General features: G+C 72.0%; 41 protein-coding genes and 1 pseudogene (1 of these 42 running past the window's edge). 17 read left to right on the forward strand and 25 right to left on the reverse strand.

Annotated features, from left to right (window positions below):
- Window positions 1-829: NAD(P)-dependent oxidoreductase (locus PUR56_RS03190; RefSeq protein ID WP_329947751.1), on the reverse strand; the 829-nt coding region annotated here is incomplete at its 3' end.
- Window positions 830-1,149: 320 nt separating this feature from the next.
- Here PUR56_RS03190 and melC1 point away from each other — a divergent pair.
- Both melC1 and melC2 read left to right on the forward strand, forming a co-directional pair.
- Complete coding sequence (gene melC1, locus PUR56_RS03195) at window positions 1,150-1,557, forward strand: apotyrosinase chaperone MelC1 (RefSeq protein ID WP_329885023.1); 408 nt, start codon at window positions 1,150-1,152, stop codon at window positions 1,555-1,557.
- A gap of 45 nt (window positions 1,558-1,602) precedes the next feature.
- A complete protein-coding gene (gene melC2 / locus PUR56_RS03200) occupies window positions 1,603-2,430 on the forward strand; it encodes a tyrosinase MelC2 (RefSeq protein ID WP_329885024.1) in 828 nt (275 codons plus the stop codon).
- 110 nt (window positions 2,431-2,540) lie between these two features.
- On the opposite strand, the gene PUR56_RS03205 is transcribed toward melC2, so the two are convergent.
- The 7 genes from PUR56_RS03205 to asnB all read right to left on the reverse strand — a co-directional run bounded on the left by PUR56_RS03205 (window position 2,541) and on the right by asnB (window position 12,910).
- Window positions 2,541-3,566: a 6-phosphofructokinase gene (locus PUR56_RS03205; RefSeq protein WP_329885025.1), complete on the reverse strand. Its 1,026-nt coding sequence runs from the start codon at window positions 3,564-3,566 to the stop codon at window positions 2,541-2,543.
- Window positions 3,567-3,925: 359 nt separating this feature from the next.
- On the reverse strand, window positions 3,926-4,654 hold the full coding sequence (locus tag PUR56_RS03210; protein WP_329885026.1) for a type 1 glutamine amidotransferase: 729 nt from the start codon (window positions 4,652-4,654) through the stop codon (window positions 3,926-3,928).
- Between the two features lie 52 nt (window positions 4,655-4,706).
- Entirely contained in the window at window positions 4,707-5,969 is a 1,263-nt protein-coding gene (locus tag PUR56_RS03215; protein WP_329885027.1) for a MurT ligase domain-containing protein, read from the reverse strand.
- 471 nt (window positions 5,970-6,440) lie between these two features.
- Entirely contained in the window at window positions 6,441-7,892 is a 1,452-nt protein-coding gene (locus PUR56_RS03220; RefSeq protein WP_329947752.1) for a GNAT family N-acetyltransferase, read from the reverse strand.
- A gap of 56 nt (window positions 7,893-7,948) precedes the next feature.
- A complete protein-coding gene (locus tag PUR56_RS03225; RefSeq protein WP_329947753.1) occupies window positions 7,949-9,448 on the reverse strand; it encodes a pyridoxal phosphate-dependent decarboxylase family protein in 1,500 nt (499 codons plus the stop codon).
- 177 nt (window positions 9,449-9,625) lie between these two features.
- Window positions 9,626-10,756: a hypothetical protein gene (locus tag PUR56_RS03230; RefSeq protein WP_329947754.1), complete on the reverse strand. Its 1,131-nt coding sequence runs from the start codon at window positions 10,754-10,756 to the stop codon at window positions 9,626-9,628.
- Between the two features lie 303 nt (window positions 10,757-11,059).
- Window positions 11,060-12,910 carry an asparagine synthase (glutamine-hydrolyzing) gene (gene asnB / locus PUR56_RS03235; RefSeq protein ID WP_329885031.1) on the reverse strand — a complete coding sequence of 617 codons (1,851 nt, stop codon included), beginning with the start codon at window positions 12,908-12,910 and terminating at the stop codon, window positions 11,060-11,062.
- Window positions 12,911-13,226: 316 nt separating this feature from the next.
- On the opposite strand from asnB, the gene PUR56_RS03240 reads away from it, so the two are divergent.
- From PUR56_RS03240 to PUR56_RS03250, 3 genes are all read left to right on the forward strand, one after another.
- Window positions 13,227-13,511 (forward strand): hypothetical protein, encoded by a 285-nt coding sequence (locus PUR56_RS03240; RefSeq protein WP_327683601.1) that lies wholly within the window; start codon window positions 13,227-13,229, stop codon window positions 13,509-13,511.
- 123 nt (window positions 13,512-13,634) lie between these two features.
- Window positions 13,635-15,461 (forward strand): glutamine--fructose-6-phosphate transaminase (isomerizing), encoded by a 1,827-nt coding sequence (gene glmS, locus PUR56_RS03245; protein ID WP_329885032.1) that lies wholly within the window; start codon window positions 13,635-13,637, stop codon window positions 15,459-15,461.
- Window positions 15,462-15,784: 323 nt separating this feature from the next.
- The gene (locus PUR56_RS03250; protein WP_042388274.1) at window positions 15,785-15,988 is read left to right on the forward strand and encodes a cold-shock protein; all 204 of its coding nucleotides are present in this window, start codon (window positions 15,785-15,787) and stop codon (window positions 15,986-15,988) included.
- Window positions 15,989-16,117: 129 nt separating this feature from the next.
- On the opposite strand, the gene PUR56_RS03255 is transcribed toward PUR56_RS03250, so the two are convergent.
- The 3 genes from PUR56_RS03255 to PUR56_RS03265 form a co-directional block, all read right to left on the reverse strand.
- Window positions 16,118-16,276, reverse strand: a complete 159-nt coding sequence (locus PUR56_RS03255) for a hypothetical protein (RefSeq protein ID WP_329947755.1) — start codon at window positions 16,274-16,276, stop codon at window positions 16,118-16,120.
- A gap of 127 nt (window positions 16,277-16,403) precedes the next feature.
- Window positions 16,404-17,582 (reverse strand): serine hydrolase domain-containing protein, encoded by a 1,179-nt coding sequence (locus PUR56_RS03260; RefSeq protein WP_329947756.1) that lies wholly within the window; start codon window positions 17,580-17,582, stop codon window positions 16,404-16,406.
- Between the two features lie 186 nt (window positions 17,583-17,768).
- Entirely contained in the window at window positions 17,769-19,559 is a 1,791-nt protein-coding gene (locus PUR56_RS03265) for a glycoside hydrolase family 35 protein (protein ID WP_329947757.1), read from the reverse strand.
- A 300-nt stretch (window positions 19,560-19,859) separates the two neighbouring features.
- Here PUR56_RS03265 and PUR56_RS03270 point away from each other — a divergent pair, with 300 nt between their 5' ends.
- The gene (locus tag PUR56_RS03270; RefSeq protein ID WP_329947758.1) at window positions 19,860-21,311 is read left to right on the forward strand and encodes an amidase; all 1,452 of its coding nucleotides are present in this window, start codon (window positions 19,860-19,862) and stop codon (window positions 21,309-21,311) included.
- 51 nt (window positions 21,312-21,362) lie between these two features.
- Here the strand turns inward: PUR56_RS03270 and PUR56_RS03275 are convergent, their stop codons facing one another.
- From PUR56_RS03275 to PUR56_RS03295, 5 genes are all read right to left on the reverse strand, one after another.
- Window positions 21,363-23,489: an FUSC family protein gene (locus PUR56_RS03275; RefSeq protein ID WP_329947759.1), complete on the reverse strand. Its 2,127-nt coding sequence runs from the start codon at window positions 23,487-23,489 to the stop codon at window positions 21,363-21,365.
- A gap of 162 nt (window positions 23,490-23,651) precedes the next feature.
- Window positions 23,652-25,004: an MFS transporter gene (locus tag PUR56_RS03280; RefSeq protein ID WP_329947760.1), complete on the reverse strand. Its 1,353-nt coding sequence runs from the start codon at window positions 25,002-25,004 to the stop codon at window positions 23,652-23,654.
- Window positions 25,001-25,765: an ArsR/SmtB family transcription factor gene (locus PUR56_RS03285; RefSeq protein WP_329947761.1), complete on the reverse strand. Its 765-nt coding sequence runs from the start codon at window positions 25,763-25,765 to the stop codon at window positions 25,001-25,003. The genes PUR56_RS03280 and PUR56_RS03285 overlap by 4 nt, the downstream gene beginning before the upstream one ends.
- 135 nt (window positions 25,766-25,900) lie before the next feature.
- Entirely contained in the window at window positions 25,901-26,320 is a 420-nt protein-coding gene (locus tag PUR56_RS03290; protein WP_329947762.1) for a MerR family transcriptional regulator, read from the reverse strand.
- 29 nt (window positions 26,321-26,349) lie between these two features.
- Window positions 26,350-27,390, reverse strand: a complete 1,041-nt coding sequence (locus tag PUR56_RS03295; RefSeq protein ID WP_329947763.1) for an MDR family NADP-dependent oxidoreductase — start codon at window positions 27,388-27,390, stop codon at window positions 26,350-26,352.
- A gap of 339 nt (window positions 27,391-27,729) precedes the next feature.
- On the opposite strand from PUR56_RS03295, the gene PUR56_RS03300 reads away from it, so the two are divergent.
- Window positions 27,730-28,473, forward strand: coding sequence for a PIG-L deacetylase family protein (locus PUR56_RS03300; RefSeq protein ID WP_329947764.1), 744 nt, complete (start codon window positions 27,730-27,732; stop codon window positions 28,471-28,473).
- A gap of 270 nt (window positions 28,474-28,743) precedes the next feature.
- On the opposite strand, the gene PUR56_RS03305 is transcribed toward PUR56_RS03300, so the two are convergent.
- The 3 genes from PUR56_RS03305 to PUR56_RS03315 all read right to left on the reverse strand — a co-directional run bounded on the left by PUR56_RS03305 (window position 28,744) and on the right by PUR56_RS03315 (window position 30,650).
- Window positions 28,744-29,511: a DedA family protein gene (locus tag PUR56_RS03305; protein ID WP_329947765.1), complete on the reverse strand. Its 768-nt coding sequence runs from the start codon at window positions 29,509-29,511 to the stop codon at window positions 28,744-28,746.
- 47 nt (window positions 29,512-29,558) lie between these two features.
- Complete coding sequence (locus tag PUR56_RS03310; RefSeq protein ID WP_329885046.1) at window positions 29,559-29,753, reverse strand: DUF1918 domain-containing protein; 195 nt, start codon at window positions 29,751-29,753, stop codon at window positions 29,559-29,561.
- A gap of 219 nt (window positions 29,754-29,972) precedes the next feature.
- Window positions 29,973-30,650, reverse strand: a complete 678-nt coding sequence (locus PUR56_RS03315; RefSeq protein WP_329885047.1) for a TetR/AcrR family transcriptional regulator — start codon at window positions 30,648-30,650, stop codon at window positions 29,973-29,975.
- 259 nt (window positions 30,651-30,909) lie between these two features.
- On the opposite strand from PUR56_RS03315, the gene PUR56_RS03320 reads away from it, so the two are divergent.
- Window positions 30,910-31,305, forward strand: coding sequence for an STAS domain-containing protein (locus PUR56_RS03320; protein ID WP_329947766.1), 396 nt, complete (start codon window positions 30,910-30,912; stop codon window positions 31,303-31,305).
- Between the two features lie 126 nt (window positions 31,306-31,431).
- On the opposite strand, the gene PUR56_RS03325 is transcribed toward PUR56_RS03320, so the two are convergent.
- Together PUR56_RS03325 and bla are read right to left on the reverse strand one after the other, a co-directional pair.
- On the reverse strand, window positions 31,432-32,409 hold the full coding sequence (locus PUR56_RS03325) for a hypothetical protein (protein ID WP_329947767.1): 978 nt from the start codon (window positions 32,407-32,409) through the stop codon (window positions 31,432-31,434).
- 124 nt (window positions 32,410-32,533) lie between these two features.
- Window positions 32,534-33,481 carry a class A beta-lactamase gene (bla, locus tag PUR56_RS03330; protein ID WP_329947768.1) on the reverse strand — a complete coding sequence of 316 codons (948 nt, stop codon included), beginning with the start codon at window positions 33,479-33,481 and terminating at the stop codon, window positions 32,534-32,536.
- Window positions 33,482-33,713: 232 nt separating this feature from the next.
- On the opposite strand from bla, the gene PUR56_RS03335 reads away from it, so the two are divergent.
- Both PUR56_RS03335 and PUR56_RS03340 read left to right on the forward strand, forming a co-directional pair.
- On the forward strand, window positions 33,714-35,060 hold the full coding sequence (locus tag PUR56_RS03335) for a GH1 family beta-glucosidase (protein ID WP_329947769.1): 1,347 nt from the start codon (window positions 33,714-33,716) through the stop codon (window positions 35,058-35,060).
- Window positions 35,061-35,216: 156 nt separating this feature from the next.
- On the forward strand, window positions 35,217-35,705 hold the full coding sequence (locus PUR56_RS03340; protein ID WP_329947770.1) for a hypothetical protein: 489 nt from the start codon (window positions 35,217-35,219) through the stop codon (window positions 35,703-35,705).
- 504 nt (window positions 35,706-36,209) lie between these two features.
- On the opposite strand, the gene PUR56_RS03345 is transcribed toward PUR56_RS03340, so the two are convergent.
- Complete coding sequence (locus PUR56_RS03345; RefSeq protein ID WP_329947771.1) at window positions 36,210-39,899, reverse strand: ricin-type beta-trefoil lectin domain protein; 3,690 nt, start codon at window positions 39,897-39,899, stop codon at window positions 36,210-36,212.
- A 675-nt stretch (window positions 39,900-40,574) separates the two neighbouring features.
- Here PUR56_RS03345 and PUR56_RS03350 point away from each other — a divergent pair.
- Window positions 40,575-47,603, forward strand: a complete 7,029-nt coding sequence (locus PUR56_RS03350) for a polymorphic toxin-type HINT domain-containing protein (RefSeq protein ID WP_329947772.1) — start codon at window positions 40,575-40,577, stop codon at window positions 47,601-47,603.
- A 126-nt stretch (window positions 47,604-47,729) separates the two neighbouring features.
- Here PUR56_RS03350 and PUR56_RS03355 read toward each other — a convergent pair whose 3' ends face one another.
- The gene (locus PUR56_RS03355; protein WP_329947773.1) at window positions 47,730-48,740 is read right to left on the reverse strand and encodes a hypothetical protein; all 1,011 of its coding nucleotides are present in this window, start codon (window positions 48,738-48,740) and stop codon (window positions 47,730-47,732) included.
- A gap of 132 nt (window positions 48,741-48,872) precedes the next feature.
- Between PUR56_RS03355 and PUR56_RS03360 the strand changes: the two genes are divergently transcribed.
- Entirely contained in the window at window positions 48,873-49,562 is a 690-nt protein-coding gene (locus PUR56_RS03360) for a DUF6882 domain-containing protein (RefSeq protein WP_329947774.1), read from the forward strand.
- Window positions 49,563-49,867: 305 nt separating this feature from the next.
- Window positions 49,868-50,248, forward strand: coding sequence for a hypothetical protein (locus tag PUR56_RS03365; RefSeq protein ID WP_329947775.1), 381 nt, complete (start codon window positions 49,868-49,870; stop codon window positions 50,246-50,248).
- 168 nt (window positions 50,249-50,416) lie between these two features.
- Here PUR56_RS03365 and PUR56_RS03370 read toward each other — a convergent pair whose 3' ends face one another.
- Entirely contained in the window at window positions 50,417-52,660 is a 2,244-nt protein-coding gene (locus PUR56_RS03370) for an MMPL family transporter (RefSeq protein WP_329947776.1), read from the reverse strand.
- 141 nt (window positions 52,661-52,801) lie between these two features.
- On the opposite strand from PUR56_RS03370, the gene PUR56_RS03375 reads away from it, so the two are divergent.
- Both PUR56_RS03375 and PUR56_RS43255 read left to right on the forward strand, forming a co-directional pair.
- Window positions 52,802-53,476 carry a TetR/AcrR family transcriptional regulator gene (locus PUR56_RS03375; RefSeq protein ID WP_329947777.1) on the forward strand — a complete coding sequence of 225 codons (675 nt, stop codon included), beginning with the start codon at window positions 52,802-52,804 and terminating at the stop codon, window positions 53,474-53,476.
- A 132-nt stretch (window positions 53,477-53,608) separates the two neighbouring features.
- Window positions 53,609-53,719 (forward strand): annotated as a pseudogene (locus PUR56_RS43255) (family 1 glycosylhydrolase); the annotation flags it as partial.
- A gap of 668 nt (window positions 53,720-54,387) precedes the next feature.
- Here the strand turns inward: PUR56_RS43255 and PUR56_RS03385 are convergent.
- Window positions 54,388-55,272, reverse strand: coding sequence for a DUF4231 domain-containing protein (locus PUR56_RS03385; RefSeq protein WP_329947778.1), 885 nt, complete (start codon window positions 55,270-55,272; stop codon window positions 54,388-54,390).
- A 439-nt stretch (window positions 55,273-55,711) separates the two neighbouring features.
- Here PUR56_RS03385 and PUR56_RS03390 point away from each other — a divergent pair, with 439 nt between their 5' ends.
- Both PUR56_RS03390 and PUR56_RS03395 read left to right on the forward strand, forming a co-directional pair.
- Window positions 55,712-57,235, forward strand: a complete 1,524-nt coding sequence (locus PUR56_RS03390) for a TIGR02677 family protein (RefSeq protein WP_329947779.1) — start codon at window positions 55,712-55,714, stop codon at window positions 57,233-57,235.
- Window positions 57,232-57,671, forward strand: partial view of a TIGR02678 family protein gene (locus tag PUR56_RS03395; RefSeq protein ID WP_329947780.1) — the 5' portion only. 775 nt of this gene lie beyond the right edge of the window; the window shows 440 of its 1,215 coding nt (coding positions 1-440); the start codon lies at window positions 57,232-57,234; its stop codon lies off the right edge, out of view. Before PUR56_RS03390 ends, PUR56_RS03395 begins: the two co-directional genes overlap by 4 nt.

Raw genomic sequence — 57,671 nt, forward strand, 5'->3', positions numbered from 1 at the left:
CGGCGATCCCCTGGATCGAGCGGTCGGTGAAGAAGACGCCGGTCTCCTCCTCGTAGACGTCCAGGCCGACGCCGGAGAGCCGGCCGGCCCGCAGCGTCTCGACCAGGGCCGCGCTGTCGACCAGACCGCCGCGGCTGGAGTTGACCAGGATGGCGTCGTCCTTCATCCGGGCCAGCGCGGCGGCGTCGATCAGGTGGTGGGTGGCGGGCAGCAGCGGGACGTGCAGGCTGATGAGGTCGGCGCGGGAGAGGAGCTCGGGCAGTTCGGTGTAGGTCATGCCGAGATCCAGACAGGCCGGGTTGGGGGCGATGTCCCAGCCGAGCAGCTCGGTGCCGAAGCCGTGCGCGATCCGGGCGAAGCACTCGCCGATCTTGCCGGTGCCGATCACGCCGACCGTCATGCCGTGCACGTCCCGGCCGAGCAGGCCGTCCAGCCGGAAGTCGAACTCGCGCGAGCGGCTCGCGGCGCGGGTGAGGCGGCGGTTGACGGCCAGGGCCAGCGTCCAGGCGTGCTCGGCGACCGCGTAGGGGCTGTAGAAGGAGACGCGGGCGACCGTCAGTCCCAGCTCGGCGGCGGCCTCCAGGTCGATGTTGTTGAAACCGGTGGAGCGCTGGGCGATCAGCTCGGTCCCGCCGGCGGCGAGCAGGGCGAGCGTCTCGGCGTCCAGCTCAGCGTTGACGCTGCTGCTCACCGCAGGGTGGCCGGCGGCCAGCGGGGCGGTGTCGCGGTTGAGGAAGAGGTCCAGGCAGCGCAGTTCGTGCCGGTCCGCGAACGCCTCCTCCAGGAGCGGCCGCTCGTCCGCCTGGACGCCGTACGCGAGGATCTTCATCGCTGTTTCCTTCCCGGGTGGCCTGCGCCGGCGGTGGTCCGGCGCATCGTCACGCTAGCCGGACGTGACGGGCGTCGCACCGTGCGGCCCGCCGGTGTCCGTCCGTTCCGGTTCGAGGTCCGTTCGGTCGCGACCGAAATTTGACTGGATTCGTACGCAACCATCCGCACCCCCGCCGAGTGGCTGTTCCCTAGGTCAAAAAGCCTTGCGAGCATCGAAACAGGGAGTGCGATCACGAAATCGCCTCTGATTAACGATTAAACAATCGTTCGTGAACGGTGCCCTAACAACAATGCAGGGCACCTGAGGGGGGTATCACCATGTCCGAAGAGACCCATGCGTCGGAGCTCACCCGTCGTCGGATGCTGCAGGGGGCCGCAGCCGCGCTGACGGTCGCCGCCGGCACCGTCGTGATCGGGGTGGCCGGCCCGGGCGGCGGGTCGGCCACGGCCGCCGACCCCGGCGCGTCCGACACCTTCGACGAGGTCTTCCAGGGGCGCCGCATCCAGGGCCGCCCCGTCACCGGGGGCGGTCACCAGCACGGGGGCACCGGCACCGGCTACGAGGTGCGGATCGACGGCGACGAGCTGCACATGATGCGCAACGCCGACGGCACCTGGATCAGCGTCGTCAACCACTACCAGACCTTCGCGACGCCGCGTTCGCTCGCCCGGGCCGCCGTCAGCGATCTTCAGGGCGCCACGCTCGTCCCGATCGTGACCGCCTGAGTCCGTCCGCCACCCGTACCGCACACCATCATCGAGGGGGGACTCATGGCAGTCCGAAAGAACCAGGCGACCCTGACGGCCCAGGAGAAGCGGGCCTTCGTCAACGCCGTGCTCGCACTCAAGGCGTCCGGCGGCTACGACCCGTTCGTCACCACCCACAACCAGTTCATCGTCAGCGACGTGGACAACGGCGAGCGGACGGGCCACCGCTCGCCGTCCTTCCTGCCGTGGCACCGCCAGTACCTGCTCCAGTTCGAGCGGGCGCTCCAGGCCATCGACCCGAGCGTGAACCTGCCGTACTGGGACTGGACGGCCGACCGCTCGACCACCTCGTCCCTCTGGGGCGCGGACTTCCTGGGCGGCAACGGGAGGAGCGGCGACAACCAGGTGACCACCGGCGCGTTCGCCTTCTCCGGGGGCAGCTGGCCGCTCAACGTCAACATCGACAGCCGGACCTACCTGCGGCGCCAGCTCGGCGCCGGGGTGGCCCAGCTGCCGACCAGGGCCGACGCCGAGTCGGTGCTCGCCATCACCACCTACGACGCCGCGCCGTGGAACAGCTCCTCGTCCGGCTTCCGCAACAACCTGGAGGGCTGGCGCGGCGTCAACCTGCACAACCGGGTGCACGTCTGGGTGGGCGGCCAGATGGCCACCGGGATGTCGCCCAACGACCCGGTGTTCTGGCTGCACCACTGCTTCGTCGACAAGCTCTGGTCGGAGTGGCAGAAGCGCCACCCCGGGGCGACCTACCTGCCGACGGCCGGCACGCCCGACGTGGTCGACCTGAACGAGACCATGAAGCCGTGGAACACCGTCACGCCGGCCGGACTGCTCGACCACAGCAGCCTGTACACGTACGACACCGGCTTCTGATCCGCTCCCGGTAGGGCGGCTGCCGGGAACGCGAAGGCCCCGGCCCCCGAGCATGCACTCGGGGGCCGGGGCACCGGTCCGCGGGCGGAGCGGCCGGACGGGCGGAGCGGTCAGATGACCGTCTCGGCCTCCAGGTAGCGGTCGGCCGGCACGGTCTTCAGCTCGGCGACCGCCTCGCCCAGCGGCACCAGGTTGATGCTGGTGCCCTGGAGGGCGGTGATGTGCCCGAACGCGCCCTTGTGCACGGCCTCGATCGCGTGCCAGCCGAAGCGGGTGGCGAGCACCCGGTCGTACGCGGTCGGGGTGCCGCCGCGCTGGGTGTGGCCGAGGATCACCGGGCGGGCCTCCTTGCCGAGCCGGTGCTCCAGCTCGCGGGAGAGCTGGGTGGCGATCCCGGTGAACCGCTCGTGGCCGTAGATGTCACGGCTGCCCTCCTCCCAGTGCATGGTGCCGGCCTCGGGCTTGGCGCCCTCGGCGCAGACCACGATGGCGAACTTCTTCTGCCGGTCGAAGCGCTCGCGGACGACCGCGGTCAGCTTGTCGATGTGGAACGGGCGCTCCGGGACGACGATCGCGTGCGCGCCGGCCGCCATGCCCGCGTTGAGCGCGATCCAGCCGGTGTGCCGGCCCATGACCTCGACCACCATGACGCGCTGGTGCGACTCGGCGGTGGTCTTCAGCCGGTCCAGCGCCTCGGTGGCGACCGAGACGGCGGTGTCGAAACCGAAGGTGACGTCGGTGCAGGCGATGTCGTTGTCGATGGTCTTCGGCACGCCCACGATCGGCAGGCCCGCGTCGCTCATCAGCTTGGCGGCCTTCAGGGTGCCCTCGCCGCCGATGGGGATCACCGCGTCCAGGCCGAGGTCCGCGCAGTACTGCTTGGCGCGCTCGACGCCGTCGCGCAGGTGGCTCGGCTGCACCCGGGAGGAACCGAGGATCGTGCCGCCCTGGGCGAGGATGCCGCTCACCGAGTCGAGGGTCAGGGGACGGTGGTGGCCCTCAAGGAAACCGCGCCAGCCGTCCTCGAACCCGATGATCTCGTCGCCGTGGTCGACCACCCCCCGGTGGACCACGGATCGGATCACCGCGTTCAGGCCGGGGCAGTCACCGCCGCTGGTCAGCACTCCAATACGCATTGCTTTGCAACTCCCGAGCAGAACCGAGGAACGGCCGGACTACAGGCTGGTACGACGAACCGCCACCGTAACCGCCGCCTCCCACGCCGGATCGACGGGGAGATGGCCGTGGGGTGAAGGACCGGCCGATCCGGACAGAACATCCGAAACCGGCCGTGCAGTCGAGCATACGACCCCTGCGTCCGGCCGGGCAGGAGCCGACGCGGGAGCGGCGCCGTCGGCGCCCCCGCGCGGAAGTGCAGCCTGCTGCCGAGGAGGGTGTGCAGCCGGCAGCCCCATTGTCGTACGTTCGGGCCCGCCTGTGGACCGGGTGCCCGCATGGCGGGCACCCGGTCCGTCGCGAACGGACCGTGGACGTACTACGCGGGGCGCGAAGTGGCCGCGATGCGCTCGGTGCGCAGCGCGTCGTACCAGGTGGTGTCGGCCGGCGGCAGGGCGTTGACGTCCAGTGCCAGCTTGATCAGCATGTCCGCGACGGCGGGGTTCCGCGCCATCACGGGGCCGTGCAGGTAGGTGCCGAAGACGGTGTCCCGCCAGGCGCCCTCGGTGCCGTCACCGGTGCCGTTGCCCCGGCCCGCGGTGACCCGGGCCAGCGGCTGGACGCCCTGGCCGAGGTGGGTGACGCCCTGGTGGTTCTCGAACCCGGTCAGCTGCGGCAGTCCGAGCCGCGGGTCCACGTCGGCGAGCACGTCGCCGACGCACCGGGCGCCCTCGCCGCGGGCGGTCCAGACGTCGAGCAGGCCGAGGCCCGGCTCGCGCTGCCCCAGGTCGTTGACGAACTCGTGGCCGAGGATCTGGTAGCCGGCGCAGACGGCGAAGATGATCGCGCCGTTCTCCGAGGCCCGGACCAGGCCGCTGTCGTTGCGCAGCCGCTCGGCGGCCAGTCGCTGCGGCCGGTCCTCGCCGCCGCCGATCAGGTAGATGTCCCCGCTGGTGGGGACCGCCTGGTCGGAGCGGACGTCGATCCGGGTCACGTTGAGGTGGCGCTGGCGGGCCCGGCGCTCCACGACCAGGGCGTTGCCCCGGTCGCCGTACGTGCTGAGCAGGTCCGGGTAGACCCAGACCACGCGCAGGCTGCTCTCACTCATCCTCGAAGGCCTTCCGTGCGTGACGTGCGTGCTGTGGGCTGCTGGACCGGCATCAGCCGGCCACGACCTTCCGCAGCTGCTGGAAGGCGGTGTAGTTGGCGATCGCCTCGATCCGGCCGGGCGGGGCCATCCGGACGGCCTGCTCCAGCGAGTCCACCACGTGGAACTGCAGCCCGGCGACCTCCAGGCGGACGGCCAGGTCCAGCTTGCGCTGGCCCATCACGAACACCGGGTGCCCCGCGAGGCGCTCGTAGTCGACGTCCCAGAGCCAGGAGGTGTCGGTGCCGTCCGCGTCGAGCGCGTTGACGGAGAGGATGACCGGCGCGGGCGGGCCGTCGATCAGCGAGAACGTCTCCAGCCAGCCGGCCGGGTTTTTGGCCAGCAGGAGCCTGATGTCGCGGCCCTGGTACTGGACGACGTCGTAGCGGCCGGCCACCGCGGTGACGGACTGCATCCGCTCCAGCGCGACCTGCGGGGAGACGCCGAAGACGGCGGCGACGGCGGCCGAGCTGGTGGCGTTGGCGAGGTTCGCCCGGCCGGGCAGCTGGAGCCGGATCGGCCAGGCGCCGCGCTGCGGGTCGATGACGTGGGTGCCCTGGAGCGCCCAGTGCGGGTTGGGGCGCCGGAAGCCGCACTCCTGGCAGAACCAGTCGTCGCCGGGGCGCTGCATCACGCCGCCGCAGGCGGGGCAGGACCAGGCGTCCTCCTTCCACGCCTGTCCGGCGGCCACCCAGACCACCTTCTTGCAGGAGGACGCGGCCCAGGTCACCAGCGGGTCGTCCGCGTTGGCGATCACCACGGCCTCGGTGTCCTGCAGTCCCTCGCGCCACTTCTCGGCCATCATCCGCGTCTCGGCGGCACGGTCGAGCTGGTCGCGGGAGAGGTTGAGCAGGGCGATGGCCTTGGGACGGGTGTCCCGGGCGACACCGGCCAGGTACTTCTCGTCGACCTCGATGACGCCGAAGCGGGCCTCCGAGCCGCCGGCCAGGGCGGAGGTGATGCCGGCCGGCATGTTGGCGCCCAGAGCGTTGGAGACCACCGGGCCGGCGGCGCGCAGCGCCTCGGCGATCAGCCGGGTGGTGGTGGTCTTGCCGTTGGTGGCGCTGACCAGGACCACGTCCAGGTGGTCGGCGAGGGTGGCGAGCAGATCGGGGTCGAGCCTCAGCGCGATCTTGCCGCCGATCACCGAGCCGCTGCCTCGGCCCGCCTTCTGGGAGAGGGCGGCGGCCACCTTGCCGGCCGTGACCGCGATCTTGGCGCGGGCGGGCAGCGAGGCGTCGCGTGCGCCTGTGGGCTCCGATTCGGTGCCTGCCATGCTCAGTGGTTCCTCCTTGCTGCGGCACCGCCCGGGACCGGACAACGGGTCGTCGGGCGGCGGGGACGGGATCAGCCTACCGACTCCGCCACCCGGGTCGGTGCTCCGGACCCCGCGCCGCCTGCTGCGACGCCCCCGGAGGACCCGGTGGGGACGTCCTGACGCGACGTCAGGGTCGACGGTGTACGGAGGGGCCGTTCGCCGTCGGGGACGCGGTTCCCGGGCCCGGTGGTTCCCGGGCGTCCGGTGGCCGGGCACGACCGCCCCGGGCCGGACGGCGGGGGTGCCGTCCGGCCCGGGGCGGTCGTGGTCCTTGGTGAGGATGTGGTGAAAAAATGACCTTCCGATGACCGCTTGGGTGCCGGATCCGCGCACCGGGACCGGCGCTCCGGCCCGTCCCGGCGCGGGTCCGGCGGAACGGGCGGCCCCGTCCCACCGCCCCGTCCTACCGTCCAACCCTCCTGTCCAGCCCTACCGTCCCGGCCTGGTCTGCCAGGGCACCGGAAGCTCCTCGGCGGCCTCCGCCAGGTGCGCGGTGATCACCAGGGTGCCCTCGTCGACCTGGTAGTCCAGCGGCGCCGCCAGCTTGCGCATGGTGGCGATCAGCCCGGTGTTGGAGGAGTGCGTGACGGCGTACACCGTCTCCACCCCGGCCTCCAGCGCCAGCGCCGACATCCGCCGCATCAGGTCCAGGCCCAGCCCGCGCCGCTGCCAGGCGTCCTCGACCAGCACGGCCACCTCGGCGCTGTCGTCGTCCCACATCAGGTGCCCGAGGGCGACGATCCGCCCGTCCGCCGACTCCACCGCCAGCGTCTGGCCGTGCCGGGGGTCCAGCAGGTGGTCCAGGTAGCGGTCGGCGTCCCGGACCGGTCCGTGGTACCGCTTGCGCAGGGTGTCGGGGGAGCAGCGGTGGTGCATCGCCAGCGCCGCCGCCTTGTCGTCGGCGTCCGCGCGCCGCACGGTCACGTCGGCTCCGGTCGGCACGGTGAGCCGGGCCCGGACGTCCGGCACCCGGGGGCCGAGCAGGGTGTCCAGCTCGACCAGGGCCTGGGCCCGGGCGAACTCGGTCGGGGTGAACGGCAGGTGCGGGCGGGTGAGCTCGATCAGGTCCCCGGACGGCACCGGCAGGCGCATCACGTGCCCGTCCACCCCGGCGGGTGACCGTTCGGCCGCCCGCGGGTACTGCCGGATGCTGCACTGCCCGAACAGCTGTCGCAGCGCGATCGGCAGCTCGGCCGCGTCGAGCGCGGTCCGGGTGGCCAGCGCCAGCACGTGGGTGGGGACGTCCACCAGGTCGTGCGCGTCCGCCGGGCCCGTCCAGATGTCGTGCCCGCCGGCCGCCGCGACGAGGGCGACCAGCTCGGTGCGGCCCAGTGAGCGCGGCGCGCGGACGAAGAACTCGTCGACGGCCCCGGTCGGCAGGGGGTGGGACTGCATCGAGACGATGTTGACCTGCCGCCCGGCGAAGGCCGTGCACACCCGCGCCAGGCTGCCGGGGGAGTCCTGCACCGTGGTGCGGACCCGCCAGAGCGCCGTCTCCTCGAAGTCGTGCAGCGGGCCCCGCAGGGTGTCTCCCGCCGGTTCCGCCGGGGATCCCGTCGCCTGCCCGGCCGTGGCCCGCGGAGGCGCGGGCGCGTCCGGCGCCGGTGGGCCGTGCAGGTGGTGACGGTGTGACCACCAGGTGTGGAACAGCGCCGTGGCGAGCAGGACGACCGCCGAGGCGGCGAGCATCACCGGGCCGTCCGGGCCGTGCAGCACGAACTTGGCGACCAGGTCGGCGGCGGTCACCGAGAGGAAGACGGCGGCGAGTTCCACCGTGTCGCGGCGCCAGCGGTGCGTGCGGGCGCCGCGCCGTTGGGCACGGGAGGGGGTCGGGTTCCGGTCCTGGGCGGTTTCGGTCGTCAGCTGCTCCGTGTGCTCCATGCCATCAATCTGCCGCCTGGGTGTTTCACGGTCACGAATCCCCCGTGACCTGACGGTTAATGGTGCCGACCGACCGTCTCACGGGCGGCGGCCCGGACCTCGTCGAGGAGCAGGAGCAGGTCCTCCTCCGTGGTGGCCGCGTTGAGGAGGCAGGCGCGGAGCATCTCGCGCTCGCCGAGGCGCGCGCCGGTGACGAAGACCCGGCCGCGCCGCTGGACGGCGGCCGGCAACCGGTGGTTGAGCTCGTCTAGCGCGGCCTCGTCCAGCCCCGGGGGGCGGAGGCGGAACGCCACGATCGACGTCTGCACCTCGGCCAGTAGCTCGAACTCCTCGTCCGCCGCGACCAGTTCGCCGAGCCGCCGGGCCAGGGCGGTGCACCGGGCGATGTCCGCGGCCACGCCGTCGCGGCCCCGGTGGGCGATGGTCGCCCACACCTTGAGCGCGCGGAACGGGCGGGTCTGCTCGGTGCCGTACTCGGAGAACCAGCCGAGCTCGCCGGCCGCCTCGTCCCGCAGGTAGGAGGGGACGAGGCTGAAGGCGGCGCGGAGCTCGTCGGTGTCGCGGACCAGCGCGCAGCCGCAGTCGACCGGGACGCCGAGCCACTTGTGCGGGTCGAGGGCGAGCGAGTCGGCCCGCTCCAACCCCGCGTAGCGGTGCGCGATCGCCGGGTCGAGCACGCCGAACGCGCCGTACGCGCCGTCCACGTGCAGCCAGAGGCGCTCCTCGGCACAGAGGTCGGCGATCGGCTCGAAGGCGTCCACCGCGCCGGTGCCGACCGTCCCGGCGGAGGCCACCACCAGGAACGGCAGCAGCCCGGCGGCCCGGTCGCGGGCGACGGCGGCCCGCAGGTCGGCGATGTCCAGCAGGCCGTCCGGGCCGGTGGCCACGGTCCGCAGGTGCCGGCTGCCGAGGCCGAGCAGCTCCGCGGCCTTGCGGACGCACGAGTGGGTCTCGCCGGTGACGTAGCCGACCAGCGGGGGCATCCCGGCCAGTCCGTCCGCGCGGACGTCCCGGCCCGCCTCGCGGGCGGCCCGGTTGCGGGCCGCGGCCAGGCAGACGATGGTCGCCATCGAGGTGCCGGAGGTGAGCAGCCCGCCGCCGGCCGGGTGCGGGAACCCGACCAGCTCGGCTATCCAGCGCACCACGGCCCGCTCCAGGTGGACGTCGGCGTGGTCGCCGCCGGCGGAGCTGGGGTTCATCGCGGCGGCGGCGAAGGTGGCGAGCACGCCGGCCGGGGCCGGGGCCGAGTTGACCCAGCCGAAGAACCGCGGGTTCCCGTTGCCCATCGGGTACGGCAGCACGTCCCGGCCGACGTCCGCCAGCAGCTCGGCCAGCGGACGCCCGTCCCGCGGCAGCGGGGCGTCCAGCAGGGTGCGGCGGGCGTCGTCGTCCATCGGCTGCCAGACCGGGCGGCCGGGCAGTTCGGCGAGGTGGTCGGCGACGAGGTCGGCGGCGGTGTGGGCGGCGGCGCGGAAGTCCTCGGGGGTCACGGCGGTGCTCCAGCGGGTGGGGGAGGAGGCCTGGTGGCGCGGCGTCCTCGGCGCACCTGGGATCAACGGGCCGATCGTACGAGAAAGGCCCGCGCCGCGCGGCGCGGGCCCACCACCTGGGACGGAACGGTTCCGGCGGGCCGGCGGGCCGGCGGGGCACCGGGTCGGCGGGTCAGGGAGCACCGGGTCGCCGGTTCGGCCGGCCGAACCGGCGACCCGGTCAGGCGAGCGAGGACGGGCCGGTCAGTCGAGCGAGGAGGAGAGCCCGCCCGCGGAGCGGCAGTAGCCCTGCATCTCCGGGTTGGTGATCTTGGCGCAGAGCCGCCCGGCCGCACCGCCGTCCGTGTAGTTGACCGTGTAGTAACTGACCAGGCCCTCGGCGCAGGCCTTGCGCTGCCAGCCGTCGGCGGCGGTGGCGCACTGCTGGGCGGCCCAGTCCTCGCGGTCCAGGTTGTACTTCATGGTCCGCGAGCCCACCCCCCGGCTGCAGTCCACCGACCCGCCGCTCGCCTTGCCGTTGAGGCACCACTTCAGCGCCTCGGCGTAGACCTCGGGGTGGTTCGGGTAGTCGTGCGAGGAGAGGTAGAAGGTCGGCGCGTAGAAGAAGCAGGCCGACTGGAACAGCGAGGGCTGCTCCTTGCACGGGTAGAGCGGGTCCTGGGCGATCTTGTCGGCCGGCAGGTTCGCCTTCGCCTTCTCGTCCTCCTCGTCCGGGCCGAAGAGCTGCATGAACAGGCCCTCCGAGCAGCGGATCCGGTTCTGGTCGGTGGGGAACTTGTTGCACAGGTCCCGCGCCTTGGCCACGTCCTGCTTGGCGACGAACATGGTGCCGTGACCGACGCCGTGGATGCACGGGCCGCTGTTCTTGGGCGCGCAGAGCTTGAGCAGGTCCGTCTCGGGCTGGGCGGAGGCGTTCAGCATCTCCTCGACGGCGCCGTGCAGGTAGCCCGCGGCGCAGGTCTCGTGCGGGAAGGAGATGACCTTCTGGAAGTCGGCGTTGAAGCGCTTGACCGCCGCGTGCCCGAGCTCGTGGGCGATCGGGTGGCAGAACCGGACGGTGTACGGCAGTTGCTTGGTGATCCTGTCCAGGTCGGCCAGCGCGACCCCGGGATCGGTGGACTCCATCTCGGCCATCAGCTTGTTGCGCAGCGTCGAGCGGGTCCACACCGCCGGGTCCCCGGTCGGGGTGGCGCTCACGGCCGGCTGCGCGGTGCCGGCGGGCGCGGCGCCCGCCGTTCCGGCGGTGCCGTCCGCGGTGTTCTCCCCGGCCGTCGCGGCGACCGGGGCGGGCGTCCAGTCGGTGACGGCCACCGACCCCAGGCCCAGGACCCCCAGCAGCAGGGCGGTGAGAATCGCGAATGCTCGCGGATGCATGGCGGAGATCCCCCGGCGGATCGAGACGGACGGGTCGCTCCCCATCCTGACGGCACGGGGGTGGGATTCCGCGTTTTCGACCGCCATTCGGGAGGTGTCGGCGACGCTATCGCACGTCCGGGCCGGTCGACGACGCGGGCCGCCCCCGGTCGCCGGACCGCCGGACGACCCGTCACCCGGCCCGTCCTACGGCCTGTCGCACGGCCCGGCGCCGGTCCGTCACCCGGCCCGCTGCGCGGTTCGCCGTGAACCCGGACGGCGCAGCGGGCGACGTACGCCGTCCGGGTGAACGCCGGCGGGCGGTCAGAGTTCGAGCGACACCTGGTACTCCGTCAACCAGGCGTTCAGGTCCAGCGCCAGATCGGCCGCCAGCCGGACCGACTGCGGATCGGTGTCCGGTGCGAGCGCGTCGGCCAGTGCCCGCCGGTCCAGCAGGTCGAGCACCGGGGCGGCGCGGTCGGAGGTCAGCTCGGCCAGTTCGCTGCGGAGCATCTCCGGGTAGTGCGGGTCCTGCACGCTCGGGTAGGGGCTCTTCATCCGGTCGGCGATCTCGTCCGGCAGCACGTTCCGGACGGCGGCGCGCAGCAGGCTCTTCTCCCGGCCGTCGAAGTGCTTCATCGACCACGGCGTGTTGAAGACGTACTGCACCAGCCGGTGGTCGCAGAACGGCACCCGCACCTCCAGCCCGTTGGCCATGCTCATCCGGTCCTTGCGGTCGAGCAGGATGCAGACGAAGCGGGTCAGGTTCAGGTACGAGATCTCCCGCATCCGCCGCTCGAACGGGTCGGCGTCCGGCAGGTGCGGGACTTCGGCGAGCGCCTCCCGGTACCGGGCGTGCCGGTAGCCGGCGAGGTCGAGCTTGCCGAGCAGCTCCCGGTCGATCAGCTGTTCGCGCGGACCGGCGCCCGTCCCGCCGAGCCTGGTCAGCGAGGCCGCCCAGGGGAAGTCGTCCGCGTTCACCGCCTGCGGGTCGTGGAACCAGCTGTAGCCGCCGAACAGCTCGTCCGCCGACTCGCCGGACAGCGCCACCGTCGACTGCCGGCGCACCTCCTTGAAGAGGAGCAGCAGCGAGGTGTCCATGTCGCCGAAGCCGCCCGGCAGGTCCCTGGCGCGCAGCGCGGCCATCCGGTGCGTCCGGTCGGTGAGTGCGGCGCTGTCCAGCTCGATCACCCGGTGGTCGGCGCCCACGTACCGGGCGAGCAGTGCGGCGTACGGGCCGTCCGGCGTGGAGCGGACCGCGTCCGCGAGGAAGTGCTCGCTCTGTCCGGCGAAGTCGACCGCGAAGGAGCGGACCGGCCCGGCGCCCGCCGCGCGCAGCGCCTTGGCGGCCAGCGCGGTGACGGCGCTGGAGTCGAGGCCGCCGGACAGCAGCGAGCAGAGCGGCACGTCCGAGTCCAGTTGGCGGTGGACGATGTCGTCGAGCAGGGCCCGGACGGTGGCGACGGTGGTGGCGAGGTCCTGGGTGTGCCGGCGTGCCTCCAGCGCCCAGTAGCGGCGGACCGTGACGCCGCTGCGCCGCACCCGGACCACGTGGCCGGGCCGCACCTCCGAGATGCCGCGGTACGGGGTGAGGCCGGGGGTCCTCGTCAGGGCCAGCAGTTCGCGCAGCCCGTCCAGGTCGACCACCGCGCGCACCGAGGGGTGGGCGAACAGGGCCTTCGGCTCGGAGCCGAAGACCACGCCGTCCGGGGTGGGGTGGTAGTGCAGCGGCTTGACGCCCATCCGGTCGCGGACGAGCACCAGCTCCTCGCTGCGGGCGTCCCAGATCGCGAAGGCGAACATGCCGTTGAGCCGCTCGGCGAGGTGCTCGCCCCACTCCAGGTAGGCGTGCAGCACCACCTCGGTGTCGCTGCGGGTGCGGAACCGGTGGCCGGCCGCCTCCAGCTCGGCGCGCAGCTCGCGGTGGTTGTACACCTCTCCGCTGTACGTGAGGGCGGCCAGCGTCCGGCCGTCGTGCTCGGCCGTCATCGGCTGGACACCGCCCTCGACGTCGATCACGGCGAGGCGGCGGTGACCGAGTGCGGCGTGCCGTTCCAGGTGGATGCCGCCCGCGTCCGGGCCGCGGCAGAGCTGGGTGGCCGTCATCGTGTCGAGCACTGGCCGTTCGAGGGTGAGGTCGCGGTCGTAGGCGACCCATCCGGTGATGCCGCACATCAGCAAGCCTCCGGTTCTTCCGACACGAATCTCCGAGACGAATCCGGTGTCCTGATCCGTCTCCCCCGATGCGTAGTCGGGGAATCACGCTACGTGGTGGTACGTGCTCGCACAAGGGTGCGCGGGCGGGGTGGGCGGGCCCGCCGGGCGTCCGCCGTGCCGATCGTTCGCCCGCCCGTTCGCCCGTCCGATGCTTCGTTCGACAGGCTGGCGCGGGCCCGGATCGGGCCGGGTGGGCGTCGAACGTCGCGAGATCTGCCCGAATTCGGGCAAGATCTTTGAACTCGGTGCCGGATCCGGCCTAGGCTCCCTCTTCGTGTCCAGCTCACCCGGTCCCTCGCACCCTCACGAAGACCTGCTCGCCCACCTCACCCGGACCAGCCCGCTCGGGCCCCGCGAGGCGGCGCGGGTGGTGGCGGAGGTGCTGGCCTACTTCTCCGAGACCACGGAGGAGTACGTCCGCCGCCGCCACGGTGAGCTCCAGGCACGCGGTCTGACCAACGAGAGGATCTTCGCCCGGCTCGCCGAGGAGCTGCCCGCCCGCCGTGTCGCGGCGCCGGGACTCTCCGCGCGGCAGCTGCGCCGGATCGTCTACGGCTGACGGACCCGTCCGAAGTCCTCCGTCCGAGGCCCGCCGACCGCGGTCGGCGACGGCCTCCCGGCCCGACCCTCCGGGCCCCGCCCTGCCTCCCGCCCTGCCCCCTGTCTTCGAGGAGTCCACCCCATGTGCGGAATCGTGGCCTACATCGGCCCCAAGGACGCGACCCCCTTCCTGCTGGAGGGCCTGGCCCGGCTGGAGTACCGCGGCTACGACTCGGCGGGCGTCGCGGTCGCCGGGCGCACCGGCGGGCTCAAGGTCCGCAAGGTCAAGGGCCGGGTCGCCGACCTCGCCGCGGCCGTCCCGGCCCGCTTCAAGGGGACCACCGGCATCGGCCACACCCGCTGGGCCACCCACGGCGTGCCCAGTGACGCCAACGCCCACCCGCACCTGGACAACGCCGGGCGGATCGCCGTCGTCCACAACGGCATCATCGAGAACGCCGACGAGCTGCGGGCCAAGCTCGCCGCCGACGGCGCGGTCTTCCGCTCCGAGACCGACACCGAGGTGCTCGGCCACCTGATCGCCGCGCACGCCGCGGAGGGCGTGGAGCTGGAGGACGCCGTGCGCGCCGCCCTCGCCATGGTCGTCGGCACCTACGGCATCGCCGTCCTCGACGCCGAGCAGCCGGACCGGATCGTGGTCGCCCGCAACGGCAGCCCGATCGTGCTCGGCATCGGCGAGAAGGAGATGTTCGCCGCCTCCGACGTCTCCGCGCTCGTCCGCTACACCCGCCAGGTCGTCCACCTGGAGGACGGCGAGCTGGCCACCGTCCGGGCCGACGGCTTCCGCACGTTCACCGAGGACGCCCGCACCACCCACCGCCAGCCGTCCACCGTCGACTGGGAGATCGACTCCTACGACACCGGCGGCTTCGCGCACTTCCTGCTCAAGGAGATCCACGAGCAGCCCGGCTCGGTCGAGCGCACCCTCGGCGGCCGGCTCGACGAGCGGTTCGCCACCGCCCACCTCGGCGGCCTCAACCTCGACGCCCGGGAGCTGCGCGAGATCCGCCGGGTCAAGATCCTCGGCTGCGGCTCCGCCTACTACGCGGGCGAGATGGGGGCCCAGCTCATCGAGGAGCTCGCCCGCATCCCCGCGCACAGCGAGCCCGCCTCCGAGTTCCGCTACCGCAACCCGGTCATCGAGGCCGACACCCTCTACATCGCGGTCAGCCAGTCCGGTGAGACCTACGACACCCTCGCCGCCGTCCAGGAGGTCAAGCGCAAGGGCGGGCGGGTGCTGGGCGTCGTCAACACCGTCGGCAGCGCGATCGCCCGCGAGTGCGACGGCGGCATCTACCTGCACGCCGGTCCGGAGATCTCGGTCGCCTCGACCAAGGCGTTCACCTCCACCGTCGTGGCGTTCGCCCTGATCGCCCTGCACTTCGGCCGGATCCACGACCTCTCCCCGGCCGACGGCCGCCGCATCGTCACCGCCCTCAAGGCGCTCCCCGACCAGATCCGCGAGGTCCTCGCGCAGAGCGACGCCATCGCCGAGCTCGCCGCCGAGTACGCCGGGTCCGAGGGCATGATGTTCATCGGCCGGGTCCGCGGCTTCCCCGTCGCCCGTGAGGGCGCGCAGAAGCTCAAGGAGATCTCCTACGTCCACGCCGAGGCGTACCCGGCGAGCGAGCTCAAGCACGGACCGCTGGCCCTGATCAGCCCCGAACTGCCCACCGTGGCCCTGGTCCCGGACGACGAGCTGCTCGACAAGAACCTCACCACGCTCGGCGAGATCAAGGCCCGCTCCGGCCGGGTGCTCGCCGTCGCGCACCGCCGCCCCGACGCGAAGCTCGCCGACCACTGCATCCTGGTGCCCAGGAGCGAGCCGGAGCTCGACCCGCTGCTCCTCAACATCCCGCTCCAGCTGCTGGCGTACCACGCCGCGGTCGCGCTGGAGCGGGACGTCGACAAGCCCCGCAACCTGGCGAAGAGCGTGACGGTGGAGTAGCCGACCGAACAGCCGGTCCGGGCCCGAACCGGGTCCGGACCGGGTCGGAGAACCCGGGACGGCGGGGCGCGGCGAAACCCGGGAAGAAAGACCCGCCGTTCCGCCCCGGGACCTGCTACAGTCGATGTCAGTTGCAGTTTCGGTTCCCATGAACTTTGTGTGCGCCTGCCGGTTGTGACCGCTGGCGCATTTTTTGTTTCTCCGGAATTTTCCTCGAATTTCTTCGGATTTTCTAGGAGTCTTCTTCTGGGTGGGTACTCATAGCGGCGACGCGGATCCTGCGAGGTGCGGGCTCCGGGAATTGCCTTTCAAGGAGAATTTTAATGGCTAATGGCACCGTGAAGTGGTTCAACGCGGAAAAGGGCTTCGGCTTCATCGAGCAGGAGGGTGGCGGCCCGGACGTCTTCGCCCACTACTCGAACATCAACGCCCAGGGCTTCCGTGAGCTGCTCGAGGGCCAGAAGGTCGAGTTCGACGTCACGCAGGGCCAGAAGGGCCCGCAGGCGGAGAACATTCGCCCGCTGTAGTACCACCCGCTGATCGGTCACCCGCCGAACAGCCAGGGCCTGCACCGCGTTCCGCGCGGTGCAGGCCCTTCGGCATGTCCGGGCCCGGGTGTCCGGGGCATGTCCGGCCCCGGACACCCGGCCCGGGTGTCAGTCGGCGCGGTGGACCACCTCGCCGCCGACGACCGTCAGGTCGGCCCGGGCTTCCAGGAACGCCTTCGGGTCCACGGCGAAGAGGTCCTCCGAGAACATGACCCTGCCGTCCCGCTGCAGCTCGTGGACGAGGGCGGCGTCGGTCGTGTCGAGCACGCGGGGCTCCTGGGGACGGGGCGGGGGAGTCCCGGCCATCTACCCCGACCGCCCGCGGAGCCCGGCCCGCCCGCCCCCGCCCCGCCCGCCCCGGCCCCGGCTCGTCCGCCCCGGCCCGGCCCGCGGGTCAGCCGGCCGTGCCGCTGCGCGCGGCGTCGGTCCGGGAGACCGCCGCGGCCCGTACGGCCGCTGCGGCCAGGCGGTGGTTCTCGGCAGCACCGCCGCCGCCACCGGCGCTGAAGCTGCGGCGGGTGTAGCTGTAGGCGACACCGCTGCGCGGGTCGGCGAACGACTGGGCGCCCACCGCGCCGCTGTGCCCGAAGGCCTCCGGCCCGAGGAACGCGTAGCGGGAGCTCTGGGCCTCGAAGCCGAGGCCGAAGTGGTCCTGCTCGCCCGTCACCAGGTCGGTACCGCGGGTGCGGACCGGACCGAACTCGGCGATCGTCCCGGCCGTGAGCAGGGGCGGACGCCCGTCCAGGCCGTGCGCCGCCGCCGCGTACATCGCCGCCAGCCCGCGCGCGTTGCCCACCCCGCCGGAGGAGGCCGGGCCCTGGGCGCGGACCGAGCGGGTGTTGGCGAACTCCACCAGATCGGTGGGCGGGGCGGCGTTCAGGTTGAAGGCGATCCCGGTGATGCTGTCGGGCGCGGGCCCGTCGGCCTGCCGCCCCGGGGCCGGACGGGCCGGCCGCACCGGCAGGTAACGCGGTTCCAGCTCGGCGGGCAGCCCGAGATGGAAGTCCAGCCCGAACGGCGCCCTGACCCGCTCCTCGAACAGCTCCTGGAGCGAACGGCCGGTCCGTCGGCGGACCACCTCGCCGGTCAGCGCGCCGATCACGAAGGCGTGGTAGCCGTAGGCGGTACCGGGCTCCCAGAACGGCTTCTGGCGCGCCAGCCGCTCGGCGAGCCGGCGGTCGTCCGCCAGCTCCTCGGAGGTGAACCCGCCGTCGACGCCGATCAGCCCCGCCCGGTGTTCCAGCAGCTGCCGCAAGGTGATCCCGGCCTTGCCCTCGGCGGCGAACTCCGGCCACTCCCGGGCCACTTCCTCGTCGAGGTGCAGCACGCCCTCCTGCACGAGCAGCGCCACCAGCAGGTGCGCCGCGCCCTTGGCCGAGGAGTAGAGGGCGAACAGCGAATCGCCGGACACCCCCTCGCCGGCCCAGAGGTCCACCACCCGCCGTCCGTCCAGGTGGACGGCCAGCTGTGCGCCGCCGCCCTCCGGCTCCTCGGCGACGACGGCGGCGAACTCCGCCCGTACCTCCTCGAACCCGGGCGCGACGCTCCCGCTCACACCGGTGCTGCTGGACATGGTTCCCCCTCGGACGGCGACCGCGGGCCGTGATCACCGGCCTGCCGCTCCGTCAACCACGGCGGGGGTGGAGTGATTCCGGGGCGGACGGGGAGATTCCGCGGCGCCCGGCCGCCCTCGGGCCGAGGGCGGCCGGACGCGGAGGCGCCCGGCCGACCCGCGGCGACCCCGGCAGGGGCCGAGGGGTCAGTAGTCGGCGCTGGGGGCGCGGGTGGTGTCGCCGAGGTCGGGCCGGTCGCGGAGCTCCAGGACCTCGCCGTGACGGTCGAATTCGAGGACGACCAGGGTGTTGCGGCCGGCGCGCCAGAGCGGGCCGGGGGCGTAGAGGGTGCGCTGCGGCCCCTCGTGGGTGTAGCGGCCGAGGAGGAAGCCGTTGAGCCAGAGGAGGCCCCGGCCCCAGGCGGGGAGCGCGACGAAGGCGTCGGCCGGGGCGTCGAGGTCGGTCTCGAAGCGGTGGAAGACGGGGTCGCCGTCGTCCACCCCGGTGGTCCCGTCGAAGACCAGGGCGTCGAGGTCGGTGAGCGGCAGCGGGCGGATCTCCCAGCCGAAGAGCCGCTGCCGGTCGTGCGAGACGCCGCGGCCGATGCCCTTGCGGTCGTCCATCTGGGGGCCGTAGTTGGTCCGGCCGAGGGCCTCGACCAGGATGTCCAGGGTCACGCCGGCCGGGCCGGTCTCCAGCGGGACGGTCTCGCCCGGGGTGTTGCGGTCCAGGACGCCGATCGGGCGGCCGTCGGCGAAGACCTGGGCGCGGTCGCCGATGCCGTCGATGCGCAACGGCATGGCGGGCCGCGGACCGGGGACGTGGGTGCGGTAGTGGATCAGTCCGAGGGACTGGCCGACGTTCTCCATCGGCTCGGGCGCGGCCCGGCGTACCGGGGCGGAGAGCGCGTCGAGGGAGTCCAGCAGGCGGGCCCGGCCGGTCGGACGGTCGAGCTGGCGGGGCGTCAGGCGGGGAGGGAGCTCGGGGAGTTCACCCTCGGGCAGTGGCACGTACCGGCCGATCACGGCGCGCAGGGCGTGGAACTTCTCCGTGAGTTCGCCCGCCTCGCCGATCGGCGCGTCGTAGTCGTAGCTGGTGACCGTCGGCTCGTACCCGGAGTCGTACGGGTTCGCGCCCGAGTGGTTGGCACCGGCCCAGAAGCCGAAGTTGGTGCCGCCGTGCGCCATGTAGAGGTTGACCGAGGCGCCGGTGGCGAGCAGTTCGTCCAGCGAGCGGGCGGACTCCTCGGCGTCCCGGACGTGGTGCGGCTCGCCGGTCCGGTCGAACCAGCCGATCCAGAACTCCATCGCGGCGAGCGGGCCCTTGGGCTGCTGGCGGCGGAGCACCTCGAACCGCTCGGGGGCTCGGGAGCCGAAGGTGGCGGTGGCGAGCAGGCCGGGGATCGCGCCGCCCTGCTGCATGTAGTCCTCGGAACCGTCCGTGGTGAACAGCAGGCAGTCCACGCCGCGCGTGACCAGGCCGTCCCGCAGGTGCGCCAGGTAGGCGGCGTCGTTGCCGTAGCTGCCGTACTCGTTCTCGACCTGGACCGCGACCACCGGGCCGCCCCGGCCGGCCAGCAGGGGCAGCAACTCGGGTGCCAGGGCGTCGAACCAGCCGTCCACCTCGGCCAGGAAGGCCGGGTCGGAGCTGCGCAGCCGCATCCCGCCGGCGGCGAGCAGCCGGGCCGGCAGACCGCCGAACTCCCACTCGGCGCAGATGTACGGGCCGGGGCGGAGGATGACGTCCAGGTCGTGCGTCTGCGCCAGCCGGACGAACCGGGCGATGTCCCGCCAGCCGGTGAAGTCCACCTCGCCCGAGGGGAGCTCGTGGAAGTTCCAGGGGATGTAGGTGTCCACGGTGTTCGCACCGAGGGCACGCAGTCTGCGCAGCCGGTCGTCCCAGAGGTCCGGATGGACGCGGAAGTAGTGCAGGGCACCGGAAACGATGCGGTGCGGCGCGCCGTCGCGGCGGAATCCGGTGTCGTCGTAGTCGAGCATGCGGTGACCAGCTTTCGATGGTGCGCGGGCTGCCGGGCGGCGCCGGCTGTCGGTCCTGGGCAGTCGGAGGGCCGAACGGGTGGTGCGGCGCGATCGTGCCCGGAGCGGATCTCCGGTCGGCCGCCGCGAAGCCGCCCCGCCCTTCGGGCTTCTCCCCCCGTCTGCCCCGGCAGTCGCTCGTGACACCCCCTGTGGGGCACCCCCGTGGGACACCTCTCGTGGGGGTGTCCCACGGGGCCCGCCAGCCCTAGACTGCTCAGCTCGCGCGGTATTACCGACTGGTAGGGATGGGGAGTCCGGATGGCCGACGACCGGGTGCACGCGTTCGGGGACGACGCGCTGGGCGAGCACGACGCGGTGGCGCTGGCGGCGCTGGTACGGGCCGGCGAGGTCCGTCCGGCGGAGCTGGCGGCCGCTGCTGCCGCGCGCGCCGAGCGGATCGACGCGGCCCTCGCGCCGGTCGCGTTCGCCTCGTACGAACGGCCGCACACGGCGGCCGGCGCCGACCGGGACGCGCCGCTCCACGGCGTGCCCAGCTACCTCAAGGACAACGTCGACCTGCGCGGCATGCCCACCGGCCAGGGCAGTTCGGCGTTCCGGGCCAAGCCCGCCCGCCGCACCGCCGGCTTCGCCGAGCAGTTCCTGAGCACCGGCCTGTCGGTGCTGGGCAAGACCCGGCTGCCGGAGTTCGGCCTCAACGCCTCGACCGAGTTCGCCGAGGCCCGCCCGGTGCGCAACCCGTGGAGGCCCTCGCACTCCCCGGGCGCCTCCTCCGGCGGCTCGGCCGCCCTGGTCGCCGCCGGCGTCGTCCCGATCGCGCACGCCAACGACGGCGGCGGCTCGATCCGGATCCCGGCGGCCTGCTGCGGCCTGGTCGGGCTCAAGCCCACACGCGGCCGGATGGTCGCCAACGGTCAGGGCCGCCTGCTGCCGATCGACCTGATCACCGACGGCGTGCTGACCCGCTCGGTCCGCGACACCGCCGCCTTCCTCGCCGCCGCCGAACGCCACCACCGCAACCCCGCACTGCCCCCGCTCGGCCTGGTCGAGGGGCCGGGCGACCGTCCGCTGCGCGTCGGCCTGGTCGTCGACTCCCCGCTCGCCGTCACCGACGGGCCGACCCGGGCGGCGGTCGAGGAGACGGCCGCCCGGCTGGCGTCGATGGGCCACGAGGTCACCCCGGCCACCCTGCCGTTCGGCGAGGAGTTCTCCCGCGACTTCACCATGTACTGGGGGTACATCGCCTTCCTGATCGCGACCACCGGCAAGCTGGCGCTCGACCCGAGCTTCCAGGCGCGCAAGCTGGACGGCCTCACCACCGGGCTCCGGCGCAGCTTCCACCGCCAGTTCACGCGGACCCCGGGCGTGCTGCGCCGCCTCCGCCGGGCCGAGCAGGCGTACACGGCGATGTTCGACGCGTACGACGTGGTCCTCTCGCCGGTGCTGGCGCACGTCGCACCGCCGATCGGGCACCTGAGCCCGAACGTGGCGTTCGACGAGCTGATGGCCCGGCTGGTCCGGTACGTCGCGTTCACGCCGGTCAACAACGTCACCGGCGGCCCGGGGCTCGCGCTGCCGGCCGGGGCCACCGCCGACGGCCTGCCGATCGGGGTGCACCTGTCGGCGGCGCACGGCGGGGAGCGGGTCCTGCTGGAGCTGGCGTTCGCGCTGGAGGCGGACCGGCCGTGGCGGCGGATCCAGGACGGCGAGGGGCACCAGGAGCGGCAGGCCGCGCGGGTGGGGCTGGGCTGAGCGGGCCCGGTCCGGGGCGGGCGCGGGCGGGCGCCGGGGGCGGGCGGGTGTTCAGCGCAGTACGGGAGAGGCGATCGCGCAGGCCGCCAGGACCTCGCGGCGCAGCGGGCCGAGCACGTCGTCCGCATCCTGCGGTGCCGCGTCCTCGGGCGGCCCGGACGATCCGGGAGGCTCGGACCTGTCGGCCGGACCGGTGCTCCCGGGCAGCGCGGTGCCGGTCCGCAGGGCGGTGGCGAGCGCGTCCAGGTCGCGGGTGATCGCGCCGACCCCGGCCGACGGCGGTGCCGGTTCGCCGTGCTCGACCCGGACCCGGGTCGCGGTGGTGGCCTCCACGACCCGCTCCACGGCGATCACCAGCGGCCACCAGGCCGCCGCCCGCGTCGCCGTGGGCGGCGGTTCGGTGAGCGCGCGCTGGAACTCGGAGCGCACCGCCGAGAGGTCCCGGTAGAGCCGCCGCCGGTGGCGCAGCCGGGACGTCTGGTCCCGGCCGGGCCCGGCGGCGAACGCCATAGCCACGTACGCGGCGGTGTCCCCGACCGCGTCGGCCAGCCGGTCGCCGATCCGGGTGTGCCAGGACTCGGGCCAGCACAGGTAGCCCGCCACCAGGACGATCGCGCAGCCGATCAGCGAGTCGTACAGCCTGGGCAGGACCAGCCGGAAGCCCTGGTGGTTCAGCAGGTCGGAGAGGAGCAGGATCACCGGGGTGATGGCCGCCGTCTGGAACGCGTAGCCCTTCGCGGAGACGGCCGGGATCAGCGTCGCCAGCAGCGCCATGGTGGGCACGTCCCACCAGCCGATGGGCACCTCGGCGAGTACCGGGGCGGCGATCAGCAGCCCGGCGGCGGTACCGAGCGCGCGGAGCACGGCCCGCGAGAACACCGAGCCGAAGTCGGGTTTGAGGACGAAGGTGACGGTCAGCGCGACCCAGTACGAGCGCGGTACGGGCAGGACCGAGACCACCGCCTGGGCGAGGCCGATGCAGAGGGCCAGCCGCAGCCCGTACCGCCAGGACGCACCGGAGAGCAGGGCCGCCCGGGCCGTGCGCCGGAGTCGTACCCGCGGGCCGGCCGGCCGGCCGAGCGGGTCGGGCGGGTGGACCGCGTCGGACGGGTCGGGTGCGGGTGGCGCGGCGTGGTGGGGTGCGGCGTGGTGGGGTGCGGCGTGCTGGGGTGCGGCGTGGTGCGGTCCGTGCGGGGTGGAGCGGTGCGGGCCGCGCGGGTCGGGCACGGGTTCGGCGACGACGGCCGCCGCGTACCGGAGCGCCTGGTCGAGGGCCCGCTCCGACGGCCCGGTCGGCGGTGGCAGACCGAGGTCGGCCGGCACGGCGGCGGAGCCCTGTCCGATCGCGTCGGCCAGGGTCAGGACCGCCGCCGGGTACGCCTCCGGCAGCGGGCCGAGCCGGGTCGGGCGGAGCTTGGCGGCGGAGGCCGCCTCCACGATCGGGATCACCGCGTTGAGCCGCGCGACCAGCCGGGCCAGCCCGGGGGAGCGGCCGTGCCGGCGGGTGCGGTGGGCGAGCAGCAGGTCGTACGAGCCGTTGAGCGACTGGGTGACGGCCTGCCGCCGCTCGTCGTGCGCCGGTGTGCCGGCGGCGCGCAGGAAGCCGGCGACGGTCCGGTACGTGCCGGCCACGGCCTCCCGCTCCGGCACGCCGCCGCGCAGCGGCCAGGCGAACAGCGTGAGGACCAGCACCACCAGCCCGCCGAGACTCAGCAGCAGCGGGGCCTTCCACCAGGGCTGCGGCATCGGCAGGCCGGCCCCGACGACCGCGTTGAGCAGGAGCAGCAGCCCGGAGACGGAGGCGACCGCGCCGATCGAGGAGATCATCCCGGAGACCAGCGCGACCACGGTCAGCACCACGACCGCCGGCCAGCCCTCGCCGTACACCAGGGTGCCGAGCGTCACCCCGACCGCGCCGAAGAGCTGCGGCACGGCGATGTTGAAGACCCGCATCCGGTAGGCGTCGGCGGTGTCGCCGATGACGGCGGACAGCGCGCCCATCGAGACCAGCGCGCCGTACTCGGGCCGGTCGGTCGCGAAGCCGACGGCGAGCGGGGCGGAGAGCGCGACCGAGGCGCGGGCCACCGCCGCCCAGGGCACGGGTGCGGGGTGCGGGCGCAGTCCCGCGGTCAGCCAGCTGGGAGGGGTGAGCCGGGCGGCCCTGGTGCGCCGTGCCATGGAGCCAACCTACGGCCCGTCGGCGGACGGGGCCCGGTGGGCGTGACCGGGGCCTGTGGTCCGGCCCGGCGTCCGGCCCGGCCTCCGGCCTGTCCCCCGGCCCGGCGCCCGGCCTGTGGTCCGGCCCGGCGTCCGGCCCCGGCCGGTGGGTGGGACGAACGGTCAGTTCGCCGTACGGGTGGGCCGGGCGGGCGGGGCCGGGTGCGCGGGCCGGCCGGGTTCCTCGGCGGCCCCGACCGCGGCCCCCGGCCGTGCGGTCGCCCCGTCGGCGGTCCGGCGCCCGGTGGGGAGGTCGCGGACGCGGCCGACGGGTGACAGGAGCAGGATCAGCGCCGCCAGGGGCACCCCGGCCGTGGCGATCCACATCGCCGGGCGCAGCCCGAGGGTGGTGCCGAGGACGCCGGCGAGGACGGCGCCGAGCGGGATGGTGCCGAAGTTGAGGACGGCGGTGCTGGCGGTGAGCCGGCCGAGCAGCTCGGGCGGGCAGTAACTCTGTTGGAAGCCGGACTTGATGACGTTCCCGGCCACCACCCCGGCCGAGACGCTGAACCCGCCCACGGCGTAGCAGAGGACGCCCGCGCCGCCGCTGGTGAGGGGGATGAGCAGGGCGAGCACGGGCAGGCCGAGTTCGAAGAGGACCATCGCCCGGGCGGTGCCCGTCCGGGCGGCGACCCGGCGGGCGGCGAACGCCCCGGCGACGCCCCCGCTCCCGGCGGCGGCGACGAGGCCGCCCACCGTGCCGGCGTCGAGCCCGACCTCGCGCACCAGGAAGGCCACCTGGATCGACTGGTACCCCATCAGCGCCAGGTTGGAGGAGGCGCCGAACAGGGCCAGGGCGCGCAGCCAGCGGTCCCCGGCGAGCAGCCGCATTCCCACGGCGACCTCGCGGCCGAGCGCGCGGTCGGTGGTCCGCGCCGCCGGCGTCTCGCGGTGCCGGATCCGGCCCAGGCAGAGCAGCGAGACGAGGAAGGTCGCGGCGTTGGCGAGCATGCCGTTGGCGGCGCCCGCCAGCTGGGCGATCAGGCCGCCGGAGCCCAGGCCGACGATCTGCGCGGCGGAGGCGCTGCCGTGGAGCTTCGCGTTGCCCTCGGGTTGGTCCTCGGGGGCGAGCAGGTCGGGCAGGTAGGCGGTGTAGGCGGTCTGGAAGAAGACGGCCGCGGTGCCGGTGAGCAACGCGACGGCGAGCAGCAGGCCGGTGCTCAGCAGGTCGAACCACCCGGCGACCGGGACGGCCGCGAACAGGAGCAGCGAGACGGCCGCGGCGGTCAGCATGACGGGGCGGCGCGGTAACCGGTCGACCCAGACCCCGGCCGGCAGGCCGATCACCAGCCAGGGCGCCCAGGCGGCCGCGCTGAGCAGGCCGATCTCGAAGGTGGAGGCGTGCAGTTCGGTGACGGCGATCAGCGGCATGGCCACGCCGGTCACCGAGGCACCGAACTTGCCCGCGGTCTCGCCGCACCAGAGCAGCCGGAAGTCGCGGTGCCGGCGGAGGAGTCCGCCGCGGGCGCCGCTCATCGGGTTTCCTCCTGCCCGTCGCGCGGGCCGTCCTCGGCGCCGGCAGGTCCGAGGGCGGTCGGTCCGGCGGCGGTCGGTCCGGCGGCAGCTCCGGCGCCGACGGCCTCGTGCGGACGGCGGGGGAAGGACTGGAGCTGGACGACGACGGGCAGCGCCTCCGGGTCGGGTGCGGCGTCCGGGTCGGGGGCGTACCGTTCGACGACGGCGGCCAACTCCTCGTTGAGCGACTTGAGTCGGGCCGGATCGAGGCGCAGGTGGCTCCAGTCGGAGATGCTGCCGACGTTGCGCCACTCGTCCGGCCAGTCCTCGGAGATGTACTCGTCGACCCGGTCGAAGAGGCGCCGGACCACCCCCTGGAGGTAGACGGAGAGCGGGCCGTGGCTCTCCGGGTCGTCGCGGAAGTCGGCGGTGTCGAGCCGGTTGGGGACGGGGACCCGCCGCCACCACCGTTCGCGCTTGGTGCCGCGGCCGGTCTCCTCCTCGATGAACCCGTGCTCGGCGAGGTGGCGCAGGTGCCAGCTGACCGTCCCGGTGTTCTCGCCGAGCCGCTCGGCGAGCAGGGTGGCGGTGGCGGGGCCGTCGAGGTTCAGCAGCTCGAAGATCCGCATCCGCAGCGGGTGGGCCAGTCCGCGCAGGCTGCGGGCGTCGAGGCGGCGGTGCGGGCGCGGGGCCGCAGGGGCTGAGGGGGTTGCCGCGGGTCGTGACGGGGCCGGGGGACGGGCATCGGGGGAGCCGGGATCGCCGGACCGCTCGGTGGGCATGCCGGAATCCTAAGATGCAGAGACTTCTCTGCATAGAGGTGTCTGCAGAGAAGTCTCTGTAAGTTGAGCGGACGCTCCGGGCGGGCCCTGGGGCGGGGCCCGGAGATCACCCCCCCGGCGCCCCGTCCGCCGCCCCTACGCTGCGCCGTCCGCCTCCTGACCCGGCGTCGGCTCAGCCGCGCCGCGCGTCCTCGCATGCCGGGCCAGGCTGTCGCGCAGCCGGGTCAGACGGCGGATCTCGGCGTCCAGCGCGGCCAGCCGCTGCTGCACCACCGGGGTGAAGGTGTCCGGCCCGCGGTCGCCGGTTGACGGGCAGCCGCGCGGCGGGTCCTCGGTGAGCAAGGCAAGCCGGTGAGCCTTGCGGGCCACGTCCTCGACGGTCAGGCCGAGCGCCAGCAGCTCGCGGATCACCCGCACCCGGGCCACCTCCTCCGGCCCGTACCTCCGCTGGCCGGACGCCGTCCGCGCGGGCGGCGGCAGCAGCCCCCGCTGTTCGTAGAACCGCAGGGCCCTGGGCGTCGTGCCCGCCGCCGCCGCGGCGTCACCGATCCTCATGCGCGTCCGTCCTCCCGCTCACGCCATGGCTACACTTCGACGATCGTCGCGCCGAAGATGCCGTCACCGTCGATCAGTCGGGGCAACGCCGACGGCGCCTGTTCGATGCCCGACACGACCGTGGTGGGCACGACGAGCTGGCCGGCCCGCAGCCATCCCCCCAGCCGCTGCCGCCACTCCGCCTCCAGGTCCGGGTGCTGCAGCCCGGCGAACCCGTGCACGGTGACGCCCTGGGACAGCAGACGGAAGCTGTCGACCACGGCCGGCGAGCTGCCGCCGCGGCGGTCCGGCGCCATCTGCCCGGAGAGCGCCCCGACCAGCGCGAACCGCGCCCCCGGCCGGGCCGCGTCGACGGCGGCCGTGAGCTGCTCGCCGCCGACCAGGTCGAGCAGCACGTCGATCCCCTCCGGTGCGGCCGCCGCCAACTGTTCGGCGAACGGCCCGGCGCCGCGGACCAGGACGGCGTCGTAGCCGAGCTCCTCGGTCAGCCGCTTCGCCTTGGCGGCCGAACCGGTGGTGCCGATCACCCGTGCGGCCCCCAGCAGCCGGGCCACCTGCCCCGCCACCGTGCCGACCGCTCCCGCCGCGCCCGTGACCAGCACGACGTCCCCCGCGCGGACCTCGGCCGAGCGGGTCAGCGCGCCGTACCCGGCGGACGCGGGGGAGAGCAGTGCGAGCGGGTCCGGGACGGCGCCGTCCACACGGGTGAACGAGGCCGCGTCGCCCACCGCGTGGTCCCGCCAGCCCTGGAGGTGGGTGACCAGGTCGCCCGGGCGGAGCGCCTCGTCCGCCGGCCGGTCCGGGCCCACGGCCAGGACCTCGGCCAGCGCCGGACCGAACAACGCCTGACCCGGCCCGATCGACGGCAGCGGAGTGTCCGTCAGCTCGCCGCCGATCAGGGTGCGCAGGCCGGGGAAGACCAGGAAGGCCCGGTTGCGCACCAGCACCTGGCCGGGGCCGGGGGCGGCCAGCGGCGTCTCGGCCAGCGCGAAGTGCTCGGGGCGGGGGAGGCCGGAGGGCGCGGCGACGAGCCGGACCTCGCGTGCGGTGGTGGGCAGGGGGAGGGACATGGCGGACTCCGAAACGGGACGGCGCGCGGCGGTCGGTCCGCCGCGGAGATGCGGGGACGGTAACCCCTGACGCGCGGGTCAGGGGCAAGGCCGTCGTGCCGTCCCTCTCCGTCGCGTCGTCCTCGACACCGGTGACGGCCTCGTCCGCTGTCGCTCCGTCACCGGCCGTCCTGTCACCGGCCGTCCGTGCGCCGCCACTCCGTGCGCCGCCACTCCGTGGAGGCCGTCATCGCCCACCGGGCGGTCCGATGATCTTCTAGAGTCGCCTCCGGTGCGACCGTACGACCGCACCGGACGCATCCCTGCGCACACCTGCACCACGGAGAGGCAGCACCCACCATGAGCGAGCAGCAGGCACCCGAGCCCTTCGAGCCCGTCGTCGAGGACTGGCAGACCGCCCTGGTCGTCGTCGCCCACCCCGACGACATGGAGTACGGCGGCGCCGCCGCCGTCGCCCGCTGGACGGCGCAGGGCAAGAAGGTCGTCTACGTCATGGTCACCAGCGGCGAGGCCGGGATCGACACCCTGGAGCCCGAACGGTGCGGCCCGCTGCGCGAGGCCGAGCAGATCGCCTCCGCCGCCCTGGTCGGCGTCGACACCGTCGAGTTCCTCGGCCACCGGGACGGCGTGATCGAGTACGGGGTGCCGCTGCGCCGCGACATCGCCCGCGCCGTCCGCCGCCACCGCCCCGACATCGTCATCACCAGCAACTTCCGCGAGACGTACGGCGGCGTCTTCCTCAACCAGGCCGACCACGTCGCCGTCGGCCGGGCCACCCTGGACGGGGTGCGGGACGCGGGCAACCGGTGGGTCTTCCGTGAGCTGACCGCCGAGGGCCACGAGCCCTGGGAGGGCGTCCGCCAGGTCTGGGCGGTGGCCTCCCCGGACTCGCGGCACGCGGTCGACACCACCGACCACTTCGACGCCGGCGTCGCCTCGCTGGAGGCGCACAAGGCGTACCTGGCCGGGCTGGGCGGCGCGATGGCCGACGCGCGCGGATTCCTGGAGAGTCTCGGGCGGTCGGCCGGCACCCGGCTGGGCACCCGGTTCGCCGTCGCGTTCGAGGTCTTCCCGCTGCGTTAGGCGGACGGAAGGGCGAGCAGTGGTGTTCCTCCTTCCTCAAGAGGAGGAACACCGCTGCCGGCGGGTCGGGCGGATACGGGGGCGTCCTCTCCGGAATCCTCGATATCGGACCCCCGGATTCCCCGGCCGCCGGATTTCCCGACCCCCCGAACGTTTCGCTTTCGGAGCGGCATTCGGTCGGATCAGGGCCGGGCGAGTCCGAATGAGACCGAATCGGCCGAACCGGGACGGGAAGGCCCGCCGGGACCGGTCGCGCCGCGGAGCGGCCGGTCAGTCCTCCGAGTGTTCGGGGTGTGCGGAGCCGTCGCCGACATCGCCCCCGCCGTCGTTGTCGGCGTCGTCGTCATCGCTCCGCCCCCGGCGACCCCGTCGACGGAGCAGCCGGTGCAGCACGAGCGCGGCGACGAGCAGGCCGAACCCGGCCAGCAGCCAGAGCTGGTACCGCACCGCCGTCCGGTACACCGCCCCGATGTTGGCGCCGGCCAGGTAGCCGAAGGCGGACCAGACGCCCACCCAGAGCGCGGCCCCCAGGACGTTGAACGGCTGGAACCGGCGCCACGGCATCCCGGTGGTGCCGGCGATGATGCCGTTGGTCTGCCGCAGCCCGTCGATGAACCGGGCGACCGTGACCACCTTGCCGCCGTGCCGCGCGAAGAAGCCGTCCGCCCGCGCCATCCGCGCCGGTGTGAGCAGCACGTACGGTCCCCACCGGTGGACGAAGGCGCGTCCGCCGGTGGCGCCGATCAGATGACCCAGGCTGTTGCCGACCACCGCCGCGGCGAAGGCGATCGCCACCACGGCGGCGAAGCTCAGGTGCCCGGTGCCGGCGTAGACGGAGGCCAGCACGAGGATGGTCTGGCCCGGCGCCGGGATTCCGCAGTTGTCGAGCAGCACGAAGAGCGCCACCGCCGGGTAGCCGTACTGCTCCAGCAGCGGTGCGAGAGCCGCGAGCGGCCCGGGCAACGCCGGGTCGGCCGCCGCGAGGGCGGTCGTGGTCGCCGCCCCGGTGAGCGGTGCGGGAGGGAACGCGAACGGCACGGCTCACCGCCCCGGGCCGCTGCGGCGCGGGGCGGCGGCCGCTGGGATCAGTGGATCGCCTTGCGGGGTTCGATGTTGCAGTCGGGGCCGGGGTAGATCAGGCCGGTGTGACCGTCCTCGAAGCGGACCATGTACGGCGGCTGGCCGTCCTGACCGCGCACTTCGACGATCTCGCCCTTCTGGTCGACCATACCCACCGCTCGGCTGTGGACGTGGAGCTGGTCACCTACCGCTGCGTGCATGGTCTTGCTCCTCGGGTAGCGGTGGCCGCACGGGCGGCCGTTCTGCCTTCCACTGTGCTGCGGGGGTGGCCCGCCCGCAACGGCGCACCGCGGCCCGGGGTCGTCTCCGGGCCGACGCCGGGGCCGACGCCGGGGCCGCTTCCGGGCGCCGGCGCAGGGAGACGCTGCCGGGAGGTGCCCCCGGTCGCCGCCGGCGGGTCCGGCCCGGAGACCGGCCGCTCAGCGCGGGCCGAGGTGTTCGGCGAGGTAGCAGCGGACCAGCCGCTTGCACTCGGCGATCAACGCCGGATCGCCCTCCGGGTCGCCGCGGAAGGCCAGCTTGAGCACCGCGTCCGCCGCCTCCAGCGCCACGCGCAGTCCGAGCGTCAGTGCCGCCGGGTCGGTCGTGGCGAACAGCTCGCCACCGAGCGCCTGGAGGCGCAGCGCGACGGCGCCGTTGTTGTCCAGCTCGGCGTCCAGCAGATGCCGGTCGTCGTGGACGCCGGTCGGCCCCGCCGCCCCGGCCAGCCCGAAGTCCACCTGGCCGAAGCCCGGCACGCTCCGCTTCATCGCGACGAACTCCTCGACCGCCAGGTCGGTGAACCCGGCCGTCCCGGTGGGCGTCCCGGACCGCAGCCGGGTGTCGAGGCGGTGCAGGTAGTGGTCGAGGTTCCGGCCGGCCAGCGCGGCCAGCAGGTCCTCCTTGCCCGCGAAGAACTGGTAGAGCGTGCCGATCGGCACCTGGGCCCGCTGGGCCACCTCCTTGGTGGTGAGCGCGGCGGCACCGGCCTCGTCGAGCAGGGCGGCGCAGGCGTCGAGGATCCGCTCGTACCGTTCCTGGCTGCGCTGCTGCACCGGCCGCCGCCGGCCGGCACCGGTCCGCCCGGGGGCCTGGTGACTCCTCGTGTCCGCGCTCATGGGGCCACTGTGCCGCATCCGGCGCACGTCGGGCCAATCACCCGCGCGGACGTGGGGCGCGCGCCCGGAACCCTGTTCGGCCGCCCGTCTTCGCGCCGGTACCGCCCCCTCCCGCCCCCCTCCCGGGCGCCGCCCGCCGCCGTTCCGTCACCGCCGGCCGCCGTTCCGCCACCGCCCCGCCGCCGTCGGGGTGGCCGGTCCGGGGGCGGCGGAGGGATGATCGGAGACGTACCGCTTCCCCTGCCGGAAGGAAGCCCGGATGTCCGGCCCGACCGCCTCTCACCCCGACGCCGGGGGCGCGGGTGGCGCGCGCCTGAGGGTCACCACCAGCGAGCACGCCGTCAAGACGCTTGTCTGCCGGATCGAGGGCGAGGTGGACCACGAGAGCCGGCACGTGCTCGACGAGACGCTGTCGAGCGCTGTGGCGGCCGGTCCGGTGCTGCTGGTCGTCGACCTCGCCCCGCTCACCTTCGTCGACTCCGCCTGCCTCAACGCGCTCCTCCGGATCCGCCAGGAGGCCGAGGAGGCGGGGACCAGACTCGTCCTCGCCGGGCCCGGCCCGCAGATGCAACGGCTGTTGGCGGTCACCGGCACCGACGAGGTGTTCACCGTCTGGCCCAGCGTGCACGCGGTGCCCGGACTCGGCGCGCCGTAGGGCCGACCTTCACGGCGGCCGTCCCCATCGCCCGGCGCCCCGCGTGCCCGTGCCTGTCCGGGCGCACGCTGTGGGGACCCGGCCGGTGCCGGTGTCGGTGCCGGTGACTGTGGCCGTGCCGGCCGGTCAGGCCGCCGGATACTGGTCCGGCGGGTGGATCGAGGAGAGCAGCGCGATGAAGCGCTCGGAGCCGCTGATGACGCCCGGCTGGTTGCTGCCGGGAGGGGCGGGTTCGACGGTCACCGTCTCGATCTCGCCTTCGTGCACCCACAGGATGTCCGGGGACAACCGGTGCTCGGCGGAGGCGCCGTCCCAGTTCTGCCGGATCACCATCGAGAAGGCGATCAGCTGGATACGGAGGTCGGTGCCGTCCACGGCCTGGAGGAAGAGGAACTCCTCGTGGGGGACCATGGCGAGGACGCCGAGGGGCGCGGGCCGGGTCAGCAGCTCGGGCGCGCGCAGGACGTGGGTGCAGGTGAAGCCGCTCTCACCCTCCACGGACACCATGGGGTTCGGCTTGCCGTCGTCGTCGAGGTCGACCGGGTGGGTGCGCAGGTTCCCCAGAGCGGCGTCCCACACCTCCTCCGCGCCGAGGTTCCAGGACTCGAACTGGGCCGGGGGCACCGCGGCCGACAGGTTGTCGGCGAAGCGCAGCACGAGGACGGCCGCCAGGTCGCCGGTGAGGGAGAGCGCCAACCCGTGGTGGTCGCCGACCGTGTCGGCGCGGACCAGCCTGGGCATGAGCAGGTGGCGCACCTCGTCGAAGCCCGCCCGGTAGAGGGCTTCGCGGCGGTCGCGTAGGGAGAGCTGCCCGTTGAGGTAGTCGACGGTGGCGCTGCGCCACTGGTCGTGGGGCAGGTCGCTGACGAGCCGGGCGATCTCGGCGAGGTCGAGCGCGATGCCCGGTTCGTCGGCTGCGCCGAGCCGCAGGTGCTGCCGGTCGCCGAAGTTCATCGGCGGACCGGAGTCGCTGCCGTCGAGGAAGATGTCGGCCAGTACGTCCTGGAACGCCTGCCACTCGGCCGGGCCGAGCCAGGAACACCAAGGAGGCACAGGGGAGTTACCGAGGTCGCCGGACTTCTTGGCCCGTCGGAACAGAGGCATGCCGCACAGCGTAGAGGGCTTCGCCGCCGTGCGGGAGTGCGCAGACGTACCGGTTCGGGTGCGGCTCCTGAGGCCCGGGGTGACGCAGGCTCCGGTCGTGGCGCGGAACGAATATGACGCCGCGTCAGGCCACGGCTTCCCGTGGACTCCGGAGGGCTGCCGCCAGTACGGCGGCGGCCCGCGCGACCAGTGGTTCGTCCGCCGGCGCGGCGGCGTCCCGCTTGGTGGACAGGACGGCCAGGACGACGTGCGCCCCGTCCGGTGTCCGGGCGACGCCCACGTCGTTGGTGGTGCCGTAGCCGCCGGTGCCGGTCTTGTCCGCGAGGGACCAGCCCTCGGGGAGTCCGGCGCGGAGGCGGGCGGCGCCGGTGGTGTTGGCGCGCAGCCACGCGGTCAGCCGCCGTCGGTCCTGCGGGGGGAGGGCGTCCCCGAGCACCAGTTCCCGGTGGCTGCGTCCGATGGCGGCCGGGCTGGTGGTGTCCGTCGACCGTCCCGGTTCGGCGGAGTTCAGCTCGGGCTCCCACCGGTCGAGCCGCGTCACGCCGTCGCCGAGGGACCGGGCGAAGCGAGTGATCGCCGAAGGTCCGCCGAGCTCGCGGAGCAGGAGGTTGTCGGCGGCGTTGTCGCTGTGGGCGATGGCGGCGGCACACAACTCCGCGACGGTCATGCCGTTCGCGAGGTGCTCGGGCCTGCCCGTGATCGGGGCGTACCCCGCGTCCGTGACGTCCTTCGCGGTGTACCGGATCCGCCGGGCGAGGAACTCGCCGTCCCGGTCGAGGTCCCTGAGGATCGCGGCGGCGGTGAGCGTCTTGTGCACCGAGCAGATCGGGAAGAGCTCGTCGGCCCGGTAGCCGACGGTCCTGCCGGTGACGGTGTCCTGCGCGAACACGCCCAGGCGAGCGTCGTGCTGCCGTTCGAGGTCGGCCAGCCTCCTGATCGCCGCGTCGCCCCTCGGCGGGCCGCCGCCCGAGGCGCGCGCCGCCCCGCCCGCCGGCATCGCCGCCGTGAGCGCCGCGCCCGCACCGAGGGTCAGCACTGCGCGACGGCCCGGGCGCCCTGTGAAGGTCTCCACGACCGTGTCCTCTCTCTGTTCGGTGACCGTTCCCCGGAGTGGGCGGACGTCTCCGCGGTCGGATAGGTTCGTCCACTTCCTGCCCCTCCTACCCCAACCGGCCGCACGCCCACCCCCGACGTCGCCGGCCGCCCGTCGGATGCGGCTGGCGTTTCGGCCGCCGACCACTAACATGAGTACCCCTCATGTTCGTCCATGGGCGTTCACCGCCACGTGAGCAGGGAGTCCGGCCATGCCGCACCGACTCGACCTCCCGGCGGGCTTCCGCTGGGGAGCCTCCACCGCCGCCCACCAGATCGAGGGGGCGGTGGACGAGGACGGCCGGGGACCCTCCGTCTGGGACACGTTCGCCGCCCGCCCCAGCACCGTCCGCGACGGCCACACCGGGGCGGTGGCCTGCGACCACTACCACCGCTACCCCGAGGACATCGCCCTGATGAAGGGCCTCGGGCTGGACGGCTACCGCTTCTCCGTCGCCTGGCCCCGCATCCGGCCCACCGGCGAGGGCGCGGTGAACCCCGCCGGCCTCGACTTCTACGACCGCCTGGTGGACGCCCTGCTCGCCGCCGGCATCACCCCGCTGCCCACCCTCTTCCACTGGGACCTCCCGCAGACCCTGGAAGACGCGGGCGGCTGGCTGAACCGCGACACCGCGTACCGCTTCGCCGAGTACACCGCGATCGTCGCCGACCGCCTGGGGGACCGCGTCCCCGCCTGGATCACCCTCAACGAGCCCTTCGTGCACATGGTCTACGGCTACGCCCTCGGCATCCACGCCCCCGGCCGCGCCCTGATGCTCGACGCCCTGCCGGTGGCCCACCACCAGCTCCTCGCCCACGGCCTGGCCGCCGCCGCGCTGCACGAACGCGGCCTGGACGTCCTGATCGCCAACAACCTCACCCCCGTGTGGCCCGCCTCGTCCGCCGACGCCGACCTCGCCGCCGCACAGGCCTACGACGTCCTCCACAACCGCCTGTTCACCGACCCCCTCCTCCTCGGCCGCTACCCCGACCTCTCCGCCTACGGCGTCGGCCCCGACCTCGGCGGCAGCGTCCACGACGGCGACCTGAAGCTCATCACCGCCACCCCGCTCGACGGCCTCGGCGTCAACTACTACAACCCCACCCGCATCGCCGCCCCCACCGAGCCCGGCCTCCCCTTCGCCGAAGCCCCGATCGAGGGCGTCCCCCGCACCGCCTTCGACTGGCCCGTCGTCCCCGACGGCCTGCGCGAACTCCTCACCGGCCTCCGCGACCGCTACGGCGCCGCCCTCCCGCCCGTCACCATCACCGAGAACGGCTGCTCCACCACCGAGGAGCTCGACGACACCTTCCGCATCGACTACCTCGCCGGCCACCTCGACGCCCTCGCCGCCGCTGTCGCCCAGGGCGTCGACGTCCGCGGCTACTACACGTGGTCCCTCCTCGACAACTACGAGTGGGCCGAGGGCTACCACCAGCGCTTCGGCCTCGTCCACGTCGACTTCGAGACCCAGCAGCGCACGCCGAAGGCGTCCTACGCCTGGTACCGCGACCTGATCGCTGTCCACCGGGCGCGGAATGTGAAGCGGGGGTGGTAACTATGCTGCGAAATAGTCGAGTTGGTGAATCTCGTGACTGGCGGCTACCGTCTGCCTGTCATGGCGGGCCTGTTCGACGGGCTGAGGGTCCCCGTACCATCGGGTGGCTGCTGGCGGCGGTGACTCCGGTCGGCTGACACATCAGGGAGGGTTCGGGTGGCGGACGGCAAGCACGGGGACGGCGATGCGAACCTGTCGGATCAGGCGCTACGACTGAGGCTCTACCTCGAGTCGCTCCAGCTCCTGATGCCCGAGCCGCAGTTCAAGCTTCTGAGGGACCTTCTGTGCGGCTATGTCGAGCTCGGCGGTGGGCGGATCGACGTGAAGCTGGACGACGAGGAGCGGGAGCTGTTCACACCTGCGCTGCAGCGCGAACTGCTCGTTCTCCTCGGCCTGCTCGGTGCCCTGGCACCTGGGCACGAGGACCGCGCCGACCGCGTAGTGGCCGACCTCGGTGACGGTGAGTGGGTCAAGGGGGCCATGTCGCTCGTACCGCCGGAGGTCGCCTCCGACCCGACCCGCCTGTGCCAACTGCGTGACAGGTTCGACGCCGTTGAAGGCCGGCGGGCGGGCGACCGTGCGACGGTGGAGGGAATTGCAGAGGTGAGCGGGATGGCGGGGATGGAAGAGAACTGGTCTGAGTGACTTCGGCTCCGCGGATGCCCTTCCGGCGGCTGTCAGAACCGGTACGTGGCCTTCGTCCATTGCGAAGGGGCAGCGCCGAGCACGACCTTGAGGATGGTCCTGACCGGACTCGTGCGGTGATCGCCGATGACCAGCCGGGCGCCGGTCGGGCTGCGCTCGGGAAGGGAGGGAACGCAGGAACCCGGCCCAGGACACCTCGTGCGGCTTGCGGTGGTCGATCCTGATCTCGCAATTTCGGTCTGCGCCCGGAATGCATCAGAAGCCGCAACTGCTGCCGCGAGGCGATGCTGTGGGCGCCGTTGCGCGGTGGATCATGAGTGGGCCCGAACTGAAGTGACTGGGCTTCGGCCCCGGTGAATGGTCAGGTCGGGGACGAGCGCCTGGCGGAACCCGGTTCGTGGTGGGGCAGCAATGCGCCCTGGTCGACACGTCGTCACCATGGCAGCAGGGTGGGGAAGCCGACCCTCGGCTTCCCCACCCTGCTGCTGCATGGTCAAGGCAGTGTTACGGATTGCGTTCCGGTTGGAGGGTCCACTGCTGGTTGGCCTGCAGTCCGGGGCAGTCCCAGATCCCGACGCGGGTGCCCTGGTCGGTGGCCCAGCCCGGGAGTTCGAGGCACTTGCCAGCAGGGTTGTCGGCGGGGTCGACGGTGGCGGGCAGGTAGATCCGGCCGTCAGGTCGCACGGCCCACTTCTGGCCGGTCTTGCCGGTGCAGGTCGTGAGGACGACGGGGGTGCCGTTGCCGAGGACGTTGTCCTTGGTGGAGAGGCAGTAGCTTCCGGCTCGGATGGTGCCGTCGGTGGCGAAGCTGAACCGCTGGTTGGCGGTCTGCCAGCAGTTGTAGATGGCGGCTTCGGCGCCGTCGCGGGGGCCGCCGACGGCGTCCAGGCACTGCCAGCTCACGCTGTTGGGGTGCACCGAGACGCTGGAGTCGGCGTAGCCGACGAGCTGCCAGTTCTCGAAGCCGTCGACCTTGTTCGCCGTGCCGTCGCTGCTCCTGCCGGGGAAGACGGCGATGGCGTTGGTGTTGTCGACGACCCAGAGGTCGGGGTAGCCGTCGTTGTTGAGGTCACCGGCGCCGATGCGCGGGTGGCTGCTCGGAAGGAGTCCGGACCCGGAGAGGATCAGGGTGCCGGAGTCGGGCTTGGTGAGAGCCGAATAGTCGACCGTGCCGTCGGCGTTCCAGGCCAGCGGGTAGGCGTAGATGTTGCCGTCGGTGCGGTTGCGTGCCCAGAGGGTGGTCTGGTTCGCGTTCGCCTTGGTGAGGGGGTTGGTGGTGGCTCCGTTCGCCGCGCCGGGGTTCAGGAGCTCGTAGTCGCTCCAACTGCCGGAGACGGTGGGGATCAAGGTCGCGCCGGTGAGGAGGTTTCCGGCGGGGGTGAAGACGTAGAGCTCGTTGTTCTCCAGGGTCATGATCGACGTCTGGGTGGTGAAGACCGTCTTCGTCGGGTCGCCGACCTTGGGGCCGACGGCCTCGCCCTTGGGTGTGCCGAAGGCGATCACCTGGGAGACGTTGCTCCAGCCGGTGCTGCTGCTGTAGCCGGGGCACGCCGTACTCGTGCCGGAGACCTTGCAGCTGGTGGGCCGGGTCGGGGCGATCGGGGTGGTCTGGCCGAAGCGTCCGGTGCCGTCGTTGGGGATGACGTAGAGCACCTTCCTCAACTCGTCCGAGGACCCCGTGTAGTGGACGACGAGCTGGTCGACGGCCTGGCCGGCGAGGAGTGCGCCGTGGTGGCTGATCTGGTAGTCGGCCCAGGTCGCGCCGTACTGGAGGTTGCCGGGTGCGGCGGCGGCGGGGGCAACCAGGGAGTTCATCGGGTCGACGGTGCCGCCGATGATCTTCAGGTCGCCGTTCGTGTTACTGAGGACTATGTCCGGCTGCTGGTCGTTGGTGACGTCGCCGAACAGTGGCTGGGTGCCTGGCTTCCACGGGGCGTAGAAGTTGTAGACGGCCGGCTGGCTGTAGTTTCCGGCATTGTCCATGGCCCAGGCGTACAGGGAATTGGTGCCCCAGCGGCGCGGCTGGAAGTCGTAGGGCTGCCCGGGCGAGATGGTGTCGTTCTGGCCGCAGCGCCAGCCGACGACGGGCGTCGGGTCGGTGCTGACCCGCAGGCAGGCGATACCGGAGGCCTGCAGACCCGCGCCCGGGGCGGGGTCCTCACCGTTGATCCAGAACCTGCCCCAGTCGTTCATGTACTTCGCCGGGCTGGGGTTGGGAGTGCCGGACGGCGGGAAGTCCGTCGAGCTGATGCTGACGCGCGGGTTGGTCCTGTCCACCCGGAAGTAGCACCAGGCGCTGGAGGGCGAGGTGAGGAGCTCGTCGGTGGATCGGGCGAGCCAGCCGTATTGGTGGCCGTCGGACAGGGAGCCGACGCCGACCGTGGGTCCGGGGTCGTTGTAGCTCCCGCCCCATGACCCCGGCACCGCACTGAAGTTGGGGTCGTTGTCGTCCCACATCTGGTAGCCGGTGTAGAGCGGCTGGCCAGCGGGGGACCAACTGTTGGCGGTGAGGTAGATGTTCTGGTTGCTGCCGACCCACCCGGGGTTGTCCCAGGGGCGGGTGCCACCGCTGGTGCACTCGGCGGTGCTGTTGTTACCGGCGAACCCGGGCGCGGGGGAGGCGCGCGGGTACCAGATCGTCGGGGCGATGTCGTAGGTCGTGGTGATCGAGGGGTTGTTGGCGATGTGGTGCCGGTAGAACTTCTCGAACTCACTGCCCTGCGGTCCGATGGCCGCGGTCCACCAGGGCCACTGGCCGCCGACGGCCTGCTTCATCATGTCGGTGACGTCGAAGGCGAGCGGGCCGGTGCCGGTGAGCGACCGTGCGTCGCTGGCCGCGGGGCAGTTCTGCATGACGACCCTGCCGTCGGTGCCGCAGGGCTGGTTGTTCCAGCTGGTGTGCTCGTGGATCGGGCCGGGGACCGAGTACACCACGAAGGGCGTGTCCGTCCCGGGGCTGGAGGCGGCGGTGACCTGGGCGTTGAGGGTGGAGCTGTAGATGGTCGGGGCGCTGTCCGCGCCGCCCGGCTTGGTGTAGAGGGCCGGGTTGATGCCGAACTGGAAGTAGGCGCGCTGGCGGCCGAGAGTTCCGCAGTCCAGGTTCGGGTCGCTGCTGCGGTAGCCGCAGTAGCCGGTGGCGAGGTTCGACTTCTTGTTGAAGTTCTCGGATCCCTTGTGGTTCTCCTGCACCTCTACCGAGCCCTGGGACGAGCTGGTCGCCGCCACCAGGGAGGGGTCGAGGTACCACGGGCCGTCACCCGAGCCCAGGGCATCCGGGTTCGGGGTCAGCTCGATCGCCGCAGGCGTCACCTTGGTGGCCATCACGGCGACGTTCGCGCCGTCTCCCGGCTCCTCCGCGATCGACGGGGTTCCGGTGACGCCCTCCGTGCCCGTGCCGGCAGGTGCGGCCGCGAGCGCCGCCCGGGTGACGGACCGCGTGGCCCGCTCTGCGGCGGCGGGGGAAGCAGCGGGCTTGCTGGAGTCCCACTGGAGGGGTGTTGGGGAGCGGAAGCGTATGGAGCCCCGGTCGTCGACGACCGTGATACCACCGGCCTGGTCGGCGGACACGGAAAGGCCCTGTGCGGACACCGGGAAGGTCAGTGACTTCAGGGCCGGGCTCTCGGCGGCCTCCTTGGTGCGCACGACGATGACGTCCCGCCACCCGCCCTGGGGCAGGGCGCTCAGACGCAGGTCGACACCGGGAAGGACATCGGTGTACACGGCGTCGGCGCCGGACACCGACGGCTTGGGCAGCGGGAACGGCGCCTTGACGGCGAGGCTCCTGCCGTCGTCGGTGGTGACGGTGGCCATCGGTCCGGTGCCGCCGCCGGAGAACCTCAGCCCGATCGTCGACACAGCCGGGCTCAGACTCCCGTCGGCATTGGCGCGCAGCGCCGGATCAATGTCCGCCCAGGCCCCTGCGCGCTTCGTCCGTACGGTCTGCGCGTTGTCGGTCGTGGTCAGCGTCCCATTGGGATTGGCGGTGGTCGTCGAGACCTCGGTGGTCAGCGCCTCGACGGTGACGGGCTTGCCGGTCGACCTGGCCTTGGTCATCGCGTCCAGGGTCGCCTGCTGCTCGGCCGTGCGCGGCGGAGCCGGCTTCGAGGGGACGAGCGGGGCCAGGCCGGCCGTCGGACCGTGCTGCGAACCGGCGGCGGGAGTCGGAGCCGCAGCCATCGCGGCGGGTGCGGACAACGTTGCCAGGCTCAGGACACAGCCGGTCGCGAGGGCGGTGAGGCGAAGAAGAGGGTTCAGGTGTCTCGATGAAGAAGATGGCGAAGATGTAGCTCTACGTGATGCGACTGCCATGGCGATTCGGCGCTTCCTCCAGGTCGGCGCGACACTACTGTGTCCGTTCGGAGGGGAACGATGTGCCCTGACCTGGGGGTACGTCAAACGGGCGACATTATTATGGTCATATGTCCGTTGTGTGGGCGTTTTTGAGATCAAGACTTCATAAACATCTCGGCCGTGATGTTCCGGCAGCCCACTTCGTGTCAGTTCCTGAACATATCGTCACGTCGACCATGACGCGGCTGTGTGCCTCGGTGTCATGGCAATGAATCATGAGGAGATCTGACGATGGCTTGGCCTGCCCGTATACGGGCCGGAAGACCAGCGGGACGCCGATGGCGGTCACCCGTAGTAGCGGCAGTGGTCGCCCTGGCGATGACTGCAGTGACCGCACCACCGGCACTTGCATGGACCTATCCCACTCCGAAGGGGAAGGTCTGGACACCCCCGAACACGCCGCTGGGTGACAAGACCGTTCCGGTCAAGGGGCGGGACGTCAGCCCGACGGCACCCCCTGCGGTCAAGGCGCCCGCGTGGAAGCCGGAGCCGGCTGCCCCGTTGGTGACCGGCACCGCAGTGGTGACACTCGGAGCGGAGAGCCCCGAGGCTTCGGCGGCGCGCGCCGCCACCGGGGGTGCCTCGCCCGCCTCCGGCGGGGCGGTCGGCACGAAGGCCGGAAACCTGGCGGTCAGGGTCGCGCCCGGTAATGACCCGGACGAAAGCGCCCGTGCGGTCGCCGTTCAGGTCACCGCGCAGGACAAGGGCACGGCCGTCGGTGTCACCGGTCCGCTCGTGGCCCTGAGCGACGCAGGTTCCGACGGGAGCGGGGGGCGCACGGCGAACGTCACCCTCGACCTGAAGGCGCTGCAGGCGGCCGGGTGGTCCGAGCGTGCCGAACTCGTCGCCCTGCCGGCCTGTGCCCTCACCACCCCGGACGTGCCCGAGTGCCGGACGCAGACACCGGTCGCCTCGAAGGCCGACGGCCGCGGCGGGATCACCGCCGAGGTCACGCTGTCGCCCGCGCAGGCCTCTGCGCAGCACAGCGGCGCGGTGAAGGCGTCGTTCGGCACGGCGTCCACGTCCTCCCGGGCGCTCGCTGCGGCTGCCCCGTCCGGCTCCGGCGGCGGCTCGGTGGTTCTCGCCGCGGCACCTTCGTCCTCGGGTGCTCTGGGCGACTACAAGGCGACGTCCCTCTCCCCGTCCTCTGCTTGGACCGCCGGGTCGAACTCGGGCAACTTCACCTACGGCTACCCGATCCAGGTGCCGCCCGCTCTCGGCGGCTCCGCCCCGTCCGTGGCGCTCGGCTACAACTCCGCCGACGTCGACGGCAAGACCTCGGCCTCGAACGCGCAGCCCTCCTGGATCGGCGACGGCTGGGGGTACGAGCCCGGCTTCATCGAGCGGTCCTACAAGTCCTGCGACAAGGCCGGTATCACCGGCTCGCCCGACGAGTGCTGGGGCGGCCAGAACGCCACCCTCTCCCTGAGCGGCCACTCGGGTGCGATCGTGCGCGACGACGCGACCGGCGTCTGGCACCTGGAGAGCGACGACGGCACCAAGGTCGAGCAGCTCACCGGGGCCCCCAAGGCCACTGGCGACATCGCCTACCAGGGCATGGAGTACTGGCGGATCACCACCCCGGACGGTGTCCAGTACTACTTCGGCCTCAACCACCTGCCGGGCGGTGACGCGACCGACCCGGCCGCGAACTCCGTTCTGACCGCGCCGGTGTACTCGCCCAACAGCGGCGACCCCTGCTACAACGCCGGCACCGGCAAGAACTCGTGGTGCCAGATGGCATGGCGCTGGCAGGTCGACCACGTGGTCGACCCGCACGGCAACCTGATCACCTACAAGTACGCCACCGAAGGCAACAAGTACAAGCGCGGCAACGCCCAGAGCGGCGGCAAGGGCGCCCTCACGGAGTACCAGCGGTCCGGGTACCTCACGGAGATCGCCTACGGCCAGCGCCTGGACGAGCAGAAGGCGGCCAAGGGCAAGGCCAAGCCGGCCGCGCGGGTCCAGTTCGCCGTCGCCGAGCGCTGCACACCCAACGGGGCGATCACCTGCGCCGAGGCGCAGCGCACCGCGGTCAACGCCGCCGCCTGGCCCGACACCCCGATCGACCTGATCTGCACCGACAACACCTGCGTCAACTCCGCGCCGACGTTCTTCACCACCAAGCGCCTGACCACGATCACCACGCAGGTCCTGGTCGACGCCGCCTACCGGACCGTCGACACCTGGAACCTCAACCAGCAGCTCGCCGATCCCGGTGACGGCACCAAGCGTCTGCTGCAGCTCGACTCGGTTCAACGCGTTCCGAGCAACGGTCAGGCCGAGGTCAAGAACCTGCCCCTGGTGCAGTTCCAGTACAAGATGCGGGCCAACCGCGTCGACGGCCTCGTCCCGTCCGAGAAGATGTTCATGCGCCCGCGCATCCAGAGCATCACGACCGAGATGGGCGGGCGCATCGACGTCGTCTACACCGACGCCGCGTGCTCCCGGGTCGAGAACCGCATGCCGGCCTCCGAGGACAACAACTCGATGGCCTGCATACCCGTCAAGTGGTATCTGCCGGGCCAGTCCTCGCCCGACCCGGTCAACGACTGGTTCGACAAGCCCCTGGTCAAGACCGTCGTCGAACAGGACCTCGTCAGTTCCCCCAACGTCTCGCGGGTGACCGAGTACACCTACAACGGCGGGGCGGCCTGGCGCCGCAACGACGCCGAGTTCATCGACCCCAAGACCCGGACCTGGAACCAGTTCCGCGGCTACCAGTCGGTGACCACCACGACCGGCAGCGGCGACGGCGGCGAGGCACCCAAGACCCAGCAGAAGGTTACCTACCTACGGGGCATGGTCGGCGACTACCTCGCCGACGGCAAGACCCTGCGCACCGTGCCCCCGGTGGACAGCCCGCTCGGCGGCACCGTGACCGACAGCGCCCAGCTCGCCGGCCGCGTCGTCGCCACCGAGACCTTCGACCAGGCCGGCGGCAGCGTCGTCGCGGTATCCGGAAGCACCTACAACGGGCAGCAGAAGTCCGCGACCCACGCCCAGAGCGCCGGGGCACCCCAGCTCCTCGCCTGGCGCCCGGACTCCGAGAGCACCAACGTCAGCAAGGCCAGGCTCGCCGACGGCAGCTGGCGGACCACCACCACGGTCACCACCAGCGAGCCGGCCAACGGCAACCGCGTCGTCAAGGTCGACGACAAGGGCGACGGCACCGCCACCACCCCCGAGATCTGCACCACCACCGGCTACGCGGCGAGTGACAATCCGCAGCTGCTCACGCTCGTCTCGGAGCAGACCACGTTCCAGGGGTCCTGCGGCGGCAAGGCCACCTCGGCCAACACCCTGGCCAGTGGCCGTGCCGTCTACGATGGCAAGCCCTTCGGCCGGGCGGGCCCGACCGGCGCCCCGACCGGCAACCAGATCCTCGACCGCTTCGACCAGGCCGGAAATCCCGTCTACGTCCACGGCGGCAGCGCGACGTTCGACGTCTACGGCCGGACCCGGACCACGGCCACCACGGACGGCTCCACCTACGACAACGCCGGAACGCAGCTGAGCGGCCCGTCGGTCACCCCGGCGGTCACCACCACCACGGCCACCCCTGCCACCGGCGCTCTGCCGACCCAGGTGCAGACCACCGGCCCGATGGGCGCCGCCTGGACGACCACCACCACGGTCGACCCGGCCCGCGGGTCCGCGCTGACCAGCACCGACGCCAACGGCCGCGTCATCACCGCGCAGTACGACGCCCTGGGACGGTCCACCGCCGTCTGGGCACCGGACCGCCCGACCTCGCAGCTGCCGAGCCGCAGGTTCACCTACGCGCTCAGGGGCACCGCCGGACCGTCCACCGTCACCTCCGAGTCGCTCAACGACGACGCGGCCACGTTCGCGGTCAACGTCGACATCTACGACGGCCTGGGCCGTGCCCGCCAGAGCCAGCGCACCAGCGACGCCCGGCCGACCGGGCGACTGATCACCGACACCGTCTACGACACGCACGGCTGGGTGATCAAGACCTCCTCCGCGTACTACGAGGAGAAGTCCTTCCCCACCACGTCGATCTTCGTACCGGCGGCCGACGGCCAGATCCCGGGTCAGACGTGGAACACCTACGACGGCAACGGGCGTGTCGTGCGATCGGAGTTCCGCTCCTACGGCAACCTCCAGTGGGCCGGTACCACCGCCTACCCCGGTGCCGATCGGACCGACACGGTCCCGCCCAGCGGCGGCATGCCGGCCTCGTCCGTGACCGACGCACGGGGCCGGTCCACCGCCCTCTGGCAGTACCGCACCCCTACCGCGACCGGCAACCCCGCCGACGCGGACGTCACCACCTACGCCTACACGCCCGCCGGCCAGCCTGCCTCCCGTACCGACAGCAGCGGCAACACCTGGACCACCACGTACGACCTGCGAGGGCGCAAGGTCTCGGCGTCGGACCCGGACACCGGCCTGAGCCAGGTGTTCTACGACGTCAACTCGCGCATCGACCGCACGGTCGACGCCAAGGGCAACACCCTCGCCTTCACCTACGACCTGCTCGGCCGCAAGACCGGCACGTTCGGTGACAGCGTCGCGCCCGCGAACCAGTTGGCGGCGTGGACCTACGACTCCCTGGCCAAGGGCCAGCCCGCTTCCTCCACCCGCTATGTCGGGGGCAGTGGGGGAGCGGCCTACACCACGGCCGTGACCGGGTACGACACCGGCTACCGGGCGCTCGGCGCCTCCATCACCATCCCGGCAGCGGAAGGTCCGCTCGCCGGTACGTACACCACCACCAACAGCTACAGCCCGGTCCTGGGTGCCGTCACCGAGACTGCCGTCCCCGCCGCGGGCGGACTCCCGGCGGAGTCGATCACCTACGGCCGGACCATCACCGGCCTGCTCGTCGGCTCCGCCAGCCTTGAGCAGGCCGTCGTCGCCCAGGTCGACTACGACGCCCTCGCCCGCCCCGTACGGACAACGGTCGCCGACTACGGTACCCAGGTCGTCTCCACCCAGCAGTACGACTGGGCCACCGGACGGGTCGTCAACTCCTTCCTGGACCGGCAGCTCGGGACCGCCTCCGTCGACCAGACCACCTACACCTACACCCCGTCCGGCCGGATCACCTCCGTCACCGATGTCCAGGACGCCGCCGCGACCGACACCCAGTGCTTCACCTACGACCACCTGGGACGGCTGACGGAAGCCTGGACCGACACCGGAGGCACCTCCACCACCGCCGACTGGACCGACTCCAGCGGCGTCATCCACGGCACCGGTGGCTCCAGCACCGTTCCCGGCATCGGCGGCTGCAACAACGCGAACGGCCCCGCCGCCGTCGAACCGGGCGGGCGCACCGTCGGCGGCCCGGCGCCGTACTGGAACACCTACAGCTACGACGCGACCGGCAACCGGACCGGACTGGTCCAGCACGACATCACCGGCAACGCGTTCAACGACACCACCACCAGCCAGATTTTCGGGGCGGCGAGGAGCACCAACACCCCGACCAACGCCGCCAACACCGGCGGGGGAACCGGCGGGCCGCACGCCCTCCTGACCTCCACCGCCACCGGCCCGACCGGCACCAAGGCCGTCGGCTACCAGTACGACGCCGCGGGCGATCCCACGGCGATCACCGACACCGGTGGTACGGCGACACTGGCCTGGAACCGTGAGGGCAAGCTCGACTCGATCAGCTCGACCGGCACGGCCGGAACCACGAGCTACGTCTACGACGCGGACGGCAACCAGCTCATCCGCCGCAACCCCGGCCGGACCACGCTCAACCTGCCCACCGACGAGCTCACCCTCGACACGGCCACCGGCGCCCTGAGCAACGTCCGCTCCATCGGGGGTGGAGGCGGACTCACCTACACCCGGGTCACCTCGCCCATCGGTGGCGGCAACGTCGTCGTCCAGGCCGCCGACCCGCACGGCACCAACGGCGTCCAGATCAACACCGACGCCAACCAGACCGTCACCCGTCGCCACACCGACCCCTTCGGCAACCCGCGCGGCAGCCAGCCCGCGACCTCCGACTGGGCTGGCAGCAAGGGCTTCGTCGGCGGCAGCAAGGACGAGGCCACCGGGCTGACCAACCTCGGCGCCCGCCAGTACGACCCGCTTCGCGGGCGCTTCATCAACCCCGACCCCATCATCGACCCGGGCGACCCCCAGCAATGGAACGGCTACGCCTACAGCAACAACGACCCCATCAACGCCAGCGACCCGAGCGGCCTCTTCCTCGGCTTCAACTGCAAGACCTGCGACAAGTGGGTCGACCGGGGCAAGGACTTCGCGGCCGGCGCCTGGCACGAGACGGTCAAGACCTACAACGAAATGGCCGAAGGACTCGCCAGGCTCACCGGCGACGACGACACCGCCAACCACCTGCGCTACGAACGCGAGAACCCGCAGTCCCCGAACAACCTCACCACCATCTTCTCCGAGATCGCCGGCCCGCTGGACGGGCCCCGCACCCAGAGCGACTGGTACAGGTACGGGCAGCAGACCGTCGCCGTCCTCGGCCCGCCGCTGCCCATCGTCGCCCCGGCGATGGCGGCCGGAGTGGCGGTCCGCGGTGTGGAGACCGTCGCCAAGCACCCGGGTGTGGTCAGGAAGCTCGTCTCCAAGGTCGCGTCGAAGATCCTGCCGAAGTCCGGTCCGTGCAGCTTCGCGGCCTCGACGCCGGTCCTCATGGCGGACGGTAGCGCGAAGGACATCAGCGAGGTCGTACCGGGCAACGAGGTCCTGGCCACCGACCCGCAGACCGGTAAGAGCGACGGCCGCGCCGTCACCGCCACCTTGAGCCACGACGACGCCGACCTCGTCGACGTCACCGTCCGCTCCAGCGATGGTGAGGAGGTCGTCCACACGACCGCGGAGCACCCCTTCTGGGACGCCACTGTCCAGCGGTGGATCCCCGCTGCCGAACTTCCGACGGGGCACACCCTCACGACGGAGTACGGGCAGGACGCCACGGTCGTGGCGGTCACCGGGGTGGGCGGCCGGCAGGCCATGTACAACCTCACCGTCGACGGCCTGCACACGTACTTCGTGGGCGCCGGCGGCACCTCTCTGCTGGTGCACAACGCCTGCCCCAAGCCCGACAAGTACGGGGCGGACGGCAGCATCCGGTACATGGGTCTCGACGAGCACGGACGTGCCCAGGGCGCCCACGGGTCCATCCAGCGCTGGATGCTCCGCATACCGGCCGAGCAGCAGAAGGGCGTCGGCAGCGAAGCCGGCTCGTTGCGGCCGTCCGGCTGGAGCGGCAACGGCAACACGTACAACGAGGCCCGGGGTCACCTCATCGCGGGCCGTCTCGGCGGCAGGGGTACCGGCAAGGGCGCGAGGGAGAACCTGGTGACCCTGACCCAGGACCCGGTCAACACTCCGTGGATGCGGGACCTCATCGAGCAGCCGATCTTCGATGCGGTCAAGGACGGCGAAGTGGTCCAGTACTCCGTCACCGCGCACTACCACGGGGACAGCCTGGTCCCGTACGAGCTGAGAATGGAGGCGGTCGGCAACAAGGGCTTCTCGTTGAGCGCCTGGCTGTCGAACCCGGCTGCCGCCGCCCCCGCGGTGCCGTAGCAACCGTAGGCGGGTAGTCGACAGTGAGGGACGCGTGAGGGCGGGATCCGCGATCCCGCCCTCACGCGTTCGTCCGCAGCACCGCTTCCGCTTCCGCGGCCCCTCACCGTGTTCGGCGCATCGGCGTCACTGAACGCTGAGGCGGTGGGGGTGGCCGGGGTCCCGGGGGCACACGAAGACGTACAGGGTCCCGTCACGGCCCACGAGGACGGACGTCGCGCCTACCGCCCCTTCCAACGTCTCCTGGTCCTCCAGTGGGACCCAGCTGTCGTTGGAGCTGTCGCACTCGTAACTGGCGACGGCGAGCAGCGGTTCCATGGGCTGCCCGCATTCGCAGTCCATGGGCACCGGATCCGTCACGTGCCAGGAGGCGAACCCGCCAACCTTCCAGCCCGGGGCGATCGAGAGGTCGCTCCGGTAGGCGACTTCCTCCTCCTCGCGCTCGTCCTCGGGCCCCTCCCACTTCTCTATGCGCCGGCGCAGACGGTCGGGAAGCAGATCGATGTACTGGTGCTCCACCACCTGTTCCGGGTGCAGGACACAGGGGTCGAGCACATACCCCGGAGCACCGACCACCACCGGCTCCGGCTGGTCGGCCAGTACCTCACGGACGTCGGCGGAACGACGCCAGCGCAGGTGCAGCGCCAACTGGTAGCCGGTCCCGTGGGCGTCGAAGGGGCACCAGAACACCTGGAGCACATCGCAGTCGGCGGGCCCGCCGAACAGGTCGGGCACGTCCTTCCGGTAGAGCTGGGCGACTGCCAGCAGGGGGATCGGGTCGGTGTTCGCCAGCCACGGGGCGTGCCGCCCGCGCTTCAGCGAGGCCAAAACCTCCCGTTCGGCGTCCGTCAGTCCGAGCCCGACTCCCGGCTCCGGGGTGCGCCGCCAGGCCTCCGCCCGGATCCGACGCTTGAGCCGGACGTCCTCGATCCGCTCGCCCGAGCTCCGCTTGTGCGGGTGCGTGCAGACCGGCCACGGCTCGTCGGACGGCCAGAGCATCGGCCCGCCCACGGAACTGTCCCGCACGCCGGGGGCCCCGGGCCTGGGGTGCAGGCGAGTGGCGGTCCGCCGGTACCGGGCCAGCTCCGGGAAGAGACTCTCCACGTCCACCGGACGCTCAGGTGTCGTACGGGTCATACCTGTCCTCTCGTCATGCCTACCCGACCCTCATGAGTCCGTCCCGGCATTCTGGCACCGTTCCAGCAGCTCAGCGGCCCCCCATGTCCCCGACGAGACCGCTCTGCCGATCGATTAGGGTCTCATTCCGTGATGAGCAACTTCTCTGACGCGTTCCTCCATGAGGCGGAGCGGCACGCGGCCTGGGGCACGGTCCAGCTCCAGGCCATGGACGCCGCATTCCCCGACGCCCCGTGGGACGTCGACCTCGACACCGGTGTCTACCAGCAGGACGGGCGGAAGGTCCGGGTGGCGGTCCTGGCCACCTACGATCTGTCCGAGCGGACCTGGATGTGGGGTTGGGCGAACCCTGGACTGCGCGGCGCGCCGGTGGTCGCCGCCGCCGAGCGCGTGCGGGACTTCGGACGGGCCCACGGCCTCACGGAGTTCACCGAGGAGACCCTCGACCTGTCGGGCTTCGCGGATCCTCGCCGTGCCGCAGAGACGCTCGCCTTCACCGCCATGGGTGTGACCGGCGCACCCGGCTACCTCGGCTTGGAGGCGGGGCCCAGCACCCGGCTCTACCTGCTGCCGGTCGATCCCCGCATCGCGCCCGCAGGGGTCGACCCCCTTGCGCTGCCGAGGATCCTGACCAGCAGTACGACTTTGATCGGGCGCTCACCGCGACTTGTGGTGAGTGGGTACTTCGATCACTTCCGTATGGCCCAGCGGCAGACGGAGACCGGCATCAGTGCCGACCTTCCCAACGGCGGCACCGTGGACGTCGACTTCGACGGATCCGGGCGCATCGCGTCGGTCAGGGTGCATCCGGCCGGCCGCTGATCACGACAGAGGCCTGTGCCTTCGGCTTCGATCGAGAACCGCTGCTGTGCGGGATGTGCCTCACCGGGACCAGCCGGTCCCGCCCGTCGGGTGACGGCGGCCGGGCCGCCTGCGGCATCGCGGTGCCGACGCCAGGTTGTGCCTCAGTCGGCAGAGGCCTCATGGGCGGGTCTCGTGGACAGTCCGGGTGGCCTCCTACAGGTAGCCCGCAGGGCGGCCTGCCGGGTGTGGCAGCTTCGCCGAGTGAGTAGGCGGCGTGTGCCACAACCCAGCCGTCGCTGCCGTCCAGGCCTTATACGGGGGGAATGATGTCAAGGCTGGAAGCCCTGGCCGAGGAAATGATCGCGGAAATTTCCGGGGCGGGCCTCGAGAAGATTCGTGAATCCGAGAGACGCTTCATTGAATATGTCACATTCACGGATGTTGACGAGATCATCGAAATGCTGAACGTGGTCATCGACAGAGACTGGATGGCCCTTCCTCCCTGGGTGCGGAATCTCTCGTACCGCCTGGCTTTTCTGCAGCGGACGGAGGACCCAAAGCTATTGCGGGAAGCTGGTGCCGACCTCTACAAATCCGGGCCGGACTGGGACGAAATTGCAGATTCCCTGGAACAGCGGGCCGAGGAACTGGAGCGGATTGTCGAGATCGAGAGGCCCGGGGAGCCGAGGCCGAACAGGCCGTAGCAGCTTGGCAACTACCCGACGATGACAATCAAGGGGCCTGGCCGGGATTGACCCCGGACAGGCCCCACTCGTATTCGTTCCCGTCCACCAGGAGCGGGAGTCGATGGTCGTCGGTCCCGTGGCGGCGGACCGCGGGTGTCGTGGGGCGCCCGCGGTCCGCTGTTGCCACTAGCGGACCACCGTCAGGGAGCGGGGTGCCTCGGGGGTGGGCTTCGGCTGGTAGTACTCCGTGTGTCCTTCGACGTGGAGGTGGGGCAGACGGCGGTCCAGCCAGTTGGGCAGCCACCAGTTGCCGCGGCCGAGCAGGTGCATCGCGGCCGGTACCAGCAGCAGTCGGACCAGCGTGGCGTCGATCAGGATGGCCGAACCCATACCGACGCCGATGACCTTGATCGGCAGGTCGGGAGACGGGACGAAGGCCGCGAACACGGCGACCATGATGGCCGCTGCGGCAGTGATGACCCGCGCGGTGCCCGCCAGTCCGCTGACGATGGACTCGGCGTTGTCGTTGCTGCGGAGCCAGGCCTCACGCATCCGACTCACCAGGAAGACCTCGTAGTCCATCGAGAGGCCGAACAGGACCGCAAAGGTCAGCACCGGTACGAAGGCCGGCAGCGGGGTGGGGCTGTCGATGCCGATCAATCGGCCGGCGGTGCCGCCTTCGAGGACGAGCGCGACCACGCCGTACGCGGCTCCGACGGAGAGCAGGTTCATCACCGCGGCCTTGAGGGCGACGGCGAGGCTGCGGAAGGCCACCAGGAGCAGGAGCATCGACACCGTGACCACGCCGCCGACCAGCAGGGGGATGCGACGGGAGATGTTGTCGGTGCTGTCGATCGCGCTCGCGGTCGCCCCGCCGACGTGCACCCGGACGCCGGGGCCGACCGCACCCGGGACGACGTGATCGCGGAGGTCACGGACCAGGGCCTTGGTGGCGCTGGACTGCGGACCGCTGTCCGGAACGACGGTGAGCAGCAGCGAGCGGCCGTCGGAGCCGGGTACCGGAGGGGTCACCGCCGCGACGCCGGGCACCGCCTTCAGTGCCGTGGGCAGCGCGGCCGTCGCGTCGGCGGGGGTGCCCGGCGCCAACTCGGCGACCAGGACCAACGGTCCGTTGCTGCCCGGTCCGAAGCCGGCGGCCACCGTGTCGTACGCCAGCCGGTTCGAGCGCCCGGCGGGGTCGTTGCCCGCGTCCGGGAAACCGAAGCGCACGCCCAGGAACGGTGCCGCGAGCGCCAGCAGGACGACGGCACCGAGGACGCGGTGACGCTCGACGAGCCTGCTCCAGCGCAGCCAGCCGGCGCCCACCGGGCTCCCGCCCTGGGTGGCGCTGCGCTGGGGCAGGGGAAGTCGGAGGCGCTCGATGTGTCGGTCGAGGTAGCCGAGCAGGGCGGGGAAGAGCGTGGCGGACGCGGCGATCACGACGAGCACGGAGAGGATCGCCGAGACCGCGGCGCCGCGCATGAACGACAGACCCATCGCGAACAGCCCGAGCATGCTGACCACCACGGTCATTCCGGCGACCACGACCGCGCGACCCGCGGTGTCGAGCGCGGCGACCGTGGCGGCCTCGGGTTCGAGCCCCTCGGCGCGCCACTCGCGGAACCGGGTGACCAGCAGTAGCGCGTAGTCTATGCCGACCCCGATGCCCAGCATCGCGGCGAGCGAGGTGGACCAGTCCGGGACCGGCATGATCGCGGCGAGGATCGGCAGCAGGGTGGTGCTGACCGCGAGTCCGCCGAGCGCGGTGAGCATCGGTAGGCCGGCGGCCACGACCGAGCCGAAGGTGATCACCAGGATCACGGCGGCGGCCGCGATGCCGATGGCCTCCGAGCCGATCGCGCCCTGCTCGGCCTGCTGGACCGTCATACCGCCGAGGTGGACGCGCAGGTCGCCGTCGACGGTGCGGGCGAGGTCGAGCAGCCGCTGGGTGTCCGCCTTCGGCATGTCGGGTGCGACGGCGACGTCCAGGTGGATCTGCCCGAGGGCGGTGCGGCCGTCCGCCGACACCTTGCCGCGCGGCCCGTACGGGTCGTCGATGCCGCTGACGTGCGGCACCTCGGCCATCCGGGTGAGCAGATCCTTGACCCGGTCGCGGGTGGCGGTGTCGGTCACGCTGCCGTCCGTGGTCAGCACCAGGCTGATCGATTCACCGCCCAGCCCGGGGAAGTCCCGCGTCAGCAACTGCTGGGCCTGCTTGGAGTCCGAGCCGGGCGCGCTGTAGTCGGCGCTGTACTTGGCGCCGAGGCCGGCCGAGAGGCCGAAGGCCGCACCGGCGGCGAGCAGCCAGAGCAGCACCGTGCGGCCCCGGTTCCGGAAGCTCCAACCGGCTATTCGGCCGAGCGGGCCGGGCCGGTGTGGCCGGCTCTCCCCGGTGGCTGTCCGCCGGTCCTCGCGCAGTCCCTGGGACATGTGGTCCTCCGTGCGTCGTCAGGGGCTCCGCCCCCAGACAATGCGTTACGCTTCATAACGCACATGACGAAGCGTAACGGTCCCCTCGGCGGGTACCGATTGTCAACGCGGTGAATGGCGCGGCGGGCGGATGGAGATGCGATGACGGATGGGTCGCCCGATGAGAGCGGGCAGCTGAGCCGCCGTGAACGGCTGCGCGCCGACACCGTGGAGGAGATCAAGCGCGCGGCCCTGACACTGATCGTCGAGCGCGGCGCCGCGAACCTCCGCTTCACCGACATCGCCCGCAGCATGGGGATGACCCCGCCCGCCCTGTACCGCTACTTCGCCGACCGGGACGAGCTGCTCACCGCGCTGGTCGCCGACTCCTACGACAGCCTGTCGGACGCGTTGACGGCGACCCGAGGGACCGTGCCGCCGGACGACCTGGACGGCCGCTTCGTGGCCACCTGCAATGCCTACCGCACCTGGGCGCAGCGGAATCCGGAGCGCTTCGCCCTCATCTTCGGCTCTCCCGTACCCGGGTACGCGGCGCCGCCGGACGGGCCGACCGTGGCGGCCGGTCAACAGGCGATGGATCACATGGCCGAACTCGTCGCCGACACGGCCGAGCGTGGCCGGCTCGGCAGCTCGCTGGTGCCGGACCCGGCGGAAGCCCCGATGCTGGCCTGGGCCACGGTGCACGGCTTCGTCACCCTCGAGGCGCACGGCCACTTCCACACGCTCGACCAGCAAGCGCGGGACCGCCTCTTCGCAGTCCAGGCGGGCGTCGCCGCGCGCACCGCAGGCCTGTCGCCGACCGCGGACCAGCGGTGATCAGGGCCCTGCCGGTGGCCCGACAGCACCGAGTTCCGGCGAAGCACCGAACCGGAACGGGGCGCGTGGCGAGTTCGTGTGACGCCGGCAGCGATTGAGGACCGATTTGTGCAATGACAGCCTGTTCGACGGGCCGAGGGCTACCACCAACGCTTCGGCCTCGTCCACGTCGACTTCGAGACGCAGCGGCGCACCCCGAGGGCCTCGTACGCCTGGTACCGCGACCTGATCGCCGCGATCCGTGAAGTGGCACGGGAGGTCGATCGAGCGCGCTGTCGGATGAGGTGCGGCAGATTGTCATGGACCGACTTGTGTTGGGGTTACTTCCAGATTTCGGTCGGCGGGCCCAGGGAGTCGGAAATCATGCCCTTGACATGGTTCCGGTCTTCGGGTTCGTGAGCCAGGAGTTCGACGACTGCGACAGGCCTGCACGCGCCAGGTCGGGCGGTCTCTGCCCGACCCGTCAGCCATCCTGGTGGCCGCGCACAGCTAGTCAGGCTTTGTGTTCCGAGTGGTCGCAACGGCGATGGCTCCATGTCCAGCCGGCAGGCCCCACTCGACGACATGAAGTTCCGCCTGCTCGACCGCACTGCGAGTTACCCCCAATGCAGCAAGTGGAGTTGCCCCGTGGCGCTCCAGCCAAGCGAGGCGGCGATGCTGCTCCACCGGGTCCAAAGCGCCCCAGCAGTCCAGGGTGACGCCCGGAGCAAGCGTGTCCAGCGCTTTCATTCGAGCGGCAACATTCTGGACGTACGGGAGTTCGGAAGGAGATCTAGCCAGCTCTACCAGGCACCAGGCGGTCGCGTACGGGAGTGATCCGTGGGCTTTCATCAGCCGACGGGTTCTCCGATGTTGAGCCGGCGCGAGCAGGAAGCGCAACTTCGGCCATGTCGTGCTGGCCATTCTGCTCATCAGCCGGCGTGCTCCTCGCTCGCCGAACTGGATTGCTCGAGTTGCAGTTCCCGCTTTCTCTGCTCTTCCTTCAGTCGTTCGACGAAGCGCGCAAATGTTCTCAGTCGGTCATCTTCGGAGAGAGGGGTATTCGGGTCGCTTCCGGCGTACTCGTCCAACATGAACTGTGAGGCGTTGTAGTGCTTTTCGATCTCATCGGCAGTCGACTGCAGGTTGTAGCCGCGCTCTCGAAATTTGAAGTACCCTGTAACGCCTGCCGAAATTCCAACAAATCCACTGAGGAGGGCGGTTCCGAGCCTCAGTGCAGTGCTGCCTCCGTCGTTCATTGCGGTGAGGGTCGACGTTACGATTGACCCGGTGATAATGATCACCTGGAAGAAGTTGTGGACCCGGCGATTCTTGTTGGCTCCCTTCCGGTACTGATCGACAATCTCCAGTGATGCTTCGCGATAGATTCGCAGGGCTGATGGGGAATCCAGCGGGAGTTGCGCTGCGGCGGTCTGTCGGTCCTGAAGTGCGTTCCGGAGCTCGCCGGATTTGGTGGAGATCTTCTTGCGGTTGGCCCACAGGAGTCGCCCCATTGCCACCCACAAAGCAACAACGATTGCCAGTCCTGCATACCTCGTGAAAAGCGGCTGCGTATTCCAGAGACCGATGATCACGGTGTAGCCCAGCAGGAAGGCCAACGAGATCGCGCCGAGCATGCTCAGTAGGAAGATGCGCTGGAAGGCGCGGGCCCCGCGAAGGTCGACCTCTAGCTGGTCAAATTCTTTGACCTTCCGCCGGTAGGTCTCCTGAAGGCTTTGTTCCTGCTCCGACGTCAAAACTGGCCGATATTCTGGCGTACTCTGCATGCCTCGGGAAATGCTGGCGCCCGCTGTCACGGGTCCTCCTGTCCTCTCACCTAATCCATAGGAGGATAGGGTGCGAATCGCAGGTCCACAAGGGCGGGTTCATGGGGAGCGAATTTCCGCGATGAATGTATCGAAAACTACCGCCCATGTCGTCAAAATATTCGATTGCCTTTAGAATCTGTGACCGCTTTCAGGAATGACTGATTCAATCGTGAAAACCTGTTCGGGTACTGGTGCGCACCCAGTGGCCGGCCAGCGTTTCCGGTCATGGCGGTCCCGGGGCCCGGGCCCTCGTCAGGAACCTGTTGGGAGTGAGGGCCGGCCGCCGCTGAGGCGGGGCACGAGGACTTCGGGGCGCCTGGATGTGGTCCGTCGGGTAGCGGGGTCGCCTGGTCGGTGCCGTACATCGCCCGCGTACTGTGGTGTCCGACGGAGGGGAGGGGAGCCGTTGCGCAGGGTGCCGCCGGAGATGTTCCGGTTCACGACGGGGGAGAGGGCCGAGCTCTACGGTGCGATCCTGCAGGCCTTCGGCGCGGCCAACGAGCGGTTGGAGACAGCTCTCGGGTTGGACGAGGTCCGGGCCCGGTTGCGAGCGGTCGGCTGGCTCGACGCCGTGCACGACGACGATCTCCAGGAAGCGCTGCGGAAGCTCAGGGAGTGGCAGCTGCTGGACGTCGTCCAGAACCACGCGGAGAACTACCGCACCGCCGAGGAGTACGAGCGCCGCAACCTCCAGTACTCGTTGACCAGGCGCGGTGAGGCCGCGTTCGCCGGGGTCGAGCACGCCCTGTCCGTGCTCGCGTCGACCGGTGCGCTCCAGACCGCGGTCCTGGAGGCGATCACGGACCGGCTCGACGAGCTGTACGTGCTGCTGGGGGACCAGGTCTCCTCGCACCGCAGGGTCTTCACCACGCTGCACGAGCTGGAGGGCCACTTGGAGGCTCTGCTGGCCAACACCAAGGCGTTCAACGGGGAGTTGCAGCGCCTGCTGCGCGCCGAGGGCGCCGATCTGGCGACGTTCCGTGAGGTGAAGGCCGCGACGGTGGCCTATCTCCAGGAGTTCCTCGTCAACCTCGACCAGCGGGGCCAGGCGGTGGCCACTGCCGTGGAGCGGGTCGAGCAGCGAGGGGTGAGTCTGCTGCACGAGCGGGCACTGCGGGGCGCCGAGCTGCCGCCGGTCGCCGGCAGCGACCCCGCGCCGGCCTGGCTGGAGCGGCGCCGGGCGCGGTGGGAGGGGCTCCAGGCATGGTTCCGGCCGACGGACGGTTCGCGCCCCCGGGTGGAACAGCTGCACGATGTGGCGCGGCGGGCGATCGTGACGCTCCTCCAGGTCCTCGACCGGATCACCGAGTCACGGCGCCGCTCGTCCGGCGCGGTGCAGGACTTCCGGGAGCTGGCCCGCTGGTTCGCCGCGGCTCCGGGTGAGGACGACCTGCACCGCCTGTGGTCGGCCGCCTTCGGTCTGGGCCCGGCCCGTCACGCCCATCTCGCGCACCCCGACCCGGAGTTGGTGCCTTCCTCCAGCAGCTGGGCCGAAGCCCCTCCGGTGGAGGTGTCGACTCTGCTGCGCACCAGTGGCCGCACCGAGCGTTTCACCCGCACGGGCAGGGTGCGTGACATCGGTGGCATCAAGGCGGCCCGGACCGAGCGGGCCCGGAGGGAGCGGGCCGAACTCGAAGCCGCCTGGGATGTCCTGGGCACGGACGGCCCGGTCCGGCTCTCCGGCTTCGGCACGCTGGACCATGCCGTCTTCGAGCGACTGCTCGACCTCCTCGGCCGGGCGCTGGCCGTCCGGCCCGACAGCGGCGGAACACGTCGGGCGGTCACCTCGGACGGCCGCGTCGAGGTCGTTCTCCGGCCGATACCCGGCGGCGGGCGAGCCGTCCTGCGGACGCCTCGGGGGAGGCTGGAGGGGCCCGACTACCTGGTGGAGATCCGCAGCCCGGGCAGCACGCGGCAGCAGGCCGGTCACGCCGGACAGGAGGTCGGATGAGCACCCTGGCCAATCAGCTGGTCCTGGCCGAGCGGCAGGATATCGCCCGGGGGATCAGACTCCTCCTCGGCCGACCCCTGATCACCGAGCGCGGCGACCCGGCGGCCTTCGAACTGATCCGCCGTCGGCAGGACCTGCTGACGAAATGGTTCGACTACAACTGCGGCTGGCAGCTGGTGGTGGAGCCCCGGCTGGGGTATGCGCGCCTGTTCAAGATCAGGGCGCTCCCCGAGGCCTCCCGGCCCGCCCGCCGACTCCGTTCCGGGAAGGCCCCGTTCGACCGCCGCCGCTACACGCTGCTGTGCGTCGTCGCGGCCGAACTGCTCCCGGTCCCGGTGACCACGGTCGGCCTGCTCGCCGACCGTGTCGTCCAGGCCTGTGCCACCGACGAGGCGTTGCCGCCCTTCGACACGGCGACCAGATCCGAGCGGACGGC

Source organism: Streptomyces sp. BE303 (genome assembly GCF_036290945.1).
Classification (GTDB): domain Bacteria; phylum Actinomycetota; class Actinomycetes; order Streptomycetales; family Streptomycetaceae; genus Kitasatospora.

What these genes read in the sequence shown, in the direction of transcription:
- melC1 (WP_329885023.1), top strand. Translation starts at nt 1,150, where the DNA reads ATGTCCGAAGAGACCCATGCGTCGGAGCTCACCCGTCGTCGGATGCTG.
- melC2 (WP_329885024.1), top strand. Translation starts at nt 1,603, where the DNA reads ATGGCAGTCCGAAAGAACCAGGCGACCCTGACGGCCCAGGAGAAGCGG.
- PUR56_RS03205 (WP_329885025.1), bottom strand. Translation starts at nt 3,566, where the DNA reads ATGCGTATTGGAGTGCTGACCAGCGGCGGTGACTGCCCCGGCCTGAAC.
- PUR56_RS03210 (WP_329885026.1), bottom strand. Translation starts at nt 4,654, where the DNA reads ATGAGTGAGAGCAGCCTGCGCGTGGTCTGGGTCTACCCGGACCTGCTC.
- PUR56_RS03215 (WP_329885027.1), bottom strand. Translation starts at nt 5,969, where the DNA reads ATGGCAGGCACCGAATCGGAGCCCACAGGCGCACGCGACGCCTCGCTG.
- PUR56_RS03220 (WP_329947752.1), bottom strand. Translation starts at nt 7,892, where the DNA reads ATGGAGCACACGGAGCAGCTGACGACCGAAACCGCCCAGGACCGGAAC.
- PUR56_RS03230 (WP_329947754.1), bottom strand. Translation starts at nt 10,756, where the DNA reads ATGCATCCGCGAGCATTCGCGATTCTCACCGCCCTGCTGCTGGGGGTC.
- asnB (WP_329885031.1), bottom strand. Translation starts at nt 12,910, where the DNA reads ATGTGCGGCATCACCGGATGGGTCGCCTACGACCGCGACCTCACCCTC.
- glmS (WP_329885032.1), top strand. Translation starts at nt 13,635, where the DNA reads ATGTGCGGAATCGTGGCCTACATCGGCCCCAAGGACGCGACCCCCTTC.
- PUR56_RS03250 (WP_042388274.1), top strand. Translation starts at nt 15,785, where the DNA reads ATGGCTAATGGCACCGTGAAGTGGTTCAACGCGGAAAAGGGCTTCGGC.
- PUR56_RS03260 (WP_329947756.1), bottom strand. Translation starts at nt 17,582, where the DNA reads ATGTCCAGCAGCACCGGTGTGAGCGGGAGCGTCGCGCCCGGGTTCGAG.
- PUR56_RS03265 (WP_329947757.1), bottom strand. Translation starts at nt 19,559, where the DNA reads ATGCTCGACTACGACGACACCGGATTCCGCCGCGACGGCGCGCCGCAC.
- PUR56_RS03270 (WP_329947758.1), top strand. Translation starts at nt 19,860, where the DNA reads ATGGCCGACGACCGGGTGCACGCGTTCGGGGACGACGCGCTGGGCGAG.
- PUR56_RS03275 (WP_329947759.1), bottom strand. Translation starts at nt 23,489, where the DNA reads ATGGCACGGCGCACCAGGGCCGCCCGGCTCACCCCTCCCAGCTGGCTG.
- PUR56_RS03280 (WP_329947760.1), bottom strand. Translation starts at nt 25,004, where the DNA reads ATGAGCGGCGCCCGCGGCGGACTCCTCCGCCGGCACCGCGACTTCCGG.
- PUR56_RS03285 (WP_329947761.1), bottom strand. Translation starts at nt 25,765, where the DNA reads ATGCCCACCGAGCGGTCCGGCGATCCCGGCTCCCCCGATGCCCGTCCC.
- PUR56_RS03290 (WP_329947762.1), bottom strand. Translation starts at nt 26,320, where the DNA reads ATGAGGATCGGTGACGCCGCGGCGGCGGCGGGCACGACGCCCAGGGCC.
- PUR56_RS03295 (WP_329947763.1), bottom strand. Translation starts at nt 27,390, where the DNA reads ATGTCCCTCCCCCTGCCCACCACCGCACGCGAGGTCCGGCTCGTCGCC.
- PUR56_RS03300 (WP_329947764.1), top strand. Translation starts at nt 27,730, where the DNA reads ATGAGCGAGCAGCAGGCACCCGAGCCCTTCGAGCCCGTCGTCGAGGAC.
- PUR56_RS03310 (WP_329885046.1), bottom strand. Translation starts at nt 29,753, where the DNA reads ATGCACGCAGCGGTAGGTGACCAGCTCCACGTCCACAGCCGAGCGGTG.
- PUR56_RS03315 (WP_329885047.1), bottom strand. Translation starts at nt 30,650, where the DNA reads ATGAGCGCGGACACGAGGAGTCACCAGGCCCCCGGGCGGACCGGTGCC.
- PUR56_RS03320 (WP_329947766.1), top strand. Translation starts at nt 30,910, where the DNA reads ATGTCCGGCCCGACCGCCTCTCACCCCGACGCCGGGGGCGCGGGTGGC.
- PUR56_RS03325 (WP_329947767.1), bottom strand. Translation starts at nt 32,409, where the DNA reads ATGCCTCTGTTCCGACGGGCCAAGAAGTCCGGCGACCTCGGTAACTCC.
- PUR56_RS03335 (WP_329947769.1), top strand. Translation starts at nt 33,714, where the DNA reads ATGCCGCACCGACTCGACCTCCCGGCGGGCTTCCGCTGGGGAGCCTCC.
- PUR56_RS03355 (WP_329947773.1), bottom strand. Translation starts at nt 48,740, where the DNA reads ATGACCCGTACGACACCTGAGCGTCCGGTGGACGTGGAGAGTCTCTTC.
- PUR56_RS03360 (WP_329947774.1), top strand. Translation starts at nt 48,873, where the DNA reads ATGAGCAACTTCTCTGACGCGTTCCTCCATGAGGCGGAGCGGCACGCG.
- PUR56_RS03365 (WP_329947775.1), top strand. Translation starts at nt 49,868, where the DNA reads ATGATGTCAAGGCTGGAAGCCCTGGCCGAGGAAATGATCGCGGAAATT.
- PUR56_RS03370 (WP_329947776.1), bottom strand. Translation starts at nt 52,660, where the DNA reads ATGTCCCAGGGACTGCGCGAGGACCGGCGGACAGCCACCGGGGAGAGC.
- PUR56_RS03375 (WP_329947777.1), top strand. Translation starts at nt 52,802, where the DNA reads ATGACGGATGGGTCGCCCGATGAGAGCGGGCAGCTGAGCCGCCGTGAA.
- PUR56_RS03390 (WP_329947779.1), top strand. Translation starts at nt 55,712, where the DNA reads ATGTTCCGGTTCACGACGGGGGAGAGGGCCGAGCTCTACGGTGCGATC.